General features: G+C 36.3%; 45 protein-coding genes (1 of these 45 only partly in view). 21 read left to right on the top strand and 24 right to left on the bottom strand.

What is annotated here, in order from left to right:
- Positions 1-560, top strand: the 3' portion of a protein-coding gene (locus tag H1R81_RS24355) for a serine hydrolase (protein ID WP_181843364.1). The gene continues 535 nt to the left of window position 1, outside the view; only the last 560 of its 1,095 coding nucleotides appear in the window; its start codon lies beyond the left edge, outside the window; its stop codon occupies positions 558-560.
- Between the two features lie 70 nt (positions 561-630).
- Here the strand turns inward: H1R81_RS24355 and trxA are convergent, their stop codons facing one another.
- Together trxA and dnaE are read right to left on the bottom strand one after the other, a co-directional pair.
- A complete protein-coding gene (trxA, locus tag H1R81_RS24350) occupies positions 631-957 on the bottom strand; it encodes a thioredoxin (protein ID WP_116984318.1) in 327 nt (108 codons plus the stop codon).
- A 102-nt stretch (positions 958-1,059) separates the two neighbouring features.
- The gene (dnaE, locus tag H1R81_RS24345; protein ID WP_181843363.1) at positions 1,060-4,644 is read right to left on the bottom strand and encodes a DNA polymerase III subunit alpha; all 3,585 of its coding nucleotides are present in this window, start codon (positions 4,642-4,644) and stop codon (positions 1,060-1,062) included.
- 261 nt (positions 4,645-4,905) lie between these two features.
- Between dnaE and H1R81_RS24340 the strand changes: the two genes are divergently transcribed.
- The 4 genes from H1R81_RS24340 to rplT all read left to right on the top strand — a co-directional run bounded on the left by H1R81_RS24340 (position 4,906) and on the right by rplT (position 7,927).
- Positions 4,906-5,928, top strand: coding sequence for a bifunctional heptose 7-phosphate kinase/heptose 1-phosphate adenyltransferase (locus H1R81_RS24340; protein WP_181843362.1), 1,023 nt, complete (start codon positions 4,906-4,908; stop codon positions 5,926-5,928).
- 7 nt (positions 5,929-5,935) lie between these two features.
- The gene (locus H1R81_RS24335) at positions 5,936-7,213 is read left to right on the top strand and encodes an AGE family epimerase/isomerase (RefSeq protein WP_181843361.1); all 1,278 of its coding nucleotides are present in this window, start codon (positions 5,936-5,938) and stop codon (positions 7,211-7,213) included.
- 69 nt (positions 7,214-7,282) lie between these two features.
- Positions 7,283-7,477, top strand: a complete 195-nt coding sequence (gene rpmI / locus H1R81_RS24330) for a 50S ribosomal protein L35 (protein ID WP_181843360.1) — start codon at positions 7,283-7,285, stop codon at positions 7,475-7,477.
- 105 nt (positions 7,478-7,582) lie between these two features.
- Entirely contained in the window at positions 7,583-7,927 is a 345-nt protein-coding gene (gene rplT / locus H1R81_RS24325) for a 50S ribosomal protein L20 (protein WP_181843359.1), read from the top strand.
- A gap of 68 nt (positions 7,928-7,995) precedes the next feature.
- On the opposite strand, the gene H1R81_RS24320 is transcribed toward rplT, so the two are convergent.
- A complete protein-coding gene (locus H1R81_RS24320) occupies positions 7,996-8,451 on the bottom strand; it encodes a nuclease A inhibitor family protein (protein ID WP_181843358.1) in 456 nt (151 codons plus the stop codon).
- A gap of 117 nt (positions 8,452-8,568) precedes the next feature.
- Here H1R81_RS24320 and H1R81_RS24315 point away from each other — a divergent pair, with 117 nt between their 5' ends.
- From H1R81_RS24315 to dnaK, 3 genes are all read left to right on the top strand, one after another.
- A complete protein-coding gene (locus tag H1R81_RS24315) occupies positions 8,569-9,159 on the top strand; it encodes a DUF937 domain-containing protein (protein WP_181843357.1) in 591 nt (196 codons plus the stop codon).
- Positions 9,160-9,393: 234 nt separating this feature from the next.
- A complete protein-coding gene (locus tag H1R81_RS24310) occupies positions 9,394-11,970 on the top strand; it encodes an NPCBM/NEW2 domain-containing protein (RefSeq protein ID WP_181843356.1) in 2,577 nt (858 codons plus the stop codon).
- Between the two features lie 199 nt (positions 11,971-12,169).
- A complete protein-coding gene (gene dnaK, locus H1R81_RS24305) occupies positions 12,170-14,062 on the top strand; it encodes a molecular chaperone DnaK (protein ID WP_181843355.1) in 1,893 nt (630 codons plus the stop codon).
- Positions 14,063-14,124: 62 nt separating this feature from the next.
- Here the strand turns inward: dnaK and H1R81_RS24300 are convergent, their stop codons facing one another.
- From H1R81_RS24300 to trpS, 3 genes are read right to left on the bottom strand one after another with little or no spacing between them, the layout of a single operon-like run.
- Positions 14,125-14,550 (bottom strand): DUF2147 domain-containing protein, encoded by a 426-nt coding sequence (locus H1R81_RS24300; protein WP_181843354.1) that lies wholly within the window; start codon positions 14,548-14,550, stop codon positions 14,125-14,127.
- Between the two features lie 26 nt (positions 14,551-14,576).
- Positions 14,577-15,140, bottom strand: coding sequence for a phosphatase PAP2 family protein (locus tag H1R81_RS24295; RefSeq protein ID WP_181843353.1), 564 nt, complete (start codon positions 15,138-15,140; stop codon positions 14,577-14,579).
- A gap of 1 nt (position 15,141) precedes the next feature.
- The gene (trpS, locus tag H1R81_RS24290; RefSeq protein ID WP_181843352.1) at positions 15,142-16,116 is read right to left on the bottom strand and encodes a tryptophan--tRNA ligase; all 975 of its coding nucleotides are present in this window, start codon (positions 16,114-16,116) and stop codon (positions 15,142-15,144) included.
- 62 nt (positions 16,117-16,178) lie between these two features.
- On the opposite strand from trpS, the gene H1R81_RS24285 reads away from it, so the two are divergent.
- Entirely contained in the window at positions 16,179-16,847 is a 669-nt protein-coding gene (locus tag H1R81_RS24285) for a DUF2461 domain-containing protein (protein WP_181843351.1), read from the top strand.
- 2 nt (positions 16,848-16,849) lie between these two features.
- Here the strand turns inward: H1R81_RS24285 and H1R81_RS24280 are convergent, their stop codons facing one another.
- The 5 genes from H1R81_RS24280 to H1R81_RS24260 all read right to left on the bottom strand — a co-directional run bounded on the left by H1R81_RS24280 (position 16,850) and on the right by H1R81_RS24260 (position 23,881).
- The gene (locus H1R81_RS24280) at positions 16,850-18,043 is read right to left on the bottom strand and encodes an aspartate aminotransferase family protein (RefSeq protein WP_181843350.1); all 1,194 of its coding nucleotides are present in this window, start codon (positions 18,041-18,043) and stop codon (positions 16,850-16,852) included.
- Between the two features lie 381 nt (positions 18,044-18,424).
- Entirely contained in the window at positions 18,425-19,150 is a 726-nt protein-coding gene (locus tag H1R81_RS24275; protein ID WP_181843349.1) for a LytTR family DNA-binding domain-containing protein, read from the bottom strand.
- A gap of 140 nt (positions 19,151-19,290) precedes the next feature.
- Entirely contained in the window at positions 19,291-20,316 is a 1,026-nt protein-coding gene (locus H1R81_RS24270; RefSeq protein WP_181843348.1) for a sensor histidine kinase, read from the bottom strand.
- Between the two features lie 250 nt (positions 20,317-20,566).
- Complete coding sequence (locus H1R81_RS27525) at positions 20,567-22,111, bottom strand: MFS transporter (protein WP_229251212.1); 1,545 nt, start codon at positions 22,109-22,111, stop codon at positions 20,567-20,569.
- Positions 22,112-22,147: 36 nt separating this feature from the next.
- Positions 22,148-23,881: an alpha-amylase family protein gene (locus H1R81_RS24260; RefSeq protein WP_229251211.1), complete on the bottom strand. Its 1,734-nt coding sequence runs from the start codon at positions 23,879-23,881 to the stop codon at positions 22,148-22,150.
- A 170-nt stretch (positions 23,882-24,051) separates the two neighbouring features.
- Between H1R81_RS24260 and H1R81_RS24255 the strand changes: the two genes are divergently transcribed.
- The 3 genes from H1R81_RS24255 to H1R81_RS24245 all read left to right on the top strand — a co-directional run bounded on the left by H1R81_RS24255 (position 24,052) and on the right by H1R81_RS24245 (position 29,196).
- Positions 24,052-25,929, top strand: a complete 1,878-nt coding sequence (locus tag H1R81_RS24255) for a glycoside hydrolase family 13 protein (protein ID WP_181843346.1) — start codon at positions 24,052-24,054, stop codon at positions 25,927-25,929.
- 117 nt (positions 25,930-26,046) lie between these two features.
- Positions 26,047-26,697: a beta-phosphoglucomutase gene (gene pgmB / locus H1R81_RS24250; protein ID WP_181843345.1), complete on the top strand. Its 651-nt coding sequence runs from the start codon at positions 26,047-26,049 to the stop codon at positions 26,695-26,697.
- A gap of 177 nt (positions 26,698-26,874) precedes the next feature.
- Complete coding sequence (locus H1R81_RS24245; RefSeq protein WP_181843344.1) at positions 26,875-29,196, top strand: family 65 glycosyl hydrolase domain-containing protein; 2,322 nt, start codon at positions 26,875-26,877, stop codon at positions 29,194-29,196.
- A 431-nt stretch (positions 29,197-29,627) separates the two neighbouring features.
- On the opposite strand, the gene H1R81_RS24240 is transcribed toward H1R81_RS24245, so the two are convergent.
- From H1R81_RS24240 to H1R81_RS24215, 6 genes are all read right to left on the bottom strand, one after another.
- A complete protein-coding gene (locus tag H1R81_RS24240; RefSeq protein ID WP_181843343.1) occupies positions 29,628-30,359 on the bottom strand; it encodes a hypothetical protein in 732 nt (243 codons plus the stop codon).
- Between the two features lie 91 nt (positions 30,360-30,450).
- On the bottom strand, positions 30,451-31,005 hold the full coding sequence (locus H1R81_RS24235; protein ID WP_181843342.1) for a DinB family protein: 555 nt from the start codon (positions 31,003-31,005) through the stop codon (positions 30,451-30,453).
- A 44-nt stretch (positions 31,006-31,049) separates the two neighbouring features.
- Positions 31,050-31,514 carry a DinB family protein gene (locus H1R81_RS24230; RefSeq protein ID WP_181843341.1) on the bottom strand — a complete coding sequence of 155 codons (465 nt, stop codon included), beginning with the start codon at positions 31,512-31,514 and terminating at the stop codon, positions 31,050-31,052.
- A 131-nt stretch (positions 31,515-31,645) separates the two neighbouring features.
- Complete coding sequence (locus tag H1R81_RS24225) at positions 31,646-32,470, bottom strand: enoyl-CoA hydratase/isomerase family protein (protein WP_181843340.1); 825 nt, start codon at positions 32,468-32,470, stop codon at positions 31,646-31,648.
- On the bottom strand, positions 32,470-33,300 hold the full coding sequence (locus H1R81_RS24220; RefSeq protein ID WP_181843339.1) for a hydroxymethylglutaryl-CoA lyase: 831 nt from the start codon (positions 33,298-33,300) through the stop codon (positions 32,470-32,472). The genes H1R81_RS24225 and H1R81_RS24220 overlap by 1 nt, the downstream gene beginning before the upstream one ends.
- Before the next feature lie 26 nt (positions 33,301-33,326).
- A complete protein-coding gene (locus H1R81_RS24215) occupies positions 33,327-34,478 on the bottom strand; it encodes an acyl-CoA dehydrogenase family protein (RefSeq protein WP_181843338.1) in 1,152 nt (383 codons plus the stop codon).
- 139 nt (positions 34,479-34,617) lie between these two features.
- Between H1R81_RS24215 and H1R81_RS24210 the strand changes: the two genes are divergently transcribed.
- The 4 genes from H1R81_RS24210 to H1R81_RS24195 all read left to right on the top strand — a co-directional run bounded on the left by H1R81_RS24210 (position 34,618) and on the right by H1R81_RS24195 (position 41,232).
- The gene (locus H1R81_RS24210) at positions 34,618-36,222 is read left to right on the top strand and encodes an acyl-CoA carboxylase subunit beta (RefSeq protein ID WP_181843337.1); all 1,605 of its coding nucleotides are present in this window, start codon (positions 34,618-34,620) and stop codon (positions 36,220-36,222) included.
- A 150-nt stretch (positions 36,223-36,372) separates the two neighbouring features.
- Positions 36,373-39,360, top strand: coding sequence for a reprolysin-like metallopeptidase (locus H1R81_RS24205; RefSeq protein ID WP_181843336.1), 2,988 nt, complete (start codon positions 36,373-36,375; stop codon positions 39,358-39,360).
- 378 nt (positions 39,361-39,738) lie between these two features.
- Positions 39,739-40,422 carry a ferritin-like domain-containing protein gene (locus H1R81_RS24200; protein WP_181843450.1) on the top strand — a complete coding sequence of 228 codons (684 nt, stop codon included), beginning with the start codon at positions 39,739-39,741 and terminating at the stop codon, positions 40,420-40,422.
- Positions 40,423-40,434: 12 nt separating this feature from the next.
- Positions 40,435-41,232 carry a ferritin-like domain-containing protein gene (locus H1R81_RS24195; protein WP_181843335.1) on the top strand — a complete coding sequence of 266 codons (798 nt, stop codon included), beginning with the start codon at positions 40,435-40,437 and terminating at the stop codon, positions 41,230-41,232.
- A 91-nt stretch (positions 41,233-41,323) separates the two neighbouring features.
- Here H1R81_RS24195 and H1R81_RS24190 read toward each other — a convergent pair whose 3' ends face one another.
- Both H1R81_RS24190 and H1R81_RS24185 read right to left on the bottom strand, forming a co-directional pair.
- The gene (locus tag H1R81_RS24190) at positions 41,324-42,355 is read right to left on the bottom strand and encodes an MBL fold metallo-hydrolase (protein ID WP_181843334.1); all 1,032 of its coding nucleotides are present in this window, start codon (positions 42,353-42,355) and stop codon (positions 41,324-41,326) included.
- 87 nt (positions 42,356-42,442) lie between these two features.
- Positions 42,443-43,888 carry an aldehyde dehydrogenase family protein gene (locus tag H1R81_RS24185; protein WP_255463225.1) on the bottom strand — a complete coding sequence of 482 codons (1,446 nt, stop codon included), beginning with the start codon at positions 43,886-43,888 and terminating at the stop codon, positions 42,443-42,445.
- A gap of 164 nt (positions 43,889-44,052) precedes the next feature.
- Between H1R81_RS24185 and H1R81_RS24180 the strand changes: the two genes are divergently transcribed.
- Together H1R81_RS24180 and H1R81_RS24175 are read left to right on the top strand one after the other, a co-directional pair.
- Positions 44,053-45,111, top strand: coding sequence for a helix-turn-helix transcriptional regulator (locus H1R81_RS24180; protein WP_181843332.1), 1,059 nt, complete (start codon positions 44,053-44,055; stop codon positions 45,109-45,111).
- 59 nt (positions 45,112-45,170) lie between these two features.
- Entirely contained in the window at positions 45,171-46,316 is a 1,146-nt protein-coding gene (locus H1R81_RS24175; protein ID WP_181843331.1) for a methionine aminotransferase, read from the top strand.
- 162 nt (positions 46,317-46,478) lie between these two features.
- Here H1R81_RS24175 and H1R81_RS24170 read toward each other — a convergent pair whose 3' ends face one another.
- Positions 46,479-47,591 carry a hypothetical protein gene (locus H1R81_RS24170; protein ID WP_181843330.1) on the bottom strand — a complete coding sequence of 371 codons (1,113 nt, stop codon included), beginning with the start codon at positions 47,589-47,591 and terminating at the stop codon, positions 46,479-46,481.
- Between the two features lie 112 nt (positions 47,592-47,703).
- Positions 47,704-48,897, bottom strand: coding sequence for a histidinol-phosphate transaminase (locus H1R81_RS24165; RefSeq protein ID WP_181843329.1), 1,194 nt, complete (start codon positions 48,895-48,897; stop codon positions 47,704-47,706).
- A gap of 962 nt (positions 48,898-49,859) precedes the next feature.
- Between H1R81_RS24165 and H1R81_RS24160 the strand changes: the two genes are divergently transcribed.
- From H1R81_RS24160 to H1R81_RS24150, 3 genes are read left to right on the top strand one after another with little or no spacing between them, the layout of a single operon-like run.
- Positions 49,860-53,030 (top strand): SusC/RagA family TonB-linked outer membrane protein, encoded by a 3,171-nt coding sequence (locus H1R81_RS24160; protein WP_181843328.1) that lies wholly within the window; start codon positions 49,860-49,862, stop codon positions 53,028-53,030.
- 40 nt (positions 53,031-53,070) lie between these two features.
- The gene (locus H1R81_RS24155; protein WP_181843327.1) at positions 53,071-54,540 is read left to right on the top strand and encodes a SusD/RagB family nutrient-binding outer membrane lipoprotein; all 1,470 of its coding nucleotides are present in this window, start codon (positions 53,071-53,073) and stop codon (positions 54,538-54,540) included.
- A gap of 42 nt (positions 54,541-54,582) precedes the next feature.
- Positions 54,583-55,056 (top strand): hypothetical protein, encoded by a 474-nt coding sequence (locus H1R81_RS24150; protein ID WP_181843326.1) that lies wholly within the window; start codon positions 54,583-54,585, stop codon positions 55,054-55,056.
- Between the two features lie 73 nt (positions 55,057-55,129).
- Here the strand turns inward: H1R81_RS24150 and H1R81_RS24145 are convergent, their stop codons facing one another.
- The 3 genes from H1R81_RS24145 to H1R81_RS24135 form a co-directional block, all read right to left on the bottom strand.
- A complete protein-coding gene (locus H1R81_RS24145; RefSeq protein WP_181843325.1) occupies positions 55,130-55,855 on the bottom strand; it encodes a hypothetical protein in 726 nt (241 codons plus the stop codon).
- Positions 55,821-56,921 carry an AMP-binding protein gene (locus H1R81_RS24140; RefSeq protein WP_181843324.1) on the bottom strand — a complete coding sequence of 367 codons (1,101 nt, stop codon included), beginning with the start codon at positions 56,919-56,921 and terminating at the stop codon, positions 55,821-55,823. Before H1R81_RS24140 ends, H1R81_RS24145 begins: the two co-directional genes overlap by 35 nt.
- Positions 56,922-56,985: 64 nt before the next feature.
- Entirely contained in the window at positions 56,986-57,453 is a 468-nt protein-coding gene (locus H1R81_RS24135) for a ubiquinol-cytochrome c reductase iron-sulfur subunit (protein WP_181843323.1), read from the bottom strand.
- Between the last annotated feature and the right edge of the window lie 218 nt (positions 57,454-57,671).

Genomic DNA, 57,671 nt, shown 5'->3' with positions numbered 1-57,671 from the left:
TCGAAAAAGCTTCTGGACAAAATTTTGTAACATTTGTAAAGGCAAATATTTTCGAGCCTTTGGAGATGAATAATAGCACCATTTTTGAAGCAAACAGACCCCTACTCAACAGAGCTATGGGATATGCCCGTAATCGGGAAGGGAAACTTATATTCTCAGACCAGAGTATTACCAGTGCTACTAAAGGTGATGGTTGTGTTTACACATCCATTGAGGATTATGCCAAATGGTATCAGGCGCTATTGGAAAATAAGCTGATTAATATAGTTGAAGAACTGAAGAGAATAAACCATCGGATAGAAGGGATAAAAAATATTAACTATGGCTTAGGTTGGTTTAATGGAGATGGAGATAAGGGCATTGAATTATATCATACGGGAAGTACTTGCGGCTTTAGTAATATAGTGAATATGGTACCTGTTAAGCAGTTCCTATTTGTTTGTTTTTCTAATATTGCAGATAATCATGGAATTGAAAACCCTATCAGAGAATTGTTGAAAGTAGAAAAAATTGATGATACCACAATTGATTTTGGTAAGGCATTGAGCCTGACGAATTGATTCTGAACACGTTAGAACAAAAGAGCCGGATTCTCAAAGAAAATCCGGCTCTTTTTTATTGCATATATGATTAGTTCAACTGTGCTTCTAATTTTGAAGTAAGTATATGTTTCGGAACAGCTCCAACAATTTTATCAACCAGTTGACCATTTTTGAAAATCATCAAAGTTGGGATAGAACGAATACCAAAGTTCATTGGAACATTTGAATTAGCATCAACGTCCATTTTTCCAATGATTGCTTTACCTTCATAATCGCCGGCCATTTCTTCAACTACTGGTCCAATCATTTTACAAGGCCCACACCATTCTGCCCAAAAATCAACTAATACTGGTTTGTCTGAGTTAATCAGTTCTGCGAAATTTGCGTCCGTGATTTCAATTGCTTTATGTGCCATTTTATAATCATTTAGTTCCTTTTACGCGTCATGCGGAAAGGTTTTTTATTTATTATTTTGTTTGTTATAGGTCTAACAAATAGGCATTTAAGAAAAGTTCCATTATCCGAATACAACATTTTCATCGCCTACAATTTGTTTTAATTCTTTCACAAAATCGTTTGTTGAGGCCACTTTTGCCTTTCTTGAAAGCAGTAAAACGTCGAGACGTTCTTCCGCATCATGTACAGATAATTTAAAGTCAAAGGTTCCGGGGTAGCGTGAAGCCATCGCATCAATCTCCTCAATCAGTTGGGCATTAATTTGTTGCAGACCTAAAATTATTTTAATCTCTTTAAACATTTTGTTTCTTAACTCGCTTAATAATTCCATACTGACGGGCTTGAAATCCCACTCACCTTCCCTACCCCATTTATTCTGTAATTTACCTCTGATGAAAAGAAACAACCCCATATTAAGGAATTTAGAGAAATTAACATAGTCTTGCCCAAAAAGCATCATTTCCATACTTGAACCATAATCCTCGATCTTCAGAATACCAAATGGGTTACCATTTTTAGATTGCTTATGTTGCACGTTTGTTACTACTCCCCCAATAGTAATTTCTTTATTCTGGTTGTTTGGGTCAAAAACATGGTCGAGTGCAGTACAACGCCTCATTTCCATTGAAAACTCATCTAACGGGTGGCCTGAAATATAAAATCCAACAACATCTTTTTCTAATCGAAGTTTTTCGATATCGCCCCATTTTTCACAAATATTTACTTTAGGTTTGGCAATATCAAATCCACTACCCCCGATAGATCCAAACAAGGAATTTTGTCCGGCAGAAGCATTTTCATGATGCTTATTAGCATATCTAATTAATTTCTCAATCAAAGTGGTTCCATCCGTATTATCAAAATATTGAGCCCTGTGTAAATCTGTAAAGCAGTCGAATGCCCCTGCATAAGCAAAAGATTCAAGCGTTTTTTTATTGACTGTTCTTAAATTAACTCTGGTGATAAAATCAAAAATATCAATGAACTGTCCCCCCTTAGTTCTTTCTTCAATTATTGCATCAACAGCTGCATCGCCACTTCCCTTGATTCCACCCATACCAAAGCGTATCTCCCCTTTCTTATTCACACTGAATTGCTTTTGAGACTCGTTTACATCTGGCCCTAAAATTGGCAAACCTTTTGCTTTGCATTCTTCCATAAAAAAGGTAATTTTTTCAATATTACCTAATTGAGAAGTCAATACAGCAGCCATGTATTCGGAAGGATAATGGGATTTCAGGTATGCGGTCTGGTAGGCTACAAAAGCATAACAGGTTGAGTGAGATTTATTAAAAGCATAAGAAGCAAATGCTTCCCAGTCGGTCCAGATTTTCTCTAATTTCTTTTCAGGATGCCCTTTGGCTTTTGCACCTTCTAAAAACTGGGGTTTAAGCTTATCGAGTGTTTTCCGGTCTTTTTTACCCATTGCCTTACGCAAAACGTCGGCATCGCCTTTAGAGAACCCGGCCAATTTCTGAGATAAAAGCATAACCTGCTCCTGATACACCGTAATCCCATAGGTTTCACCGAGATATTCCTCCATATCAGGTAAGTCATATGTTACCTCTTCACGACCATGTTTACGGTTAATGAAGTTGGGGATGTAGGCAATCGGCCCGGGGCGATATAGGGCGTTCATCGCGATCAAATCATCTAATCTGTCAGGCTTCAGGTCTTTCATATATTTTTTCATACCATCAGACTCGAATTGGAACACCGCATTGGTTTCTCCTCTCTGGAATAACTCGTATGTTAATTTATCGTCTAACGGAATACTATCAATGTCTATAACTACATCATGATTCTCTTTAATCATACGCAGGCAATCCTTGATGATGGTCAAGTTTCTAAGACCTAAAAAGTCCATTTTAATTACGCCGGCATCTTCAATGATTTTCCCTTCATATTGCGTAACTAATAAATCAGAATCTTTAGAGGTAGAAACGGGAAGGATATTATATAATTCTTCGGGAGCAATAATAATACCTGCCGCATGAATACCTGTATTTCGTATGGTTCCTTCTAACTTCTCGGCTTGTTGCAGAACCTTGGCGGTCAGGTCATTTCCGTTATAATATGCTCTTACTTTCTTTACATTCTCAATTTCATCAGGCTGTAAGCCAATTTCTGATAAACTTTTGGGGCCATCCAATGGATAATGAATCAATTTCTGGAAATCAATACCATATGTAGGTTTATCAGGTATCAGCTTAGCAATATAGTTGGCATCGGCCAAGGGTAATTCCATTACACGTGCCACGTCTTTAATAGAAGATTTAGTAGCCATTGTACCGTAGGTAATGATTTGCGCCACCTGATTCTTAGTATATTTCTGAACCACATAATCAATTACTTTCTGACGCCCCTCATCATCAAAATCTGTATCAATATCGGGCATTGACTTACGGTCTGGATTCAGGAATCTCTCAAAGAGCAGATTATATTTAATCGGGTCGATATTTGTGATACCAATACAATAAGCAACAGCACTGCCAGCGGCACTGCCACGACCAGGCCCAATCATTACGCCTAAATCACGACCCGCCTTGATGAAGTCTGAAACGATTAGAAAATACCCTGCAAAACCCATTGATTTAATTGTAAATAACTCAAAATCAAGGCGTTCCTGTACTTCAGAACCAATCTCACCATAACGTTGCTTTGCTCCTTCATAAGTCAAATGCTTGAGATACTCCCATTGATTCATCACATCATCTTCATGTACCTTAAACTCCTTTGGAATCGGAAAGTTTGGTAGCATAATGTCTCGCTTCAACTTCAGTGTCTCAACCTTATCTACAATTTCATTTGTATTATCAATTGATTCAGGGATATCGCTGAATAGGGTGGACATCTCCTGTGTAGTCTTAAAATAAAACTGGTCGTTAAAAAAAGCAAAGCGGGTATCTCTTGAAGTTGCCTCATCATCGTTAAATTCTTTGGCAGACGGCGTTGATAATTTTTCATTGGTATTTACGCACAGTAAAATATCATGAGCCACCCAGTCTTGCTGATCAACATAATGGCTATCATTTGAAGCAATTACCTTTACTCCATATTTTTTGGCAAACTTTAATAATACCTCGTTTACTTTAATCTGCTCCGGAATTTCGTGTCGTTGAATTTCAACATAATAATCTTCCCCGAATCTGTCAAGCCACCAACGGAACTCTTTCTCTCCTTCTTCTTCTCCTTTTCTAAGTATTGTTTTTGGCACTGTAGCCCCAATACAACAAGTAGTGGCAATTAAACCTTCTTTATATTGCTCTATTAAGGATTTTGTAATTCGAGGAAATTTCCCATACAGGCCTTCAATAAAACCTAATGAGCAAAGTTTTGTAAGATTTTTATAACCAGTTGCGTTTTTTGCCAATAAAAGCTGATGAAAACGCTGGTCTTTCTGTTCTTTAGTAAACTGTTTGCGGGTATGGTCTTCAACCACATAAAATTCACAACCAACGATAGGTTTTACATTAAACTTTCCTGCTGTAGCTACAAAATCAAAAACCCCGAACATATTTCCGTGGTCGGTAATTGCCATTGCAGGCATGCCATCTGCTTCAGCTTTTGCAAATAATTTTTTTATATCGGAAGCACCATCGAGGAGCGAAAATTGGGTGTGATTATGTAAATGGGAGAACTTCATATATTAAGTTTGCTTATATTACTATAACACTAATTTACGGAAAAAATCTGTTTCAGACACGGATTATTTTTCAACAAAAAACTAAAACTCTGAATATCAGTAGTCGTTTTTGATTTTTTTCAAGTTTTATAAAAAGACTAATTTTCAGATTAATAAGTTTTTGAGGTTTTTAATCTCTATTTACCATTTTTTTAGCAACTTTACCCCCTTTCTGTTTTGCACTATAAAAATAAATCTTAGTAAGAAATTAATATTAGACGAATGCCTATTATCAAAAGTGAAATTGAAGCAATTTTTAAAAGAATTAGTAGCCTAAGAGTAGGAGTAATTGGTGATTTTGCAGTTGATTTTTATTATGATATAAATTATAACACCAATGAATATTCAGTTGAAACAAATAAAGAAGTATTCTGGGCAAGTAAACCTCACTCGTCTTTAGGTGCAGCCGGAAATGTAGTGAATAATTTAAGTACTTTAGGGATCAAAAATATTCAGGTTTTCGGCTGTATCGGTAATGACATTTACGGCCGTGAAATGCAAAACCTTTTTCATGATATTAAGGTAGATACTAAATTTCTGAAAGTATTGTCTTCTGATTGGGACACCTGCACTTATACTAAACCAATGGCCAAAGATGGTGAATCGAACAGACTTGATTTTGGTACAAATAATCGATTAGCTGATGAATTATTTAACGAATTGTTAGGTACTCTGGCCACTTCTCTTCACAATTTAGATGTTCTGGTTATCAATCAACAGTTTCCTAATCCTTTACTAAACCCAAAAAGAATTGAACAACTCAATTTATTGATTGCGCAATTTTCAGCATGCCTTTTCGTCTCTGATTTACGTACTTATGGCTCCTACATTAAAAATACCATTTTAAAAGTCAATACTGAAGAAATGGCAAGGTTACTGAATGTAAAAGAAATTGATGAAGCTGACCATGAGGCTTGTGTAGTTCATGGCAAAACACTTCAAACTCAAATCGGAGATTGTCTGATTGTAACACGAGGAGAACATGGCATTTTATACTTAGATAAAGAGGAGACACAGAATGTGAGGGCAGTCTCTATCAAGAATGAGATAGATACCGTTGGTGCGGGTGATACAGTTGTTGCAGCTTTTTCAGCCAGTAGAGGAGCTGGGGCATCCATTCAGGAATCTTTAGAAATCGCCAATCTGGCTGCTGCTGTAACGGTACAGAAATTACAGCAGACAGGCACTGCCACATTAGAAGAAATCATAACAGTTTATCAGGCAAATTCAATTCAAAATATATAACATACCTATGTACTCAAAAGAAACCGCAATTAAACTTCGAGATGAAATCGTAAATTACCTGAATACGAGCCTTCTTCCTTTCTGGATAACTCGTACTGTTGATAAACAATATGGGGGGTTTATTACTCATTTTGACCAATTCGGGAACGATTCAGGAGAAGATGAAAAGTCGCTCATTGCTCAATCACGTTCAGTATTTACTTATTCTTCTGCTCATCGAGCAGGATATGGAAACGGGCAATTAGCCGAAATGGCAAGGCAAGGTGTTGATTTCTTAATAGAAAAAATGTGGGATAAAGAATATGGCGGTTTCTACTGGATGGTAAACCGAAAAGGTGAGGTTACTATTGATGAAAAAATTGTATATGGCCATAGTTTTGCGATTTATAGCCTAAGTGAATATACCCTTGCAACTGGTGACCCAAGAGGGCAAGAATATGCAGAAAAAGTTTTTGACTTATTACAAAAACATGCAGTGGACACTTATTATGGAGGCTATTGGGAAATGTTTCTACGAAACTGGGATTTGAAAGGCCCCGGTGCGGCCGGAGGGGACAGAAAAACACTTGATGCCCATATGCACCTGATGGAAGCCTTTACGACACTTTATGAATGTACCGGCAAGCAAGTGCATCGGCGTAAATTATTAGAAATAATTGAACTACTTACACACAAAATTATGCACCCAGAGTACGGCACAGGAATACCTCAATTCTGGTCCGACTGGACTGTTGCCCCTCAGATTAAGTTTGATATTGTCTGGGGTTGGGATAGATTTACTGAGGACGGCCAAAAAGCAGCGGCAGAAGACAATACCAGTTATGGCCATAATTCAGAATTTGCCTGGTTACTCATGCATGCTCTGGATATACTTGGATTACCATATGATGATCATCGTGAACAAATTATTAAATCATTCAGCCATTCGGTTAATTACGGCGTAGATTGGGAATTTGGAGGTGTATATGTAGAAGGCTCTCACGCGGGTGAAGTATATGACCGTGAGAAAGAATTCTGGCAGCAGGCAGAGATGCTGATTGGTATGTTAGATGCGTTCAGATACCTGAAGGATGAAAATTACTGGAATGCCTATATAAATGTCCACCGTTTTGTATTTGATAAAATGATTAACCGTGCTGTGGGTGAGTGGTGGCCTTTAATGACACGTCAGGGCAAGCCGATCTGGAAGCATATGAGCCACTCATGGAAGATAAATTACCATGATGTTCGTTCAATGGTGCAATCTGTAGTACGTTTAAACAAACTTTTAGACTCAAATTTGTAATTAAATCAAATATTTTGTATTTTTGCACCCCAATTTACTTTTTTGTTCAATACTTAAAGTTTCAGTACAATGCCAAAACAAAAAACCAATTCTGGAGCAAAAAAACGCTTCAAAATTACGGGTACTGGTAAAATTAAGCGCAAACACGCTTTCCATAGCCATATCCTTACAAAAAAATCAAACAAGCGTAAAAGAAATCTTGTTTCTGCAACGCTTGTAAGTCCGGCTGATGCTAATCGCATTGAGTCATTACTAAGTATGTAATTGTAGTCTTAAGGCTCTTACATTGGTTCAATTGTTTCACCCGATGAATGGCACCGAAGAGTTCAGATTAACTGAAACGCCAAAGTCAAAAAAACTAAAATTAAAATGCCGAGAAGTGTCAATCACGTTGCCTCAAGAGCAAGACGTAAAAAAGTTTTAAAATTAGCCAAGGGCTATTACGGACGTCGTAAGAACGTCTGGACGGTTGCTAAAAACGCCGTAGAAAAAGGTTTAGCTTATGCTTATGAAGGACGTAAGCAAAAGAAAAGAAGTTACCGCCGTTTGTGGATTGTTCGTATAAACGCAGGGGTTCGTCCATTAGGATTATCTTACTCTGTTTTAATTGACAAATTAAACAAGGCTGGCATTGAATTGAATAGAAAAGTATTGGCCGACTTAGCAATGAACCACCCTGAAGCGTTCAGAGCCGTAGTTGAGAAAGTAAAATAAGGAGCAGATAGTTTATTTTCTGTGATAAGAGGTATCAATTTATATTGGTACCTCTTCTTTATTTACAATTAGCTTTCAATAATTATTGTTTTAAGTCCTTTCCATTTCCCTTCATAATCTTTGCCTATCAAATAGGCTTCAATCTCTACTCTTCCGGCTCTCAGATATTCCAATTCGGTCAGGTTTTCTTGCATAATACTTTTAATTCTTGAAAATTTCTCAGCCCTTTCTTTTTCAAAATCAGTCCACCAGTCTTGCTCATCAAGTACAACTGTAAAGAATTTTTCCCAGGGCATTGTTTCTACCCTGTCTGCAGGCGTAAGCCCGATATATTTTCTGAATAAAATTGTATTGAATGGTGCAGGATGGTCAGCTTGCCAATCAATTACTTTTAATTTTTCGTCTGACTCACTTGGATAGAACACATCAACAACACTTTCTTTTAGCAATTCAACAACTGATTTTTGTACCACGCTTGTTTCCTTAGAAGATTCTGATTCAATACTATTTTTTTCTGATTCCATTTTGTTACTTTACAAAAAATTAATAGTCTAAACATCGCATATTTAAACCGGATTCTGGTTTAAATGTAAGAAAAAAATAATAAATTTACCCTTTAACAACCATAAAAATTCAAGAAAATGTTAGAAGTTTTGCAAGGTCTTATTCAGCAATATGGCCAAGGTGCCGTAGTTAACAATCCAGCCGTACCAAATCAACATAATGAGGGTGTTATGAATGAAGTAATGGAAGGCCTCATGGGTGGTTTATCAAACCAGGCACACAGCCAGGGCGGTCTTGGAAGTTTATTGGGCCTACTTGGCGGTGGGGCTGGCTCAGGACAAAGTATGATGTCAAATCCAATAGTAGGTAGTATTGCACAAAGTGTAATCCGTAATCTGATGGAAAAATTCGGCTTGTCTAACTCTGCAGCAGCAAACGTAGTAGCAAGCATGTTACCGTCAGTATTAGGAAGCCTCATTAACAAAGTCAATGATCCTGATGATGACTCTATCAATACGGGGGGTATTATGGATGTATTGTCAGGAGGTAAAACTTCAGGAATTGATTTTGGAAGTATTCTTAGTCAAGGAGCGGGTGCATTGGCTGATGGCAAATTAGACATGAATGATTTAATTAACATTGCAGGAGGAGCAATGGGAGGCGGAAGGCAGCAAAATAATGGAGGCGGTCTTGGCGGCCTTTTAGGTGGGTTATTTGGCGGTAAATAATTTTTAACTGAATATTATGTTGACCAAACCATAAAAACAGAACCATAAAATCAATTATGGGTGTTTTTTTATGGTTTGGTTTTTGTTTTTTAATATTTTTGTATTGGTATTGTGCCCCCGGAAAGTATAAAGCATAACTGCTCGAGCATTTATTAAAAATAGTTCTTTTATCTAAGATCAGGATAATGGTAAAGCATTTTAAATCTGTGCTTTGGTAGTATATAAAAAAAAATTATGACTATTAAATCTCCATACTACTTATCTATTCTTTTGCTGACAATAGTAGTACAAGTAAATGCTCAGATAAGCATTACATTTCCGATGGAAAAAGCTGTATTCCAGCGAAATCAGAATAATCTGGCGAGCCTCTCAATCGCTGGTAGTTTCCCACCTAATATAACAATAAACAGAGTAGAGGCAAGACTTGTTAATCCATTAAATGAGAATCAGGTTATTGGTTGGGCAACCATACATAGTAACCCGACAGGAGGTGTATTTAACGGAACTCTTACCAGTGTGCCTGGAGGTTGGTACAGATTAGAGCTAAGAAGTTTTGCAAATAACAATGAAATAAATGGAACTGCCACTCTCAATCATGTTGGTGTAGGGGAAGTTTTTTTAATTGCCGGACAATCAAATGCTCAAGGCATTGGAGGAATTGCCACCGGAGCAAGTGATGAGCGTGTTGTGACTCATAACGAAGTATCATGGTACAATGAAGTTGATGAAAAATGTGATAATAAATTCCCCAGCTACCCTGCGCTTACGCAACTTTCAGATGGCTATATCTCAAAGACTGGTCTTAGCACCTGGGCCTATGGCAAGTTAGGCGATCTGCTTACGAGCAGGCTTGGGGTTCCAATTGCGTTTTTTAATGCTGCTGCTACTTCTACTTCAAGCATTAACTGGAAAGAAAGCTCTGACGGACAGGCAACTGTAAACCACTATAATGGCAGCCAGACTACTTTTTGTAATCAATTAGGCGTTCCGTATTCTGGTCTGAAAAGAGTAATGAATTATTATGCATCGATTTTCGGAGTAAGAGCAATTTTATGGCATCAAGGAGAAACAGATAATTTTGTTAATACTATTACAGGTGCTGAATATCAGAATAATATTTCTTATGTGATTAATAAGAGCCGAAACGATTTTGGCAGTACTATTTCCTGGGTTATCTCTAAAGCCACTTTATTTAACTATAATGATACACAAGCAGATATCAGAGTAGCTCAACAAAATTTAGGGAGTAATAATGGAAATAAACTCTTCTCAGGCCCGGACACAGATGTTTTAGGAGCTTCATTCAGACAAGATGATGTACATTTCAATCAGGCTGGTATTATAGAATTGGCAAATTTATGGGACGCCGCTCTCAACTCGACCTTCTTTAATGAAGCAACTCCGATTCCGGCAAAAATACTTCCTGCAGTGGGAGTCAGTCAGGTTAATTCAGAGTTTCAGTTAACTGCCCCAGGTGGATACGTCTCCTATAAATGGGTCAGATTAGATATCGGAAACTCAGACTATGAAGATACGGCAGAGTCCACTTCTCAGATGATTAGCAGAACAAACGGAACTTATCGTTGTTACCTGACTGATAATCTGGGAAATATTACCTTTACTCAGTCTGTTATCTGTGGGTGTTCAGGTGCTTTAAATTGTAGTGATGTTACCTACCTTTCCAATATGGTTGCATGTACCGCAATCAGTGGGCTTGATGCCGTAAAGTATGACCAAAGCCATGACGGGCATCCTATAAAATTAAAAGGTATTACTTATCCTAAGGGGATTGGTTGCCATGCCAACTCTGAAATTACTTACAAACTAAATGGTAATTTTGGCCGCTTCATTACTCATATCGGAATTGACGACGAAATCGCACCTCCACCAACGCGTGGTTCGGTTTATTTCAGAGTGTATGCCGACAATGCCTTACGTTATGAAAGCCCACTTTTAAGCAATACCAGTGCCACGATTAAGCTCAATATTGATGTCCAGGGTGTTCAGGAATTAAAATTAATTACGAATCAAGGACCAGATAATTTCAATTTTGATCATACAGATTGGGCAGGAGCAAGATTACATTGTGTTGATGGCCAGGCACCATCGATTCCTCAAAATTTAAGTGTAAGCCAGGTAGGTCAGAATTGCGCAACTGTTATCTGGAATGCCTCTACAGACAATATGGAGGTGGAGAAATATGAAATTTACCTTGATGGTATTTTAGTTGGGTCGGTTGATGCCCCTATTACCAGCTATAATATTCAAGGATTAGACCCATCACATTACTATACAGTAAAAGTAAAGGCGAAAGATTTTTCGGAAAATATATCAGATTTTAGTAATATCGCAGAAATCGTTACCTCAACAGTTTTTCTGGTTGCTGCAAGTCCTCAAACTATTAATGTTGGTCAATCTGCCATATTAGACACATACGGTTGCACAGGCGGGGCAGTTATCTGGAGCCCGGGAATTTCAGCTCAAACCCAATCGGTAAGTGTCAGTCCTACTGTTACAACCGAATACAGTGCCTCGTGTAAAATCGGCAATTGTATCAGTAATCCTGTTAAGATAACGGTTAAGGTAATTCCTGACTGTGCAAATTCTTATAATTTATCCAGCCCGGCTGACGATTTTTATGGTTCAAATGTAAATTTAATTTATAGGGCTTCTACTACTGTTAAAGCTCAGAATCTGATTCTCCCTGACTCTAAAATTGTATATCAGGCAGGCCAATCCATTACCTTGCAACCTGGTTTTCAGGCCGAACTCGGTACTGTTTTCCGCGCTCAGGTTGCCGGATGCAATTAATTAAAGTCTTATTGACAGAATTAATATTTATTTCTGAACACAATATTGTCTGCTAAGCCAAAAACGCATAATTGCTCATTTATTTGTTTATTACTCTCTGCCAATCTGTCAGTTTTTTCTGCCAAAAAAATGCTTGGCACGTCCATTGATGATAGAGAGATAAAATATTTCTGAATAAATTTACTGATAAATAAATAATATGGGAAAAATTATTGGAATCGACTTAGGGACAACAAACTCTTGCGTTGCTGTAATGGAAGGTAACGAACCAGTTGTTATTGCCAACAGCGAAGGTGCCCGCACAACTCCTTCAATCGTAGCTTTTTTAGAAAATGGTGAGAAAAAAGTAGGTGCTCCTGCTAAGCGTCAAGCAATCACTAATCCTAAAAATACTATACAATCTATTAAGCGCTTCATGGGAAAACGTTTCAATGAAGTAAGTGCAGAAATGAAAACAATCTCTTATGATGTTGAGCAAGGCCCAAATAATACGCCTCGTGTTCGCATAGGAGACCGCCAATATACTCCGCAGGAAATTTCAGCTTTCATTCTTCAAAAAATGAAACAAACGGCTGAAGATTATTTAGGTACAACTGTTACTGAAGCCGTTATTACAGTTCCTGCCTATTTTAATGATGCTGAACGTCAAGCTACTAAAGAAGCCGGTCTCATTGCAGGCTTAGATGTAAAACGTATCATTAACGAGCCTACTGCCGCTGCATTAGCCTATGGCCTTGACAAACAAGGAAAAGATATTACAGTTGCCGTATTTGACTTAGGTGGTGGCACATTTGATATTTCAGTTCTTGAATTAGGTGATGGTGTATTTGAAGTAAAAGCTACCGATGGTGATACACACTTAGGTGGTGATGATTTCGACCAGGTGATTATCGAATGGTTAGCAGATGAATTCAAGAAAGATGAAGGTATTGACTTACGTCAGGATGCTATGGCATTACAACGTTTGAAAGAGGCTGCAGAAAGAGCTAAAATTGAATTATCAAGCTCTGCTCAAACTGAAATTAACCTCCCTTATATCTTCCCTGTGAATGGTATTCCCAAACACCTGGTAAGAAGCCTAAGCCGAGCAAAATTCGAACAATTAGCTGATAAATTAATTCAGAGAGCAATGGAGCCGTGTCGCAGAGCTATGAAAAATTCTGGCATGAGCAATAGTGATATTGATGAGGTAATCCTGGTAGGTGGTTCGACTCGTATTCCTCGTGTACAAGAAGAAGTTGAGAAGTTTTTCGGTAAAAAACCTTCTAAAAACGTAAATCCTGATGAAGCAGTGGCTATTGGTGCAGCGATTCAGGGTGGTGTATTGACAGGGGAAGTAAAGGATATTCTTTTATTGGACGTTATTCCTCTCTCATTAGGTATTGAAACAATGGGTGGTGTATTTACCAAAATGATTGAATCTAATACGACCATTCCAACTAAAAAGAATGAAGTATTCTCAACAGCTGCCGATAATCAACCTTCTGTAGAGTTACATATTTTACAAGGAGAGAGACCTATGGCTACTCAGAACCGTACGCTTGGGAGATTCCATCTGGATGGTATTCCACCAGCACCACGCGGAGTACCTCAGATTGAAGTAACGTTTGATGTTGATGCTAACGGTATTCTGAACGTAACTGCTAAAGATAAAGGGACAGGGAAAGAACAAAAAATCCGTATTGAGGCTTCTTCTGGCTTATCTGATACTGAAATCCAAAAAATGCGTGATGAAGCAAAAGCCAACGAAGAAGCAGATAAAGCTGAGAGAGAAAAAGTTGAAAAAGTGAATGCTGCTGATACCATGATTTTCAGTACTGAAAAACAATTGAAAGAATATGGTGATAAATTGTCAGCAGGCAATAAATCAGCTATCGAAAATGCCTTGGCAGAATTAAGAGCTGCTCACGGGACAAGAGATGTAGCCGCTATTGATGCTTCAATGGAAAAAATAAATAACGCCTGGCAGGCAGCTTCTCAGGAAATTTACGCAGCAGGTGCAACACCAACTGGCGAACCAGCTAACAATGATTCAACAAGTGGCGGTAAAGATGAAGAAGTAACCGATGTAAATTACGAAGAAGTAAAATAAGTTCACCATGGCCTATGTATAAAAAAATCCCTTAGCATTAAGGGATTTTTTTATATCAAGTATTAGTCAGCTTTTGTAAAATGTTCTGTCCGCCCGATAATTGATAGTCCTATAAAACCTCTTACGTCTAAAGTTTTAGGGCTTGTAAGTGTCATTTTACATGAATATGTTTTACCATTTTTAGGGTCATATACCTCTCCATCAACCCATGAATCTTTACCAGCCTGTTTGAAATTTTTAAGATTTATTAAGCCAATCAGAGGTATGTTTCTTAGTTTTTCGTCAGGATTTTGTTTGTCGGTTCTTGGCTTGCCACCATCATTAGGTTCTTTTAACCAAACAATTTTACCAAAATATTTATCTCCTTGTTTAAAAAACTGAATTTTACCGCTTTTCTCCTGATTAAACCAGGTTCCTTGGGTAATGTCCTGAGCAAATGTAATTGTGGAAAGTAAAAATAAAATACCAAAAAAAGATAGTTTTTTCATGTGTTAAAGTGAGAAATCCCTCAGTTTTAAGTTAGTAATTTTTGATTGAATTTTATAATAATAAAATAGGTACTCATTGTAATTACCATACCAACAATAGCACCAACAATGAGATCAGTAGGATAGTGTACTCCTACATATATACGACTGTAAGAGACTAAAATTGCCCACAAAAAAAGAAAAAATTTCAACCGGATATTCTGTGTATTGAACAGTGAAAATGCCAATGCCAAAGCGAAACTATTAGCAGCATGGCTGGAGGCAAATCCGTACTGCCCGCCACAACCCCCAACTACGTGAACAAGATTTTCAATAGCTGGATCGTGGCAGGGTCTGAAACGTTGAAAATAGGGCTTCATAAGACCTGAGGTGATACGATCTGATAAACCAACAGAAATCAGAATAAAAAGTAGCTTATACCAGGCATTTTTCCTGATAATACCAAAAATATAATAAATTAAAAAAATGTATAAAGGTATCCAAGTAAACCGATGAGTTACCCAATACATGATTGTATCAAAGAACGATGAATGAAAGCTATTCAGCCACAGAAACCATTCATATTCCGCATATCTGATAGTTTCAATCATATTAATTAAATCCTAATACATTCCTGACCTCAGAAATTGTTTTTTTGGCTATTTCTCCGGCTTTTTCCTCGCCTTCTTTTAGTTTTTTCTCAAGAGCCTCATTATTTTCTATATAATAGTTATAAAGTTCTCTTTCCTTTTCAAACCTTTTCAAAATAGCTTCATAAAGAGCCTGTTTTGCATGACCATAACCAAACCCACCTTTCAGATAATTATGACGCATGGTTTCGATTTCTGTTTCGTTAGCAATTAAAGAAAACAGCTTAAATGTAACATCAGTATCAGGATTCTTTGGTGCTTCTAAAGGTGTGCTGTCTGAGATAATTGATTTTACGGTCTTTTGTAATTGTTTTTCCGGTAAAAAGATATCAATATAATTATTATATGATTTGCTCATTTTTGAGCCGTCGGTACCAGGTATAACCATTACATTTTCATCTATCAGCGGTTCTGGCAACTTAAATACTTCTCCGTATGTTCTGTTGAAAGCCGCTGCAATATCTTTCGACATCTCGAGATGTTGTTTCTGATCTTTCCCGACCGGGACAAAATCAGCATGATACAATATTATATCTGCTGTCTGCAAAACAGGATAGGTGAAAAGTCCGGCATTTACATCAGAAAGTCGATCCGATTTATCTTTAAAAGAATGCGCATTCGCAAGCATAGGATAAGGTGTCTGACATGAAAGATACCATAAAAGCTCCGTATGATATGCAGCCAGTCTTGACTGGCGATAGAAGAAATTTTTATCAGCATCAAAACCACAAGCCAGCCATGCAGAAGCTACAGCACGTGTATTTTCGGCCAATGTCTGAGCATTCTTAACCGCTGTAAGTGAGTGCAGGTCTGCAATAAATAAAAAAGATTCGGTTTCTGGTTTTTGAGAAAGTTTAATTGCAGGTAAAATAGCACCTAAAATATTACCTAAGTGCGGACGGCCCGTTGCTTGAATACCTGTCAGGATTCTTGTCATAAAATTTTAGTAAATGTTTCGATATTATGATGTAATTTGAAGCAAAAATAGACAAATTAATAATGCCGACTCAAGATACACTTCAATTTTTAAAAAATCTGGAAGAAAACAATAGCAGGGAATGGTTTCAAGCCCACCGAAAAGAATATGAAATAGAGAAAGCTGAATTTGAGAAATTCTGTCAGCAGATTTTGGGAGGTTTGGCTCAGATACAGGAAGATTTATTAAATACAAAAGTTAAAGATTGCATTTTTAGAATTAACCGTGATATCCGGTTTTCTAAAGATAAATCGCCTTATAAAAAATATTTTTCTGCAGCCTTTGGACCTGGAGGCAGGTCATCAGGAAGAATAGATTTTTATCTTCAGATACAACCAGATAATCAGTCAATTCTGGGCGGTGGAATGTGGGAACCCTCCCCTGCTCAGTTAGCTACTTTCAGACAGGAAATTGATTATAATCCTGAGCACCTGAAAAGTATTATCGATGATCAGAAATTCAGAAGTTATTTTGACAATATATCTGGAGAAAAAGTTAAAAATATGCCTAAGGGCTACTCTGCCGACCACCCAAATATTGAACTTTTGAAATATAAACAGCTATTCTTTTATCATAAATATTCAGATAAAGACGTTATTGAAAAGGATTTTGCGTTTGAGGTAATTAAAGGATGTGCTATATTAAAGCCCTATCTTGATTACCAGAACGACCTCTTTTATGATAATGCATAATATTATTCAATACTTGATAAAATTACTTGACAAGCGTATCTTATTTCTTGTTCAGTAATAATCAATGGCGGGGCTATCCGCATTGAATTATCACAATATAAAAACCAGTCTGTAATCACACCTTTGCCAATCGCCCTGTCAATAATAGGTTTAAGAGTTTCGAAATTATCAAATTCAACTGCCATCATCAACCCTTTATTGCGTATTTCTTTTATTTTTGGATGAACTAATAGTTCTTTGAAGAGATTTGCTTTCTTTTCTACGTCCATGGTCAGATTTTCATCCTGAATGGTATTAAGAGTTGCCAAAGAAGCTGCACAGCTCACAGGATGCCCACCAAAAGTTGTAATGTGCCCGAGAATTGGATTATCTTTAAGAACTGCCATAATTGAGTTTGGTGCAATAAAAGCACCTATGGGCATTCCACCTCCCATTCCTTTTGCACACAATAAGATATCTGGGACTACATCATATTTTTCAAAAGCCCAGAATGTTCCTGTTCTACCAAATCCTGATTGTACTTCATCAAAAACTAATAATGCGCCTACTTCATTACAGCGTTCCCTTAATTGTTTCAAATAATAAGGATCAGCCGGACGAACACCCGACTCTCCGCCTATCGGCTCAAAAAAAACAGCCGCAGTAAACCTGGTAATTTTTTCAAGGTCAGTTAACTGGTTTCTGAAAATTTTGCTAATAGATGGTAATAAAGGTCGGAAATTTCTTTTAAAGAGTTCGTCTCCTAACGATAGAGCCCCTTGTGTAGAACCGTGATAGGAACTAAAGCAAGAGATAATTTCACTTCTTCCAGTAAAACGTTTAGCAAGTTTCATTGCTCCCTCAACGGCTTCCGTCCCAGAATTTGTAAAATAAACGTTATCTAAAGTTAAATTCGATGAGGTATGAAAGTTTTCTAATGTCTTCACCAGGCCTTTTGCTAATAATACCTGTGGTTGCTGAACATATTCGCCATATACCATTAAATGCATATATTTATCAAGCTGGTTTTTAATTGCATTAACCACATTCGGGTGTCGGTGTCCAACATTGCTTACACCAATACCTGCAATTAAATCCATATATCGCTCATCATTCTTTCCATACAAATAAATTCCATCGGCTTTTTCGATTTCAAGTGCTAATGGAAATTCAGAAGTCTGGGCAATATTTTGTAAAAAAATTTGTCGATGATTCATCTCGAAAGGTTTCTGGTTATTGATTTTATAAAAATTTGGAATAAAAAAACTCGCAAGCAAAGCTCGCGAGTTTTACGTACTAACCTATTATTTATGAGTAGATATTTACTCCTTATTCTAATTTCTCTACACACTTCCTTAATCTGCCTCATTTGTTTAAACGATATTCGCGTTACAAATTACCTGAGATGCTGATTTACACATCGAGCATGAATTGAGCAATTTAAGTACACCCAAATTCGAACTTTTTTCACTTAGTGCAGGAAACTCTCTTTGAGTTTAGTATAAAGACGATGATTTATACTAAAGAGATGCACAATATTAAGCATATATGCACCTTCTTTAAAATACTTTCGACAAAACACCCGATTTTTGCGACATCTATTTACCACCAATCCTACGCATTAACTCGTCTGAGAACTGCTCACTGACGGGAATCTGATGAGTTCCAATACTTATTTTCAGATTTCTGATAGATTCAATCTTATTGAGGGAAACAATGAAAGATTTGTGGACACGCATAAATGGCATTGATGATAGTTTTTCTTCAATACCTTTCATCGTCATACGAGTAATGACTGGTCTGCTTTGTGTTGCAAGATAAATTTTGATATAATCTTTTAGTCCTTCTATATACAGGATGTCGTTATAGCGGATTTTAACTAAGGAATACTCCGCGTTTACGAAGAAATGTTCTTCTAATGCAACCGGGGGTGGCGCTTGCTGAGGAATATTTTTTAACTGAAATAAATCGTGCGCTCTGTTACATGCTTTGAGAAAACGCTCAAAAGAAACTGGTTTTAGAAGATAATCTATAACATTTAATTCAAAACCTTCTAAGGCAAACTGTTCATAAGCGGTTATGAAAATAACCATTGGATTTGATACCAGACTTTTCAGGAATTGGACACCTGTGATTCCGGGCATTTGTATGTCTAAAAAAAGTAAATCTATCTGGCGCGACTCTGCTTTTTCTTTCTGAATTAACTGTATGGCTTCGAAGGCATTTCTACAGCGTCCGACAAGTTCTAAATAGGGAACCTGTCTTATATTATCTTCTAATAGGTCTAATGCAAGGGGTTCATCATCAATGGCTATACAACGCATGTTATTGGGGGTTTTCTTATTTTTTGCTGAAAATTTCGCAAAAGAAACGAAAGTTTCTCAAACAATTACAATACAAACCTATGAAATTCAAAATGTTTATTCACCTCTTTTAACAATGAAACCTCAAATAGAAACAAAAGTTATGCTGCTTGTCTTAAATTCAATTTCAGTTCAGTTGTATAAAAATTATTTTTTTCCTCTACTTTTAGGGTATGCTGTTCAGGATATAAAAGTTCCAGCCTTCTCCTAACATTTGTTAAACCAATACCAGATGCCCCATCTTTTACTTCCTGAATATCGGAATTAAATTTATTAGTTACTTTAAAAAACAATTGATTATCGACAGTTTGTAATTCAATTCTTATAGTAGGTTTCTCTATCATTCCAACGCCGTGTTTAAAAGCATTTTCCACAAACGGAATTAAAAGCATAGGTTCAATATTCTTGCTAAAAGTGGGAGCTTTTACTGAAAAATCTATGTCTACATAATCACCAAATCTTAATTTCTGGAGATCTATATAATTCTGGAGGTATTTTACTTCATTATCAAGTGTAATCTGTTTATCGTCTTTTTCATAAAGCATGTATCTTAAAAGATCCGACATTTTTAATAATACAGGCTCAACAAGATTCGATTTTTTTCTATTCAAAGCTACCAGACTATTCAAAAGGTTAAACATAAAATGGGGCGAAATCTGTGAGCGCAAGAATGAAAGTTCAGACTTAAGCCTTTCATGTTCATTCTCTCTTTTAGTACTTTGCTGTTTCTGATAATCTGTAAAAAAACTATAGGAAGCACTGATTCCAAAAATATACATATACTGTATAAATCCATTTACATAAAACAAAGTTTCATTGATATCATTTCCGACAAAATAAATCCTTACGGAATACCGGCCTACCAACAAGATTGTAATTACTGAAAACAAGTATAAAAAATAGCGAATTGGTTTTTGTTTATAAACCTTTGGAAAGAGGTATTCAGAGTGTATATAGAAGAGAAAAACTGAAGAAAACGATACATACCCCCAATAAATTGGATTGGTATACGGATTTGTTTGTGGTCTTGATGTATCACGCTGAATAGCATTTAACACGGGTAAAGCGGTATAGCCTAACCACATAATAATATGGAGAAATACATACAGATACCTGTTCTTAAACATTTGCGTCGGTTTTCAATACAATTTAGAATTATTTTCTAAAATAGATATACTTTTAAGATAAAGTGGTAGTGTAAGAAGACCATTTTTATTTTTGTATAGACTTATAATGTGGTTAAATACAGCATTGTTTTTAAATGTAAAATAGACTAATGAAGCAATTTTATAACAAAGTAACCTAATTAATCATTAATTGATATAAGCAATTAAGATTCAAATATAAGACCATACAGAGCTTTAATATCTACTTAACTTAATCTTTATCCTCAACCCTAAGTGCCAGTAAGCCCGCCAAAATCATAGATACCCCACCCAAAACTATTGTGTACAAAGTATTAGCTCCGAAAACTTTCATCGTAAAAAAGCCCAGGATAGTAGCAGCTACAATTTGAGGTATAACTATAAAAAAATTGAATACCCCCATATAATACCCCATTTTATTGGCTGGAAGGGCGCCTGAAAGAATCGCATAAGGCATTGATAATATACTTGCCCAGGCTATACCGACCATACCCATTGATAAAATAATTAATTGAGGGTTAGTAACATAGTAAATAGAAATAAGCCCAATACCCCCGATTATCAAACAGATCATATGCGTAATTTTACGATTTGTCCGTAAAGCAATGAGTGGAATAATGAAAGCAAATAAAGCAGCTACCCCATTTCTTACACTTGAACATACATTAAGCCAGTCTGCACCATCGTTATATTCCTGTTTTACCCTTTTCAACTCGCTTATTTCTTCTGTATTGAGAATATTTTCTTTATTCTCTTCAAAGTAATTCGCTAAATTTATCGAAATCGTAACCGGATTCTGATTTGCCCTGTATTCATTTATCTCATTAATGTCTGCTTGAAGAGACTTGAAAATTTTGGCTTCTTTATCACCTAATTGAGGAGACTGTAATTTAGTATGGAGCGCAGTTTCCATTTTTGTAACCAAGCCTTTCTCTACTTTCATATCATATTTCGTACTTGTAACAGCATTGGTGCTGTAAATCCACATGGCAAACAGACCAAACCAAGTAAAGAACTGTACAACTGCTAATTGTGCCATAGTCTTAGGCATTTTAAAGATACCGATAAAGGTTTCCCTAAAGCCATCTATAAAGCTTGCATTTTTCACCTCTTTTTTAAATTCTTCTATATCTTCAGGAGGGAATTCATCTGTTGTGAATACTGTGTAGAATACCGACAATAAAAAGGCTACCCCACCTATATAAAAGCTATATTTAACAGAATCAGGAATTTCACCAGCAGCTGCAGTATTACTAAAATGAAACCAGTTAGTAAATATCCACGGAAGTAAAGCTGCAATTACAGACCCTACTCCTATAAAAAAACTCTGCATGGCAAAGCCTGTGGTTCTTTGCTTCGAATTCAGCTTATCACCCACAAACGCTCTGAATGGTTCCATCGAAATATTAATAGAAGCATCAAGAACCCATAACATTCCTCCAGCCACCCATAATACTGATGAATTTGGCATAACGAACAGTGCGATAGTTGCTAAAATAGCCCCTATAAAAAAGAAAGGTCTTCTACGTCCCCAATAGGGATGCCAGGTGCGATCGCTTAAATACCCGATAATAGGTTGTACTACTAAACCGGTTACAGGGGCTGCTATCCATAGCAAAGGTATTTCGTCTTTATTGGCTCCCAATGTTTCAAAAATACGGCTAACATTAGAGTTCTGTAACTCGAACCCGAACTGAATGCCAAAAAATCCGAAGCTCATATTCCATATCTGCCAGAATGTAAGTAGTGGTTTGCCTTTATGGACGCTCGTCGCCATTATTCAATAGTGTTTATAGTAGGTTAAAGGTTTTTATTATTTAATCTCAAAAATCAGGACGCTGTTTTTCGGAATTTCGACCTTGATTCTGTCAGTTTTTTGCTCTGCCAAAATTAATTTATTACCAAAAACTCCCTTAAAAGTATGCTTTTCTAAAGGATTTATTTTCATCATTTCCCATGCTCCTTTTGGAATACTAACATCTGTCGAATATGAATTTTCCAAGTCAAAGTTGCAAATAAACAACAATTTTTGTTTTTCAGTAAATCTTAGATAACTAAATATTTTCAGATCGTTATAATTAGGAGATTGACCATGATTATTGACATACTGCAAATCAAAGAATTGTCCATTTTGTACCGCATCGCTTGTATTCACAAATTTTAATAAATCTGCATAAAATTTCCTTATTTTCTTTTGTTCTGAGGTTAATTTACCGCCATCATATTTATAATTATTTACCCAATTCTGGAACTCGGGTACTCCCCAGTAATCAAAAATTGTTGTTCTTCCGTCGTCTCCACTAAAACCCTCTGCTGTATTTGGATTTACACCTAACTCCTGCCCGAAGAATAGCATTACAGGGCTGGAGTGCAATGTAGCACTTAAGATCATTGACGGGACAGCCTTAAAAGCATCTCCTACAAAGAACTTTGAGCAGATGCGGTGTTCATCATGATTTTCTAAAAAGCGAATCATGTGATTGGCAAAATTGCCAGATTCATTCTGCCATACCTTTGTGATATCATTTGCATCACCACCTCCCTGCATTAATCTTCTTAAACTATCATACAAGCCTACCTTATCGTACAGATAATCAAATTTTCCTTCGTTAATATAAGACCAATAAGCTGATGGGTTGTAGATTTCTGCAATAAAAATAATATGTGGATTAATCTTTTTCACTTCAGGTATAACCCAGCCCCAAAATTCTTTTGGTACCATTTCAGCCATGTCGCATCTGAAACCATCGACACCTTTAGTAGCCCAGAAAAGTAATATGTCTCTCATTTTGAGCCATGTATCGGGTACTGGGTTGAAATAGGTTGTCCGATTATCCAAATAATCTACCCCATAATTCAGTTTTACAGTTTCAAACCAGTCATTAATACTTGGATTTGCCATAAAAACATCATTTCCAGTAGCTTTGGCCGGATTCTCAACAAATACTTCCGTAGCTTTTATGGGTGGATTAACATTTGCTGGAACAACAAATTCCTGCCCTTCTATGTAATAGAAATTATTGTTGACCGCAAAGCTTTTAGATTTGTCATCATCTTCTCCTAAATCTCTAACACCTTTTGGCTTTACATCTGAATGATACTGACGAGCCACATGATTAGGAACAAAGTCTATAATAACTTTTAAATCATTTTTATGGCTTCTTAGCACCAGAGACTCAAATTCTTTCATTCTATTTTTTACATTGACCGCTAAATCAGGGTCAACATCATAATAATCTTTAACTGCGTAAGGTGAACCGGCAATTCCTTTTACAACTAAAGGGTTATCTTTTGCTATACCATATTTTGAGTAATCAGTCATCGTGGCATGCTCAATTACACCAGTGTACCAGACATGAGAGACTCCGAATTTCCTTAACGACGTAAGCGCAGCATCATTAATATCATTAAATTTTCCACAACCATTTTCTTTAATAGTTCCGTTGAATTTGTTTGTTGTTTTGGTATTACTAAACAACCTTGTGTAAATCTGATATACTACCAGTTTATCTGCATTCTTTTTAATTGTAGTTTTTTCTTTGGTCATTTTTATCGGGGTTTGTGCAATTGCTTTATTACAAAATAGAAATAAGGCAAAACATATTATCTTATACATTCGATTACAGGTTAAAGTGTTTTCAAATCTAATGAGTATTTTTTTATGAAAAAATACTTTGTTTGTGTTATTTTGCTACCTAAACGAAACACTTTACCTCAATGAAATTACACTTAAAGCCTATTATTCTTATTTTTGTACAATTATTACTATTTACAGAACTTTTTGGACAAAAACCTGATATTCAACGAATCAATCCCTCAAATTGGTGGGTTGGCATGAAAAATCCGAACCTTCAAATCTTGCTTTATGGCAAAGATATAGCCTCTTATAAACTTTCGTTGAATGCTTATCCTGGGGTAAAAATTAAAAAAATCAATAAAGTTGAAAACCCAAACTATCTTTTTGTTGATTTAGAAATTGCTAAAACTACTAAAGCAGGAAAATTAAGTTTTATTATTGGTTCGGAAGTAAATTCGTCGAAAATTGATTACGAACTAAAGACGCGTACGGCTAAACCACAAACCTTAACCCAGGCTGATGTTGTTTACCTGATTATGCCTGATCGTTTTTCGAATGGTGATGAATCAAATGACAAATTTGCGGATATGGTTGATAATAATTCAGACAGAAACAATCCGTGGTTACGTCATGGAGGAGATTTGCAGGGAATTATTAATCATTTAGATTATTTTAAGGAGTTAGGCGTAACTTCTTTGTGGCTTACTCCTGTTATAGAAAATAACCAGCCTGTTACAAATGAAGGGGGCAGCATGCGCAGTGCTTATCACGGCTATGGATTCACCGATCACTATAATGTTGACAGACGTTTGGGAGGTAACGAAACTTATCTGAAACTGATAAATGCTGCACATGAAAAAGGGCTTAAAGTGGTGCAGGATGCAGTATATAATCATACAGGAATTAATCATTGGTTTTTGAGAGATATGCCATCTAAAGATTGGTTAAATCAATGGGATAATTATACAAATACTTCATATAAAGACCAGCCTTTGTTCGACATTCATGCCTCTGAATATGATAAAAAGGTTACGTCAAATGGTTGGTTTGTGCCATTCTTACCTGATTTGAATCAGAAAAATCCATTTTTAGCAAACTTTCTGATTCAACATGCACTTTGGACTATTGAGTATTTTAATATTGATGCCTGGCGAATTGACACTTATATTTACAATGATATGGAGTTTATGAATAGGTGTAATAAGGCAATTTTAGATGAACATCCAAATATGCTACTTTTCGGAGAGTCTGCTGTAGGAACTGTAATCAGTCAGTCTTATTTTACGAAAAATAATTATAATATTTCATTCAAATGCAATCTACCTTCAAGCTGTGATTTTCAGGTACAAAATGCAATTAATACAGCCTTAAATGAGAAATTCGGCTGGAATGAAGGTGTTAACAGGGTGTATCAGGTAATTGCTCAGGATATGGTTTATCAGAATCCTGAGAGATTGGTCCCTTTTGTTGAAAACCATGATAGCGACAGATTTTTCTCTGTTATCGGAGAAGACTTCAATAAATACAAAATGGGGCTTACCTGGCTTTACACCTTGCGAGGGATTCCTCAAATGTATTATGGTACAGAAATACTAATGAAAAACTTCAAAAACCCAACTGATGCTGAAGTTCGTAAAGATTTTCCGGGGGGTTGGGCTGGCGATTCAGTAAATAAATTTGTAGCAAGCGGAAGAAATGCAAAAGAAAACGAAGCATTTGAATGGAATAAGAAACTGTTAAACTATCGAAAAACTTCAGAAGCACTTACAAAAGGCAAAATGACACAGTTCCTGCCTTTCGATGGTATTTATATTTATTTCAGACATACCAATAATCAACGTGTAATGATTATTAGCAACTCAAATACTGTTGAAAAAGAGGTCAATACTCAGAATTTTGCTGAGCTATTGAAAACATCACAATCTGCAAAAAATATTATGACAGGCGAAACCATTATTGATATAAAACGGATCAAAGTTCCTCCCATGACAGCCATGATATTAGAAATCAACAATTAGTTAATTTGTCAAAAATATAATTAAGCGCAATTTTCTATATTTTGAGAATTGCTCTTAGAAAAACTATTAGTTAATTTGTAATGTCATTGCAATGGCAACAAAACAACCAAAGAAAACATGATTAAGGCTTTTTTATTTGATTTAGACGGGGTTATTGTGGATACCGCCATTTATCATTATCAGGCATGGAAACAAATGGCCAATGATTTGGGATTTGATATTTCAGAAGAATTTAATGAGCAACTCAAAGGAGTTAGTAGAATGGAGTCGTTAGATATTATACTGAAATATGGTGGTATTAAACTCAGCGAAGCCGAGAAATTATCATTAGCTACGAAAAAAAACGAAAACTATCTTACTTTAGTGAGTAAAATGAGCCCTGCAGATATTCTTCCCGGGGTTAGTGACTTTTTTGTTCAAGTAAGGAAAGAAAAAATCAAAACAGCATTAGGTTCAGTAAGCAAGAATGCCAAATTGATTTTAGAAAGAATTGGTATGTTAGATGATTTTAATATCATTATTGACGGTAATAAGATTGCAAAAGGCAAACCTGATCCTGAGGTCTTTTTAAAAGGTGCAGAGGAATTAGGCGTTTCGCCAAAAGAATGCCTGGTATTTGAAGATGCCGTTGCTGGCGTGGAAGCGGCTAAGGTTGGAGGAATGAAAGCAATAGGTATTGGTAAAAAGGAAGTTTTAACGAAGGCTGATTTTGTGGTCGAAAATCTGGTAGGTCTCAATATAGATGAGCTTTTAAAACAAATAGCTTAATTCTTGTGCTCAACAAAAGTTAAGTCTGAATTCAAAGTAACCAAAGAGGTCGACAGAAAAGATATGAATTAGATATTTTAATACTAAAGTCTGATTCAGTTAATCAGGCAATAAATGTAATTAAAATAGTACACTTACTTTAACCATAAAAAAGCGAACAAACGCTATAGAACGCGTATGAAAAATTATATTGTCCATAATGAATGGTGCATTATTGAAGATGGATTCCACCCCGAATATAACGAAATTACTGAAAGCCTGATGAGCCTGGGTAATGGACGAATGGGTGGAAGAGGAAATTTTGAAGAAAAATATTCAGGTAAAACATTACAAGGTAGTTATGTGGCTGGGGTATGGTTTCCAGACAAAACACGTGTTGGGTGGTGGAAAAATGGCTATCCAAACTATTTTGCCAAAGTCCTTAATGCTTGTAACTGGATTGGAATAGATTTAGAGATTGAAGGGGAATTACTCGACTTATCCAAATGCGACGTATATGATTTCAGACGAGTGTTGAATATGTTTGAGGGCACACTTGAACGCTCTTTTGTGGCTACACTCCCATCTGGTAAGTCAATCAAAATTAATACTTTACGTTTTTGTAGTTTAAAGGATGATGAATCTGGAGCTATCCGATTTTCAATTACTCCTTTGAATTTCTCTTCTTATGCAAAATTAACAGTCTCATTAGACGGAGACGTATCAAATAAAGACTCAAATCACGGAGAAAAGTTCTGGAATGAAATAAATAAAGAAACAGGGTACAGTGAATGTTATCTGACATTAGAAACTAAAAAATCGATATGGGAATCGGTGCCTACTTTTCAGGTTTGTACAGGAATGAAATTTGAATGCTACCAGCATAACGAATTACTTAGCTGTCAGACATTTCCTATCAAGAAAGATAAATATGTGGCAAATGAAGTAAAAACTTTACTAAAGCAAAACGAAGAGACAATCATTTACAAATACGCTGTTAATCTTTCATCAGAGAACTATTCTAATGAAAATCTTTTGCCCGAAGCAAAAAAATATCTGGACAGAATTGTTGCCAAAGGTTTCAATCAGATGCTTGAAGAACAAAAACAGGCCTGGAAAACCAAATGGGAAGGTAATGATATACAAATAGATGGTGATATAGCCGCACAACAGGGCATAAGATTCAATATTTTTCATTTGCAACAAACCTATACTGGACAAGATGCAAGATTAAACATTGGCCCAAAGGGCTTTACAGGTGAAAAATACGGTGGCTCAACTTATTGGGATACGGAAGCCTATTGTTTGCCATTCTACCTTTCTACCTCTGAGCAAAAAGTAGCGAGAAACCTGCTGGTTTACAGGCATAATCATTTACAAAGAGCTATTGAAAATGCAGTAAAGCTGGGTTTTTCAGGGGGTGCTGCATTGTATCCGATGGTAACTATGAATGGAGAGGAATGTCATAATGAATGGGAGATTACTTTTGAAGAGATTCATAGAAATGGAGCCATCGCTTATGCTATTTTTGATTATATCAGATATACCGGCGATGAAAATTATCTGAATGAATACGGATTAGAAGTATTGATTGGTATTTCAAGATTTTGGGCGCAACGAATCAACTGGTCATCGGCTCAACAAAAATATGTAATGCTGGGCGTGACCGGGCCAAATGAGTACGAGAACAATGTTAACAATAACTGGTACACAAACTACCTGGCAGTTTGGTGCTTGAAATATACGTTAGAAGCAATTGAAAAAGTAAAGAAAGATAATTTCAGATTTGAGGATATTATCAGAATTACCAATTTTGATGAAACTGCCGAAACATCCAGATGGAAAAACATTATTAAAAATATGTATTTCCCTTACGACACACAGCGTGAGGTATTTTTGCAACAAGATGGCTTCCTGGATAAAGAATTATTGACTGTTAATGATATTGCTGAACATCGACCTATTAACCAGAAATGGTCGTGGGATAGAATTCTAAGGTCTTGCTTTATTAAACAGGCAGATGTACTACAAGGGATGTATTTCTTTGAGGATGATTTTTCAATTGAAGAACTTCGTAGAAATTTTAATTTTTATGAGCCGATGACTGTTCATGAATCCTCACTATCACCATGTGTTCACGTAATTCAAGCGGCAAAATTAGGAAAGAAAGACAAAGCCTATGAAATGTATGTAAGAACGGCTCGCTTAGATTTAGATGACTATAACAATGATACAGAAGATGGCCTTCATATTACTTCTATGGCCGGAACATGGATGTCGGTTGTTAAAGGTTTCGGAGGTTTAAGAGTAAAAGCCGATATGCTTTCATTCAGTCCTTTTTTGCCAGAGCAATGGCAAAGTTTCTCTTTCAGGGTCGGTTTCAGAAACAATGCTTTAAAAGTGGCTATCCAACGTGAACATATTGCCATTGAAAACCTATCAGATTCACCTATTTCTGTTTTAGTTGAAGGCAATAAAGTGAGCATTAGAGGTTTAGATACTGTAAATATTCCTCATTGATATGGAGTAATACTATAGTTATGCTCTAAAGGTATGAATGCAAAGTTTGAAGGAAGCTAATGAGTTTAAAGCTTTTATTTTTTATTGCCTCGCATTATATCTCTGATAAAATCAAGTATTAAAGAAGGATAAAAAGAATGAATGTCTTAGAAAATCAAAACCTGATACTAAAAGCCTTAATTGAAAAATGGTGAGAAAGAAGAGATTTAAAACCATTGCCTTTTATACTCGCCTCTTATATTAGCAATCCTAGTACTGAACTTGGTAAAGGAAAAATGCTGAATTCTTTAAGCTATTTAAGTGCCTCAAAATACCTGAATGAAGAAGAACAAAAACTTGTTGAAGAATTGATACTAAGTTATTAGAAATGAACTTATTGCATATGAAAAATGGGCTCTGAAAAGCCCATTTTTCATATTTATGCTTTTCTGTTAATTTACTACAGGTCTTTTCATCATTCTTATTGCTTTTCTGAATCCACCTACAAGTGCCCAGATTCCCAACCCCAAAAGTGCTAAGCCACCAATTACTCCAAGGGCAACCCCTCCTCCAGCACTTCCACATTGGATACCGCAAACAAGTACTACAATTCCGGCTCCAAGCAAAATTATCCCTAAAATAATTAACAGGATTTTTGTAGCCTGATCTGCTTTCGGATTAGGTCTGAACAAAGTTGATTTTTTTATTTTCGCGATTGCGTTTTTGAAGTAGTTCTTAAATACTGATTTGGTGGTCAGCATCGAGCTTTCCCTTTCTTCAAGGGTTGAATTGCTTAGGGTAACTGCTAAAACCGAAAAGGGATAGCTATAAGTTGGTTTTATGTTTAATTCAGCTAATCGGACATGCTCAAAATAAGCAGCGGTTTGATTGCCGATAAATCCCCATAATGCAGCAGCAGATATGCACGCCACCAATTGCATAACTTTAAGCCTGTAATAAAATCTATGGATTAATTCTTTAGCATTAAAAGGATAAGCAAGACATACACCAACATTAATTACGACCATTGTCAGGAAAAAGGCAATGGTAAAAATGGTGCCTTGAAAAAACATTTCTGCCCCTAAAACAAACGCCATCCGGCATTGGATATAAAATAATATAGGGAGAATAATGAAGCGAACAAGTGTGGGGTGCTTTGCTGCCCACCTGGTGATTTGAAACATGGCCGTATAAATTTGTGTGTGAATTTAATTTTATTCAAAATTATAAGAAACATTTATACATTTCCAAGTTTTCGCCATATTTTTTTAGTTATCAGTACTCATCATCAAACCCTTCATTGAAATAACGGCTACTTCTCGAATCGTCCTCGTCATCGAACTTACTTACTTTAGGAGCCATTTTTTTCAGAATACCAATCTGTCCGTTATGATATAAATCATGGTTTATAATACCATGTAGAAGTGTATAAAAATCATACTCACTGCCTGGAACTATTTCAGCCAGAAAATTATCAGTTTTATCTTCGAGGCTGCTAATCAGTTCGTCATGACTCAGAGTCAATTCCATTTGAAGCGTTTCCCATTCAAATTCATCGATTTCCTTTAGATTTCCCCAATTTTGCTTTTCAGTTTTAATGTCAAAATCAGCATCGCCCTGAATTTTCTTTAAGGCAAAAATTCTCCATGTTGTCATGTGATAAACTAACTCTGCAATAGTATGAATTCCTTTCTGACGGTTGCCAGCAGTTTTAGGCTTTATATCTTTCACATTCTCTAATACAGACGGCCCATGCCAAGAGCCCCCATGAAAAGCGGCGTTCAATAAAGTTTTAATTCTGTCTATTTCCTTAGTTTGTAATTCTTCCATTATATTTATATCTAATTCTATTTCTAACGTTTAAATATGCCTTATTATTCCCATAAAACCCAAATCATCCCTAAATGATAAGTATCATGCTGAATCAATCCTGTCAATAATTTATAATAATCATAATCCTGGCCTGGAACTAATTTAACCAGCAATTCATCATCAAACTCATCAAGTTTACTGAGTAATTCTCTCTGATTATTTTTTAATTGCTCTACTAAGTTCTGCCAGTTTTCTTTTGTAATCTCATCTTCACTTCCATAGTTTTCTTCATCACTTACCAAATCAAACCTGATATTGCCATTTAGTTTTTCCAGTACAAACTTTCTCCAGACCCCAAGATGATAGATAATCTGACAAATAGTGTGTTTTGAATAGGCTTTTTTCACATCTACAACATTTATTGGCATTGAGTTGATAAACTCCATTACTGATGGTCCATGCCAGGCATCTCCTCTAAAAACTGTATCCAGATTGTCGACAATTTTCTCAAGCTCGTTACGATTCATAAGCACTATTCTTAATTTTCGCCAAAAATAACATTAAAATTCCGGACTGCAAATTTGCGGAAAAAGGTAAGAATTGAAATACTTTCTTTCAAAAAATATTCCTGAAAATTAAAATTTTGAAAAGTTTTGGCCTATTGATTGCGCCAGGTAGGCTTTCTTTTTTCATTAAAAGCCTTAATACCCTCCTTTGCATCTTCAGAGTTCCGAATTTCCTGTAGTAATCCCAACAAGTATTGATATTGTTGGCTTTCAGGAATATCGGATAATCTTTGATATGCTTCAATACCTTTTTTAACTGCAAAAGGTGAGCCACTTATAATTGTCTGGATTAAATTTTCTGTATTATCATCAATGCCATCTACCGAAGAAACCTGGCTTACCAAACCCAATTCCAATGCTTCTCTTGCAGTATATTTTTTTCCTAAAATACACATTTCCAAGGCTTTTCTTGGGGGCATAATTTTTAGTAAGGTACCCATCACCTGCAACGGAAAAATTCCTCTCAGAACTTCAGGCAGACTAAAATTAACTTTTTCCGTAGCTATAACAAACGTACAACCACCAATCAGCAAAAAACCTCCAGCCAGTACATCACCCTTTACTTTTGCAATACAAGGTTTGTAGAAGTTTTTAAACGTATCTCCTAAATTTATTTCTTTTAATGGTCTGGGCAAACTTTCGTTAACTTTATCAAGTTCAGGATTCTGAAATACATTCAAGTCCATTCCGGCACAAAAAACCGGTCCCTCTGCCTCCAGTAGTACACACCAGATTTCGCTTTTACTATTCGCAAATGCTAATGCAAATGCAATTTCATTCACCATAGTCGGCGTAAATGCATTTCGTTTTTCAGGTCTGTTAAGTGTAATAACAAACAGATTCTGTCTGATTTCCGTTTTAATCAGTTTAAACACAACATTCGGAAAAGAAGCAATATCGTTTTCAGAGAAATACATTAACTTATCATGTTTTGAAAAGCTATTTTTAGTAATTCAATTTTTTCTGTCTCAGCATTTCCGGCAAAAGATAATAAATTTTCGGTAGGCATATTGCCTACCAGTTCATCAGCAGCCATGGGACATCCCCCAAAGCCTAATATGGCTCCATCAAATCTTCTGCATCCAGCATTATAGGCACTCTCAACTTTTTCTCTCCAGGTATCAGGTATAGTGTGCAGATGCGCACCAAATTCTAAATCAGGGTGTTGAGGTATCAGATTTTCAAACAAGTATTTTATACTCTCAGGTGTTGCCACACCTACTGTATCAGAGAGAGAGAATATTTTTATCCCTAATTGTTTCAATTTCTCTATCCAAACTAATACAATTTCAGCATTCCATATATCACCATAGGGGTTTCCAAATCCCATTGAAATGTAGATTACCAATTCCTTATTAGTTTTTGAACAAATATCCTGAATGACCTTTACTCTTTCTACAGATTCTGATATGGTTACATTAGTATTTCTTAACTGAAAAGTTTCAGAAACTGAAAATGGATAACCTAAATAAGTTATTTGCGGGTAGACTGATGCTTCCACAGCTCCTCGTTCATTGGCAATTATAGCTAATAGTTTTGTTTTTGTTTCAAAAAGGTTCCCACCATAAAGGACACCTTTTGTGTCTGCCATTTGCGGGATAGCTTTTGGTGAAACGAAACTTCCAAAATCAATAGTATCGAAAAGATTGCTTTCCAATAGTTGATTGATATAAGCAATCTTTTTATTGGTCGGAATAAAATGATGAAGCCCCTGAATGGCATCTCTCGGACACTCTATTATCTTCATTGCTCTATTAGATAGCCTTTAAATATTTATTTTCTGGTAATCTCTCGTGCAATTACCACTTTCTGAATTTCGGATGTCCCCTCTCCTATTGTACAAAGTTTAGCGTCTCTATAATATTTTTCCGCCGGAAAATCTTTGGTATAGCCATATCCACCATGTATCTGAATCCCTTCATTAGCTACTTCAACTGCCGTTTCAGAAGCAAATAATTTGGCCATAGCTGAAAGTTTCGTTACCTTTTTACCAGTGTCTTTCAAATAACCCGCTTTTCGGGTCAAGAGTTCTGATGCCTCAATTTTTGTGGCCATATCAGACAGTTTGAAGCTAACTCCCTGAAAATTAATGATGGTTTTGCCGAATTGTTCTCTTTCCTGAGCATATTTCAATGCTGCTTCCAACGCGCCCTTGGCAATACCTAAAGAAAGTGCTGCAATAGATATACGACCTCCGTCTAAAATCTTAAGAGACTGAATGAATCCATCGCCAACATTACCTAAAATATTATCTTTATGCACTTTGCAATTATCAAAAAACAAGCAGGCAGTTTCACTGGCACGCATACCTAATTTATTTTCTTTTTTACCCGCTGAAAAACCTGGAGTGCCTTTTTCAATGACAAAAGCTGTCATCCCATGAGAATCGCCTTTTTCTCCTGTTCGTGCAATCACCACTGCTACATTTGAGCTGATCGCATGGGTAATAAAATTCTTTGAGCCATTTAATATGAAGAAATCACCGTCTTTCACTGCGGTGGTTGCCATACCACCTGCGTCAGACCCTGTCCCTGTTTCGGTTAAACCCCAAGCACCAATCCATTCCCCACTTGCCAGTTTTGGGAGATTCTTTTGTTTTTGTTCTTCATTGGCAAAACTCAGAATATGGTTAGTGCATAATGAATTATGGGCAGCCACAGACAAACCAATAGATCCACAGACCTGTGAAATTTCATCAATAATAGTGATATATTCCTGATAACCAAGCCCCGAACCACCATAAGCTTCAGGAACAAGAACACCCATAAAACCATATTCACCCATTTTATGAAAAAGCTCGACTGGAAACTTCTGGGATTCATCCCACTCCATAACATGCGGTCGGATATAATTTTCGGCAAAGTCTTTGGCACTTTGACGAATCATTTCTAATTGTTCATCTGTATCTAATTCAAAAACTGTCATATCTTTATTTTTGGTTGTTGAGAATTAGTTGCAATACTAATTATTTTTTTAACAACTATTTATCATATTTACAAAATAATTGTTCAATATTAAGAATTTATATCATTATTTTGCCTTAAAAAGAAATTTATCAAATATTATGCTAAATCTGGAATCGTTATTAGAGGAATTGAATCTAAAGAAAAAACAAATAAAACTGGGCGGTGGTTTAAAAAAAATTCAGGCACATAAGGCCAAAGGGAAAATGACTGCCTGGGAAAGAATTGAATACCTGATTGATAAAGACAGAGAATTTACGGAATTCGGGATATTTGCTGGCGAAGGTATGTATGAGGAGGATGGTGGCTGCCCTAACGGTGGGGTTGTGTGTGGTATTGGCTCTGTTAGTGGGAAAATGTGTGTGATTGTGTCAAATGATGCCACCGTTAAAGCCGGAGCCTGGTTTCCGATTACTGCCAAGAAAAACCTCAGAGCTCAGGAGATTGCCATGGAAAATCATCTACCAATTATATACCTTGTTGATTCAGCGGGAGTTTATTTACCTATGCAGGCAGATGTTTTTCCTGATAAAGAGCATTTTGGACGCATATTTCGTAACAATGCCCAGATGTCATCAATGGGTATTCCACAGGTTGCCGCCATTATGGGTAGTTGTGTAGCAGGTGGGGCTTATTTACCTATTATGTCAGATTATGCACTGATTGTCGAAGGCACAGGTTCAGTTTTTTTGGCCGGCTCCTATCTGGTTAAATCTTCAATTGGTGAAGAGATAGACAATGAAACTTTAGGAGGAGCTACTACACATTGTGAAATTTCGGGGGTAACAGATAACAAGTTTCCAAATGATGCGGCTTGCCTTGATGAAATAAGAAAGATTTTTGATAAGATGGGACATAACGTTAAAGCAGGATTCGACAGAAAAACGTCGATCCTACCTTTGAAAGACCCGAAAGAGATCTATACTATTTTACCATTAGATAGAGCGAAGCCCTATGATATGATTGATATTATAGAGAGGCTCGTAGACAATTCTGAATTTGATCAATATAAAAAAGGATTCGGGCAAACTATTCTTTGTGGTCTGGCCAGAATTGATGGCTGGGCTGTTGGAATTGTAGCAAATCAGCGAAAAATTGTTAAATCAAAAAAAGGTGAAATGCAGATGGGTGGTGTAATCTATTCTGATTCTGCAGATAAAGCGGCTCGGTTTATTATGAATTGTAATCAGCAAAAAATTCCACTGATTTTCTTGCAAGATGTGACAGGCTTTATGGTTGGAAGTCGCTCAGAGCATGGAGGAATTATTAAAGATGGTGCTAAAATGGTGAACGCAATGGCTAATTCGGTTGTACCTAAATTTACTTTTATTGTTGGTAATTCTTATGGAGCTGGTAATTATGCAATGTGTGGTAAAGCTTATGATCCTCGGTTAATTTATTCCTGGGTCACCGGTCAGATGGCCGTTATGAGTGGATCTTCTGCCGCAAAGACCTTATTGCAGATTCAGGAAGCCGCATTAAAATCGAAAGGTGTGGAGCTTTCGGAAGAAAAAGAAAAGGAACTTCTAAACTCCATAACTGACAAGTACAATTCCCAGTTAAGTCCATATTATGCCGCAGCAAACCTTTGGGTTGATGGTGTTATTGATCCATTAGAAACCCGAAAAATTATTTCCACAGGAATAGAAGCGGCAAACCATGCCCCTCTGACTAAACGCTATAATGTGGGCGTGATTCAGACATAAATCCATTAGATAAAAAGTAGGACTAAATCCGGCTTTGCGATTTTTTTAATGCTAAATTGCAATATTAATGCTTCCTTCAATATCAAATTTTGCAGGAAGTATTTTTTATATTAAAGAGTACTTCAATTCATTACCCTTAACTGAGCATTTATGAAGAAACTTCTATCAATTATTGCCTTATACTTGCTTTCACTTAGCCATATTTTTGCGCAAAATCAAACCTCTTTTGGGCGTGAAGTGCAAATAAATATTGATCAACTAACACAGCAATTAAAAAACGCCAATGCTGCTAATGAAAATTTACTACCCATTGTTAATTTACCAGGTCCTGATGGAAATTCTATACTTTTTAGAATGAAGACCTCTCTCATTATGGAAAATCAGGCCGCCGAAGTAAAAACATTTAATGGAGAATCACTTGATAAAAGTGTGCCAATCAGAATGACTATTACCCCTTCTGGTTTTAGCGCTATTATGCATTATAATAATGGTTATTATTTTTTAGAACCTATTGAGGGCAAATCTGGCATTTATAGATTGTATAATATAAACGAAGCACCTGATGGAGCGTGTAACCTGAATGGAGATGAGTCATTTTTAAAAGAGCATAGGAATGGCCGTATTTTGAGTATAACCCCTTTTCCGATTGGTTCTCAATTACGAACGTTTAGAATGGCTGCGGCTGCAACTAATAAAATGACCTCTGCTTTAGGAGGGCAAACTCAGGCAAGAGATAAAATTGTGGCAATTATTAATGCAGTAAATCTCATTTATGAGGTAGAGGTAGCTATTAGATTTACTTTGATTGCAAAAACTACTACTTCAATGTCTCTTATATTGACTACACAAGGATCTGACCCATTTGTAATTAACCCAACCTTTGCCAGTGCTGCCAATGCACAAACAGGATTTACAGCCTTTCATAGTACAGGACCAAACCCATATAATGGTATTTTAAATTACAGCGAATATGATATTGGACACACTTTTAACTCTTATGTTAGTGGCTCCGGCCCTACTTACTATGTTCGTGGACAGGCCGGACCAACGCCTTGTGTGGATGATAGCAAAGCAAGAGGTTGGACAGAATTTGTAAGCAATGCTGCATTAGGGACGATCGTAGATGTATTTGCACATGAAACAGGACATCAATTTATGGCCTGGCATACTTATAACGCAATTGGAGGTGACAATGGTTTTTGCACCAATGGTTGGGATAATGAAACTGCTGTTGAACCAGGAAGTGGTTCAACTTTAATGGGGTATGGAGGCAATTGCAGTACTCCTGTTAACTATGTTTTAACTGCCCCAAACAGTGAATCTTATTTCCATACCAAGAGTATTGAACAAATACTTAATTCTGTAAATAATTTTAATACTTGCTATACAACATCAGCTACAGGTAATACCCCACCTACATCAAATGCAGGCAGTAATTATACAATCCCAAAAGGTACTCCTTTTACATTAACAGGTTCAGCAACTGACCCTAATGTTTCAGACGTTTTAAGTTATGCCTGGGAAGAATATGATATAGCCACTTCGAATGATAAGGGGGCTTTTGGAAGTAGCACAAACGGTAATGGTGGATATTCTGCTGTAAATAGTACTGCAAGTGCGCCCTTATTCAGAAGTAAAATTTCCAATGTTCCAACCAGAACTTTTCCGGCTTTAAATTTCATACTTAATAGTGCTAATAATCCGGCAGATAATGAAGGCGAGGATTTACCACAAGCGGCAAGATCAATGAAATTCAGGTTAACAGTAAGAGACAACAAGGCTAATGGAGGTGGTGTTGATTCTGATGAAACAATCATTACTGTGAATAATTCGGGGCCTTTCTTGATTACTACACAAAATAGTGCAACCTTATGGATTTATAATGGGACAAATACAGCAAACATATTGTGGTCGGTCAATAATACTAATATAGCACCTATCAATTGTGCGAACGTAAAAATATCTTTATCAACAGATGGCGGGCAAACCTTTCCGGTTGTATTAGCTGCGAGTACTCCAAATGATGGCTCTCATACCATAACAATCCCCAATAATTTAACATCAACAGCAAGAATAAAAGTTGAAGCCATTGGAAATATCTTTTTTGATATTAATAATGTAAATATTACTATTACCAATTCTTGCTCGCCAGAAACATCTAATGTCATTCCTTTCAATTCAGTTTCTCAGCAAGTTGGCTCGGCTAACCTTAATTTGTCACTTTCAGGAGTAGGGAGTGTTGTTAGCAGTTTTGCAGGTACTATTGCAAATACTGACCCAACTACAACCATTACAGTTAAGAATAATTCAGGAAATTGTCAATCTTTTGGCAATTCAACTTATTACGATATTTTCACCTTTATACCAAGTATAAGTGGTAGTTATACATTTTCTGGATTAGACTTTCCTAAAATTATGAATATTTATCAAGGTAACTACAATACCTCAAATACCTGTTCAAATTGGATAGCTTCAAGTGCTACTTTTAATGGTAGTTCTGTATCAATAGGCTCAAATATAACAGCTAATCTCGTAGCATTTACAGTATATAAAATTGTCATTACCGGATTTGATGATGTTCCAGACCCAGCTTCATATACAGTCAATCTCACCGCAAAACCGGCAAACTCCAATTTATATAGCCCAATCTCAGGTTCGCCGTATGCCTATACGTATGTAATATACGATACCAACTCGGGTACAATTATCAATTTTGAAGATGATCCTAATTTATCTATTGCTGGCACTTATCCGGCGGGTTCGTACCGTATTTATGGCTTATCTTATCAAGGTGGATTGTCTTTAGCACCTTATGATGGCAATTCTTTTGCTTCATTCCAATCGCTACTTAACAACAATACCATTTGCGGTAAGTTAAGTACTAATTTTGTTAATGTTACTATTACAAGTAATACACCATGTAGTAGTAATGTTGTTCTCGTCAATCCAACCGATAATATAAACTCCGGCAATATTACCAAGCAGGCCTCTGCTACCAATGGTAAAATAACTGCGACTAATTATGTAACAGGAACAGGCACAAAAGCAACTTATCAGGCTAAAGCAGTAGAATTAAATGCAGGCTTTAAAGCCGAAACAGGAACCATTTTCAGAGCTGAGACTGGTGGATGTAATTAAAATTTAAACATTTTATTTTGTAAAAGTCCTACTCCTTTGGGTAGGATTTTTTTTAAGCGTCATTTGTTCCCCATAAATTTGAAATTATTGACCTGTAAGTGGAAACATTGCCCCTACCATTTGATTAAAATTATAACAATTAGAGTTGGTATAGTTTTTTATGAGTAAACAAATAAAATTCGGGGATAAAAAAAGTAAAGAATAACGAAGGGTCTTTTTCAGATAATTTAAAAAATATTCTTCTTAACAAATCCGACCTTAATAAAATCCCGTAAGTCTTAGTATTACAATAAATAAATCCAACAATAGCAAAAGCTATTTAATCTTTTAAACAATTTCATGCCCATGGAAACACCAAATTTGGGTTCATCGCCTACTATGCGCTTAAATGATGAATCAGTAAAATCCGTAGACAGACGTAACTTTTTAAGAAGAGCCGGGTTGACAACAGTTGCTGGAGCAGTTTTTTTAGCCGGTTGTGACAAAGATGATGATATGGATCCATCACCATCATCAGTAGATTTAGGTAGTGGAGATACTGGCATTCTGAATTATGCTTATGCTCTCGAACAATTAGAAGCTGCTTTTTACACTCAGGTAGTTGCGACCCCTTATTCTGGAATTACAGATGCCGAAAAAACCTTGCTAACAGACATTCGTGATCATGAAATTGTTCACAGAGATTTCTTAAAAGCTGCGTTAGGAGGTAGTGCCATCGGAAGTTTAGAAGTAAACTTTTCAAGTATTGACTTTACCAGCAGAGCCAGTGTTTTAGGTGCGGCAAAACTCTTTGAAGACACAGGAGTTGCTGCGTATAATGGTGCAGGTAATTTACTTACAAATGGAACCAATTTATTAGTTGCGGGTAAAATTGTTTCTGTAGAAGCTCGCCATGCTGCAGCTATCAGAGATTTGTTATCTCCGAATTCTGCTTCATTTGCAGGAGATGACATTGTCAACAGCAATGGCCTTGACAATGCCACCAAGCCAGCTGATATATTAGCGGCGGTTAAACCTTATGTAAAAACAACAATTACAGCATCAAATCTTCCAACTGCATAATCCAAACAGACAATGAATTTTTTCAATATAATTTCAGAATTAGAGAAAGTGGACACGGATGTTCACGAAAGACTCGAACATATTTCAAGACGCAGTATGTTTAATACACTTGGGAAAAAAGTTTCGGCGTTAACCATTCCTGCAGTTCTGGCGGCTTCTCTTCAAAAGGCATATGCTGCAACTCCAGGAGCAATAGACATATTAAATTTCGCCTTAACCCTTGAGTATTTAGAAGACGATTTCTACAAGGCAGGACTTGCGGCAACAAATTTAATTCCTGGAACGGATAGACTTATCTTCCAACAAATCAGTAAACATGAGTCGGCACACGTTGCACTTTTAAAGTCAGCATTAGGTACTAAAGCTATTGCAAAACCGACATTCGATGTTACTGGTAATGGTGCATTTGCAGATGTATTGACCAATTACAAGACATTTGCCATTGTTTCGCATGCATTGGAGGATACGGGTGTAAGAGCGTACAAAGGACAGGCTGGTAATCTAATGACAGCTGAGGATAAACCATTATTGCAAACCGCATTACAGATTCATTCGGTTGAAGCACGCCATGCCTCTATGGTAAGACGTTTGCTCAATGCCAAAGGGTTTGTTCCGGGAGCAAAAGGATGGATTACCTTAAACCAAGGAACTCCGGCAGCCGTTTATGCAGGCGACGATAATCTGACACAGGCGGGAGTAAACCTTACGGGGCTTGCAGGTAAATCAAATGAAGCTATTTCAGAAGCATTTGATGAGCCTTTAACCAAAGATCAGGTATTAGCAATTGCTACACCTTTCATCAAATCTTAAGGTTTCTGGAAAGTAATTTAAAAAAAAGAGTCTGTCCTTACTTTTGAGTAAATGACAGACTCTTTTGCTATTAAAATACCTAATTCGGTATTTATAAATTCCACCAGACCTTGTCTGGTTTTTTTTCACCTATAATAACGGGTTCTCCAATCATGGGTGTAGTAACGGGAAGATTAATTTTTTCCGCAGCTACAATCAGTCTTTGAATTGGTTCGTTCCAGGAATGATTAGCTAAAACAAATTTGCCCCAGTGAACGGGTAATAAAAGTTTCGCCTGCAAATCTTGAGCAGCTTGTGCCGTTTGTTCAGGAAACATATGTATCAATGGCCATTCAGACCCATATTGTCCGTTTTCAAGCATTACTATATCAAATGGCCCGTACTTATCTCCTATTTCTTTAAAATGCGTATCATAACCTGAATCACCGCCTAAAAATAATTTATACCCATGAATACTAAGTACAAAAGCCGACCAGAGGGTTTTACCTCTTGTGAGACTACGACCAGAGAAATGACGAGCCGGGGCAGCAATCACTTCAATATCATCAGTTATCTCATGCTTATCCCACCAGTCAAATTCAATAATTTTTGTTGGGTCCACACCCCAGAACTCTAAATGAGAGCCAACTCCTAATGAAACATAAAACTTCTTAACCTTGGGAATAAGCTTTATAATAGTTTTATAATCAAGATGATCATAGTGGTCATGAGAGAGAAAGAGCATATCAATCATCGGTAATTCACTGACCTCATAAATATCTGTTCCATCAAAAGCATTTGCAAAAGACCCGAATGGTGAAACAGAACCACTCATTACGGGGTCGATCATAATTGTTATGTCTTTTGACTTAATAAAGTATGAAGAATGACCCTGCCAGACAATGGTTGGCTTATCCGCCTTTAGGTTTTTCAAGTCAGTTTTAACCGACGGTAAAGCAACTGATGGTCTTACATTCTTTGGTTTATTAAAAAACTCTCTCATCATTTTAAGATAAGAGGCATCTTTTAACGTAACTGTGGTAGGTGATAAATTCTGAAAGGAATCGTTTTGGTAATTATTCGATTTCAGAATCCTCCTTAGCCTTTCTCCAAATGGATTTTTTCCAAAAAATTTTTGTCTCATAAATATTATTGAACTTACAACAGCAAGAGTAATAAAAGTAATTATAAAAATAAATGTTCTGCGTGTAAATCTCATAGTATTAATCTCTTAAAGCCATTTAATGACCATATCAAGCATTTTCATAACTCTTTTTGATGCAGGTGGATGAAACATATTAAATGTTGAAAATTTATTTTCCACCACAGCCTTTTTATTTGAAAATTCCTCAAAACCATATTTTCCAAATGATTTCCCGATTCCAGAATTATTCACTCCTCCGAAAGGTAGATTGTTTTGCAGATAATGGATAGTGGTTTCGTTAATTACCACCGCACCTGAAGATGTATTCTGTATTATATAGTCGATATGGCTTCTTTTTTTGCTGAACATATACAATGCGAGTGGTTTCTCCCCTGCATTTATATAATCGCTTACCTCTTCAAGGTGGTTAAACTCGACAATTGGCAAAACGGGCCCGAAAATCTCATCCTGCATGATGCGCATTTCATTCGTTACATGGCTAACCACTGTTGGTTCTATAAAGTTCTCTGTGAGATTAGTGTCTCCGCCAATAGCTATTTTAGCTCCTTTTACTAATGCATCATCTATTAAACCTTTAATCCTGCTAAAATGCTTCTCATTAACAATTCTACAATAATCAGGTGATTGCGAAACATCATTTCCATACATCTTTTGTATATAATTACCCATTTCTTCAATAAACTGTCGGGTCTTGGAACGATGAATTAGTATATAGTCTGGAGCAATACAGGTCTGTCCGTTATTCAGGAACTTTTCTGCTGCTATGGTTTGAGCAGCAAATTTAGTATCTGCGGTTTCATCAACAATGGTCGGAGATTTACCTCCCAATTCTAATGTAACTGAAGCAAGATGTTTAGATGCGGCTTGCATCACTATTTTACCTATAGCTGGGCTACCTGTAAAGAAAATATGATTAAAAGGTAAATCTAACAGTGTGGTTGCAATACGGGCATCTCCTTCCACAACAGCTACTTCATTCCGTGGAAATAATTCATTAATCATTTCCACCAAAAGAATGGAGGCGTTAACAACAATTTCTGAGGGTTTTATAATTACTGCATTTCCAGCGGCAAGCGCCTGCAATAAAGGCTTTAAAGTAAGATTGAATGGATAATTCCATGGACTCATAATCAAACAGTTACCTTTAGGTTCGTGTACGATTTTGCTGGTAGTGCCAAGCATTTTAAGTGGAGTTTCAACACTTTCTGCCCTCATCCATTTGTCTAAATGCTTGATAATGAACTTTGCTTCACTTACTACAGGCATCACTTCGCTTACTTTTACCTCAAAAAGATTTTTCTGATAATCTGCACCCAATGCTTCTGCGATCCGTTCCTGATTGTCAAGTACCCATTGCATAACTTTTTTTATCTTAACAATGCGCTCTTTAGAACTTGTAGCAGCAATGTTTGAAAGATTTTTCTTTTGAAGCCTAAACAAAGCTTCTATATCTGTTTCTACGATAGCCGGAATATGTGTCATAAAAATGGTATTTGCCTGATTGAAATACAACCAACAAAATTCAAAAAAAATCTCAGAAATATGCAAAAAACTTTCAAAAACAACTGCAATTTGGTGATTTATTAAAAATTTTAGATATTCGAGTGGTATTTATGCTTTCTATCTCATTGAGATACTAATAATCCTAAGAATTTCGCACCTCTAACTAAGCAAAAATGTCTTTAATCAGTAATAATCTCAAATATCTTAGGCGTATAAACGGACTTACACAAGACCAGTTTGCCCGCCGCATCGGTACTAAAAGAGCGAACGTTGGTGCTTATGAGGAGGCAAGAGCTGTTCCGCCTGTAGATACGCTAAAAATAATTGCTAATACTTTTGGCATCAGTGTCGATGACTTTGTAAAAAAGGATATACGAAAACTAAGAGAAACCCCGGATCTTACTTTTGGGTTTGATTCAAAACCTACCTATAGCGAAGATGCTCCTGAATCTGAAGACGACCCGTTTGACTTCCCTCCTTCTATCGGAGATTTAATGAATAAATTTTTAGGCGATGAACCACCATTACAAGAAAAGAACACAGAGATGATTGCCCAAAAAGTAATGCTCAAGCCTACTGATAAAGTGCAATTTGAGTCTGATCCTTTTATTTCTAATACTCAGCCTAAGATAAATCAGATAAAAGAATATACTGAAACATCTCCAAAGCATATCTTTGATAACCCATCTAATAAAGTTCCTTCTCAAACGGCATATATTGAACCAGTCTCTAAAAATATACCTGATTCACATTCGTATAAAAACACAATCCAGATTGTTCGTCGGTTTCAGTATAATGATTATCTCATAAAAAATAAGGAATCAGGCTTTCTGAAAACCTTGATTGAGTTTCATTTGCCAACATTACCCATAGGAGAATACAGGGCATTTGAAGCAACGGAAGACTTTACCTTTGAAGGTGCTTTGCTGATAGGTTCTCGGGTTAATAACTGGTATGATATTATTGATAGCAAAAATTATGTCTTGGTTACTAAGCCACAGGGGATAATCTATCGAAGAGTTTATAACCAGGTAAAAATCAAAGGAACGCTATTATTAAGTTCAGATAATCATCGCTTTCCGAGTACTGAAATTTCAATAAATGATGTGATTGAGACATGGGAGATAAAGGCTTTTCTTAGCTATCAATTACCAGAACCAAGCCCAAGTTTCGACAAGTTGAGTCATCTGGTTGGTGAAATGAAATTCGAATTAGAACGATTGAAAAAATAAACTACCTTTTACCCTGAAAATTTACCCATTCACTTACCCTCAAAGTGAATTTCTACTCAATGACAATTACATCTAAACAACCGAATATTGGTACTACCATTTTTACGGTTATGTCTCAGTTAGCCGCTGAAACTGGAGCGTTGAATCTTTCGCAAGGGTTTCCAAATTATAACTGCTCGCCTAAGCTTATCGAATTGGTTAATCATTATATGCATAAAGGCATGAACCAATATGCCCCAATGGCTGGCATTATGCCTTTACGGGAAATACTGGCCCAAAAAACTGCCGATTTATATGGTTTATATTATCAACCAGCTGAAGAAATAACTATTGTATCAGGTTGTACAGAAGCTATCTATGCCACCATGGCTGCTATTTTGCATAAAGATGATGAGGTTATAGTTTTTGAACCTGCTTATGATAGCTATGTTCCATCGATAGAGTTGAATGGTGGGAAAGCTATTTATGTAACTTTAACCGCTGAAAATGATTTTACTATTGATTGGACAATTGTTAAAAGCAAAATTACGGAGAGGACTAAAGCCATTATGCTGACAACTCCACATAATCCAACCGGAAAATGCCTTACAAAAGAAGATTTGAATCATTTGGCTATTTTAGTTAAAGAGACCAATATCTTCATTGTTTCTGACGAAGTTTATGAACATATCATTTTTGATAACAGACTACATTTATCTCCTGCGTCTCATCCAGCACTAAAAGAAAGAACATTTTTGTGCGGTTCATTTGGTAAAACTTTTCATACTACAGGCTGGAAATTAGGCTATTGTATGGCACCAAAAGAATTGACGGCCGAATTCAGAAAAACACACCAATGGATTACTTTTGCCTCTCCTACTCCTATGCAACATGCCTTTGCAGATTTTATGAAAGAGCCTGATAACTACCTGTCAGTCAGAGGATTTTATGAAGAGAAACGCAATAAATTTATCAATTGGCTAAAAGATTCAAGATTTACCTTGAAGCCTGCGGAGGGTAGTTTTTTCCAGATGGTTTCCTATACTCAGATTACTAATGAACCAGATTATGATTTAGCAGTACGTTGGACAAAAGAGATTGGTGTAGCCTCAATTCCAATTTCTGTATTTTACAATCAAAGAAATGATAATAAAATTCTGAGATTCTGCTTTGCGAAAGATGATGAAATGCTTGAGAAAGCTGCCGAGAGATTATGTAGGCTGTAAAATAAGTGGTAGTGATCAGATTTTAAAATAAAATATTTTTCCAGATCGCATCTGTTAGAGACAAGGTAGCACCTTGCCTCTAACGTGGCACTAAATTTTCTACTATGAATTATTTCATGAATGCTCTTAACATTTTAGGGGTAGTATTTTGAAATTGAGACTTCATGCCTCTATTTTCTCAACTCTTGCTTTTACCATCCTTGATGTTTTTGCCAAATATTTAGGCACAAAACTGACAGCAATTAATCCAAGTGCTGTCACAATCAGTGTCTCTGTATGGGCAAAGAATGTGCCCGCTGTGAGAATACCCATTACCAGAATAGTTGAAAAAGGTAGTGAGAAAGCCAATACCAATACGGCAAATTCTATATTGAATGTCCGTTTCTCTTTTGGTATATGATTGGTTTCTTCTTTCAGGGCAACTGCAGACATATGCGCAAATGGCCAGAAACTACACGAGCTTAATGGAACTACCACAGCTAAAAGAACCATTGTGGGAGATGAAATCTGGAAAACAGTAATAATTAATACACTAAAAAGTATCGTTATTCCTGCGCGGAATAATAAAATTGAACTCACTAATCTGATTTTACCTTCTTTTAATTGTACGGCCAATCCGATATAAATGAGAACCATAGGTGTCATCAATGCACTCGTACGATTAAAGATTTCTGAAACAACTGAAGGCAAATCATCAAAACTGATTCCAAAACTTAAAAAAGTAATTGCCAGAAGCATCACGATATTAATAGGTTCTTTTACGAGACTTAATAATAAACTTTTTAATTTTCCTTCTTCTTTAACATCGTTGGTTTTGTTGTTTTTGAGATACATATTCATCGCAACAAAATAAAGAAAGTTTAAAGCAAAGAATTTATTCCCGACATCAGCCATAGCTGCTTTAGCTAAAGGTTCTTTGCCAAGAAATTCATGGATAAAAGGAAAACTTGACAATCCGGGTGCCAAAGAAGGCATGAGCATAGTTAAAGTACGACCTATTGAGCTATCTGTTTCAAGCTTGAAGAGCGTTAAAATGTATGGCATTGACAAATAAATGAAAAAATTAAATGCCAATGTAATGAGTGGAAATATTAATAATGTTGAGTCTATTTTGACACCCATTAAGGCCACAAAAACAGTTGAGGGAAGTGCCACTGAAAGAATCATTTCTTTAATTCCATTCAATTCTGTCTTACTCTTGAATTTCGACCTTAACGACAATCCAATCACAATAAGTAATATGAGTATAAATGTTTTTTGAAGTGCGACTGCCATAAGAAATTGTAGATTTAGGAAAAAACCTTCCTTGAATGTTCGGACAAGCACTTTTTAATAGCGTGCTTATCCAAACATCAATAAATAAATAAAAAATAAATCAGAGACAAGCTTAGCTGATTTCTTCTAAAGCTTTAACGAAGAGTTTCATTTCATCCATTGTTCCCATACTTACTCTACACCAGGTTTTCTTCTGAATGTCAAAAGTTCTGACACCGATACCTTTTGAATACATTTTTGCAAGAAAATCTTTCCCATCCATAGCAATCGGAAAAATAACGAAGTTGGTATAAGACGGAATATACTTAAAGTTCATCTTGTCCAGATTTGCATACAAGTATGCTTTCACTTCAGAATTCAGCTTTTTTGTCATGGTTTGAAATTCCATGTCTTCGATACTTGCTGATGCTGCCAATACAGAGGTATATGAGATGCCCATGCCTCCTCTGGTAATATTCTGAATCTTATCTAAGAAAGAAGGCAAAGCCGCAATATAGCCTACTCGTAAACCAGCCATACCCATGATTTTCGAAAATGTACGGGCAATAATTACGTTTTTATTTTGCCCTAAAAGCGAAACCATGCTTTGAGTTCCGGTTCCTTCAGCGAGTTCTAAATAGGCTTCATCAATAAATACAGGAACTTTTTCAGATACACGTGAACAAAAATCCAATAATGCTTTGCCATCAGTTATACTTCCTGTTGGATTGTTCGGATTACAGATATATACTAATTTGGTGTCTGCATCAATCGCAGCTTCCATGGCAGATAAATCATGAGACCAATCACTCTTACAAGGAACAGCTTTCCATTTTGCACCAACAGATTTAGCAACGCTTACTAAAGACATATAGCATGGATCTGCTGAAACAATATTGCCCCCATTCATAAATTGCACTAAGGCAACTTTTTCTAACAAATCAGATGAACCAGGACCCATCATGATATGATTAGGTGTTACTCCTGGGCCTTCTTTCTTTACAATTTTACCTATTAAATCACTTAATTCTTTCCATGCGTAACGGTTACCTAATACTACTGAATCGACTACTGCCTGCTTTGCACTCGCTGGTGGGCCATAAGGATTTTCGTTGGCATTCAAACGCGCCTTTAATTTAGTCACATCAGGTGGGTTGCTGACGAAGTGTTCACGCATTAAAGGAGTATAATATAATCTGTTTTTACTGTCTAACTGAACAGGTGTATTCGGGAAGGCACCCATACTCAATTGAGGAGCGATTACCATTCCACCCAATGTCATCAAGCCCGACTTTAAAAGATTGCGTCTGTCAATATTCTGATTCATTTTCTTGAAGTGTTTAAAGAGTATAAAATTGTTTAGCTTTTACGAAACGCTGATATATTTAATGTGTTTATTAAAACAGATAGCAGTTGACTAAACTGAACTGTACAATTCAGAAGATTTGGCTTGCTTTGGCATCGAAATATTGCTGAGTATTTCAATGTTTTGAGAAATTGTAGAAAAGTAATACTTAAGACAAAAGTAGTATAATACAACAAACTACCAAAATTTTATTTGATTAAATTTCAATTTAATTTTAAATTATTTTTAATTTTTAATATTCAACTACTGTAAATTTAAATGTAAAAAATAGTTTTTTATAAAAATTTGATAAATTTTTATAAAGTTTCACACTTGATATATATTTTACATAATCTTCATATTATAATAGTAAATTTTAATTTATTGCACATATTCAAGTTATTATTTAACGATTTGAACTATTTTTAATATTAAGTTAAATTTTCGTTAAAATAATTTGCAAGTAATTATTACAACATATACTATTGCAGTAGAAATTATTAGAAAAGTACAATAACACTTCATCAGAAACTCTCTTCCGACCGCAAAAGCCGAGTGTCTGAACCTTATAAAACAGGAACTTCTCTTAATCGAAGTTGCGGGGCTGATAGTCTAACCTTGTTATCGACTGTCAGCAATTGCTGAATACCATTGAAATATATTCAGAAAAACTCCTGAACGAGAAAAAACTTTTCTATATGTCATTTTCTGACATATATGGGGTATGTTTTACTCATTTGACATCAATAAACTAAACTAATTATCTAAACCTCTAAAGATTAAGAAGAGACAGGCTTGCACCTCTCTTGCTGACGTGGCTCCCGACTTCAATCATACCTCGAAGCTGAGCGGTCGGAATTTCGAGCGATTGATTGAGTCGGACAGTCTCGTAAGTTTCACTCACCTATTGTTTTCATTAAACCTTTACAAACTCCTTACACTATATGAAAAGACAATTATACTATCTGACAGTTATGTTGCTTCTCCCCTTTAGTATTCTGGCACAAGACAAAGTTCTAACAGGAGTAGTAAACTCTATTGAAGAGGGAGCATTACCAGGGGTTTCGATAGCATTGAAAGGAACTGCCATAGGTACATTAACCGATGCTAATGGGAAATTCTCTATTAAAGTTCCACCATCTGGTGGAATACTGGTATTCAGTGCCATTGGATTTGCAACATTAGAAGAAAAAATAGATAACAGAACCAGCTATGAAATTTCATTAAAAGCTGATGCGAGAGCATTAAACGAAGTGGTTGTTACTGCTCTTGGGATTTCTCGCGAGAAAAAGTCTTTGGGTTTTTCACAACAGGAAGTAAAAGGCGAAAATCTCGTTGAAGCGCGTTCTACAAATGTAGTAAACTCACTTGCTGGCCGTATTGCTGGTGTTCGTATCAGTAGTAATGGTGGTCCAGGTAGTGGCTCAACTATTCAAATCAGAGGTTCGTCATCGGTTTCAGGCAATAACCAACCCTTGATTGTATTAGATGGTGTTCCGCTACAACAACAATATGATAAACAATTCGGAGGGGGAATTTCGGAAATAAACCCTGACAACATAAAAGATATTTCAGTACTTAAAGGGCCTAACGCTGCTGCACTATACGGATCAAGAGCAGCCAATGGGGTTATTCTGATTACTTCAAAAGATGGTTCAGGCTCAAAAGGAATTGGCATAGAATATAATGCCAACTTTACGGCAGAACGCCCACTTGTTAAGCCCGACTTTCAGAATACCTATGGCGGTGGAAATGGCTATACAACCTGGTATTCAGATGGCTGGAGTGGAACTATCCAACCAGATGCTTACGACCAATATAAAGCAGCTTATGGCTTTGTAAATCCTGGGAAGACTACCGGGACAGATGGAACGGACGAAAGTTGGGGTGCACCCATGGACGGACGCCTCGTTCGACAATGGTTTACAGGAAAAGAAGTTGCTCCATTGACTCCACAACCTAATAACTGGAATGAATTCTGGGAAACAGGCACTTCATTCACAAATCATCTTGCCTTATCAGGTGCTAACGAAAAAGGAAGTTTCCGAGTAGCTTATGACAGATTAGCGCAAAAAGGGATTGCCTTTTCGAATGATTTTGAAAGAAGTAACTTCAAGCTTAATTCAAATTATAATCTTAACAAGTATCTTTCAGTTACTGCGTCGGGCGAATACATTAAATCTGGAGGTAATCGTACGTATCAGAATGGAGACACTTTTATATGGTCTCACAGACATGTTTCATGGGATCAATTAGCAAATTATGAAGATTACAGAAGTGTCCATATTCAAAGGGCTGTAGCCGGGAAATTACCAGATACTGACCCTCCTAACTGGCAACATACCTATTTTACGAATCCATACTTTACCAATAAATATTTACCAAACAAAAATGATAAAGACCGTCTATTAGGAAACATCGCTATTAATGCGAAAATCCTTCCGTATCTGAAATTAATGCTAAGAACTGGTACAGATTTGTGGACAGACACACGAATTAATATTGCCAATTTTGAAAGGGTCCGTAATGGTAACAGAACACCAGGCACCTACTCGGAGGAGGTACTCCGCCGCCAGGAAAGTAACCATGATTTCTTGTTAAGTTTTGACAAAAATTTTGGGAAAAACTTTTCGTTAGTGGCACAAGCAGGAGGAGCATTAAGAACTAATTACTACAAAAGAAACTTTACAAACGTTGGCGAATTAGTAGTTGACGGGGTTTATAATCTATCTAATTCAAACCCAAGTCAGAATTCAGTAGCAAGCCGAATTGAAAAAACTAACGTACAAAGTTTATATGGGTCTGTTCAATTAGGGTATCTGAACGCCCTATTTTTAGATATTACAGCAAGAAACGATTGGTCGAGTACCTTGCCAGCCAATGCCCGTTCATATTTCTATCCATCAGTTTCAGCAAGTGCTGTTGTTACTGATTTGATAAATATTCCAAAAAATATTTTATCGTTTGGAAAAGTAAGAGCAAGTTGGGCACAAGTAGGAAATGATGCTGACCCTTATCAGTTGGCACAAACTTTCCGTGCAAGTGGCTCATGGAATGGCTCAATTCCGGAATATTATGAAAACATAACCATCTCTAACTCAACCCTAAAACCTGAAATTACTACCGGAATTGAATTAGGACTCGACCTTCGTTTCTTTAAAAACAAAGTAGGCTTAGATTTTACATATTATGATCAGGCCACCAAAAATCAGATTTTAGGTGTAGAGATATCTAAAGCAAGTGGTTACGACAAACGAATCCTGAACGCGGGTAGAATCAACAATAAAGGAATTGAGATAACTCTATCGGGAACTCCATTCGAAACTATTAGCGGCTTTAAGTGGGACGTAGCCCTGAACTTTGCCCGAAATAGAAACCTTGTGGTTGAACTGGCCGAGGGTCTTACAACGTACACATTGCAAGAACGGAGAGGATTGATTTCAATAGCACAGGTAGGTCAGCCGTATGGTTCCTTATATGGTATCGGTTTTAAACATGCCCCAGATGGACAACTGGTATATGTGGATGGTTTACCGGTTGTTGAAACATCTCCAAGAGTATTAGGTAATATCCAACCAGATTGGACAGGTGGTATGTCGAACACAATATCTTATAAGCGATTGAGTCTGACATTTCTGATTGATGTGAAAAAAGGTGGTGATTTCTTTGATGAGGGAACTGGAACGGCACGTTGGACTGGCCAGTATGCTGAAACCGCTATTGGTCGTGAAGAGGGTGTGATTGGTAAAGGTGTTAAAAACGTAGGAACTGCGGACAACCCTCAATATGTACCTAATGATGTGATGGTAGCTGCCAACCAATTCTATGGATATAATAATCCGAGACGATACCATGAAGCCGCGATTTTTGATGGAAGTTATGTAAAACTTCGTGAGGTTTCATTTGGGATTAAATTACCGGAATCAATCTTGAGAAAAGTCGGGATCCAGAATGCTAAACTTTCTTTAGTAGGCAGAAATCTGGCTATTTTATTTAAAAATTCACCTCATATTGACCCCGAAGTTGACCGATTCGGAGGCAATTCGCAAGGATTTGCCTATGGTGAATTACCATCATCAAGAAGTCTTGGAGTCAATCTGAATTTAGGTTTCTAATACTGGGAAAATTGTTTTTCATTAATTAAATTGAAATCTTATGAAATCATATAAAATATTAGCCTCAATACTGATTTTATTGAGCATTTCTTTAAACTCCTGCACTGAAGAGTTCGATGAAATGAATACAGACCCCAATAACCCGACAAGCATAAGCCCTCAATACCTCTTGCCTTATGCTATTGAAAAATCAGTAGACAGATATTGGGGAAGTAATATCAGATTTGAACGTTTGAATCTTGATGGTGCCATGCTATGGGTGCAATACTTGTCAAGAAACATTTATTCAAATGAAGGTGATAACTATGGTATTACACCCACTTTTTATAATAATACCTGGAAATCTTTCTTCAATGATGGTCTGGTGAACTTTCAGAGTATTATTAAACAAGCCGGCCCCGAAAGCAAAACACCTAATACCAATTATGAGGGTGCTGCTATGGTAATGCGCAGTTGGATTTTTTCAGTACTAACTGATCTTTATGGAGCCATCCCATATTCGCAAGCACTAAAAGGAACAGACGGAACTCCAATTTATATACCTGAATATGACTCTATGGATAAGGTCTACGCTGGATTGTTAGCTGATTTAAAAGTGGCAAACGAAAAACTAAATATAAGTGGCCCTGCGATTTCTGGTGATATTTTATATGAAGGAAATATTCTGAAATGGAAAAAATTTGCCAATTCATTAAGACTTCGTCTGGCTAACCGTCAGGCAGCTAAAAAACCTGCCGAGTCAAAAGCAATAATGGCTGAAATATTAAGCGACGCAAGCAAATTTCCGATCTTCACCAGTAACGATGACAATGCTCTTCTGAAAAATACTGCCACCCGCCCAAGTAATAACGAATGGCACGAAGTAATGGTAATGGGAAGTCGTACTGACTGGAGTATGAGTAAATCTTTTGTAGATAAACTTACCAGCTTAGGCGATACACGGCTATCAGTATTTGCAAATACCAATGGTGCAGGTAAATACGAAGGTATTCCTAACGGGCTACCTGATGCCATAGCGACTACTTATCTTAGCTCGGCTTCAACATTAGGTAGTTATTTTATGCAAGCCAATACGCCAAGTGTAATCATGACTTATAGCGAATTGCAATTGATATTGGCTGAAGCGGCTATTGACGGTGATATTTCAGGCGATGCTGACAGTTATATGAAAAAAGGTATTCAGGCATCTTATGATCAATATAAAGTGAGTATCCCAGCTAATTATTTTGAAAACTTTGGAATAGCAACCAGAGAAAAAATCTTAGATCAGAAATGGATTACCTTATTTGGCAATGCTGTGGAGGCATGGACAGAATATCGGCGAACTGGGTTTCCTGTTTTACCAGCTAAGGATCCAAGAGCTGTTTTTGAAAATGAGGGCGTTTTACCTACACGTTTGCCTTATCCAACTACAGAATATTCGTTGAATAAAGCCAGTCTGGATAAAGGAATTACCTTGAATGGTGGGGCAGACAACATGAGAACTAAACTCTGGTGGGCTGAAAAATAATTTCAGTGAGCCTAATTTTTATCACTTCAAAATTTTAATAACATGAGAAAGACCGCGTATATATTGTTTCTGGGGCTTATTGTATTGTCATCGGCCTGCGAAAAAAAAGACCCATTTGTCGACAGAGTAGTCTCGCCATTGCTTTTTCTCGTATTAGATGAAAACGGGGTAGCATCTTCCGGGCTGACAACTGAACCAACTGTCAGCAGCAAGATTACAAAAGATATTACTTTCTCAATCAAATTGGTTGAGTTAGATAAGACCAATATTTTAGACAATACTAAAGGTATCGATTCTATTGCAGTAAAGTCTCTTCCAATTGCCTTATCAATAAGAGGTGGAGCTAAAATTGGTGATTTAACAACAAATGAAAAAGGGGTGGCTACTTTAACAAAACCATGGGCCGATTTGGGGATAACAGCACCCAAAGCTGGAACTACTCTGCTATTAAGTTGGACGGGCACTTATAAAGAAGTAAAATTTACGAAATACACCCGTATTCAAGGATCGAATTAATAATCATAGGTTGAATAGATAATGCATAAACTCATCTCAGATTTTAGAGATGAGTTTTTATTTAAACATACCCTTACAACTTAAACAACTTCTGAATTTTATAAGGTTCGATTAATAATGATTTACCAACTTCATACCAATGACCATCACCAATATTAACAAAAGTTCCTTTATGCACCGGTCTTTGTATAAATGCTGAATCAATGATGAAATCGCCTGAGTAGGTATTTTTTAAAATAAAATTGAGTTCCTCCCAAGGTAAGATTGAAGTTTTTCCAACGTGGTCGTTTTCTTTTCTGGTAATCTCGACTTTTCTATCTATAAAAGAGGCTCTAATATCAACTTCTCTGGTTTCTGCTGACTGACTTTTATAGAAAATCAGATGAAGCGGCAGTTCTTTTTCAGCCTTTTCAAAAACTGCCTGTTGTAACTCTTCCAAAAGATAAGAGAGTTTTTCGGCATTAGAAGGATAAAAAGACTGCCCATCAATATCAAGCTGCCAAAAGGATTGATGCGGTTCCAGACCTTTAATCTTTAAGGGTTTCGCAGATTTAATATTACCATACAAAATATCTTTCCATACATCCGGCAGTGTTCCCTGCCAGCTGAAATCATCATTCTTTGAGAATCCTTCATCCAGAATCTCTTCTTCGGTAAGAAGGTCTCTATCCAGATATGTCAGTTCAAACGAAAGCGTTAATTCTTTGTTCTGTGCAATTTCCCCTGAGAGTTCAATTGCTTGCGCAAAAGGTGGGGGAATGTTTTCAGAGGTTTGGTATTTGAGAGAGAACGTAGGCATTGACAGTTTTAATTTTATCGATTTTACCAGTTGGGGTTTCAATCATTTTTTCTACAAAAAATACTTCTTTAGGAATCTCAAATTTAGATAATTTTTCTGAGAAACTTAATCCTAACTCGTTGCCATTTGAGAGAGGTTTTTTGCTTTCTACTACTAAAATCAATTTCTGACCCAATTTATTGTCTGGTACACCATAGGCGAAGAACCTTCCGCTAAAATCGAGATTACTTAGCACTGCCTCTCCGATTTTTTCTATTTTCTCTAACTGAATTTTTACACCTCCGCTGTTAATAACATTATCAAACCGGCCAATCAATTTAAATTTATTTTCATCAGTTATTTCAATAATATCATTAGTCACGATCCATGTATTATCTGTTGAATTGGCTTTAATTTTAAGACATCCCCTTTCATCTTGTGCAATTTCAATACCTTCTAAAACTGAAAAGGCATCTTCTCTATGAGTCCCATTTAGTCTTTTAATGGCAATATGTGTGAGTGTTTCAGTCATACCATAAGTTGCATAAACAGGTTTTTGAATTTTTTGTATTTCTGTTTGAACCGCCTCGCTTACTCCTGCACCGCCAATAATAATATTTTTTGCGGAATTTAAGGTTTCTAAAAATCTATCGGATTCAGCTAAAATCGTCTGAATTTGTAAAGGCACAAATGCGAAGAAATTTTTACCTCTATTCGAATTAAGTAAATATAAATGTTTTTCTATACCTGAGAAGGGGCTTGAACCAGGCTCTACAATCATTAAATCCATACCTATTTCAAAGGCTCGTACCAACATCATCAATCCGGCAATATAATCCACGCTTAAGCAACAAAATGCTGTATCTCCTTCTTTTAAGTTAAAGGTTTTAGCCGTTAAATATGCCGATTCGATTAACTGAAGACGTGTAAAAGTAACTGGTTTAGGAATACCTGTTGATCCAGAGGTATGAATAGTGAAATTTTGCTGACCTGAATCCCACGCATCCTTGAATTTCAATACTTTATCATAATAAATGTTATCTGGTGCAGTATTGATGAGCGTTCCATCTTTTTCTAAAAATATCATGGTAACTATAAAAAAACCTTCTTAACCGAATTAAGAAGGGTCGAGTTAAGATTATAACGCAAATTTATTCAAAAATACGGATAGTATTATTGGTTAAATCAGAAGAAACCGAATATTTCTTCAAGTCAGTAGTTGCAGGTCCTTTTTGCACACTACCATCTGCTTTAAATTCAGACTGATGATTAGGGCATAAAAAATCGTTGGTGGCAGCTCTATAGTTAATAATTGTTGACTCATGTGTACAAATTGCACTTACTGCGATAAAAGCATCAGCATTTGTGTGTGCAATAATTATGTTCTGAGGTTTTACTACAACATATCCTCCTTTATTTTTTAATATTGTATAAGAAGTATTATTCATGTCCAAGGTAAAATCTACTTTACCCGAACTTCCATCTGGATCCGGGTCAGGTATTTCTCCCCCTCCACAGGATTGAAGACAGTTCATAAGCATAATTGCCCCAAAACTAATACCTACTTGTTTCATAAATTCCTTTCTGTCAATTGTATTTCTCTCTGTAGCCGGATTCATAGTATTATTTTCTAAGGTTAAAATTAACGAATGTATAGTTCTTTCTTGGTGTTGTTTTACACTTAAGACGACATAATAAGATGGAAAGTCGCAAATAATCACTCTAAAAGTTATTAAATCTAAAAAAATAACAAAAAAAAGATAATTAATCTAAAATTATAAATATTCACTTTGTTTATTATCTAAATATTCCTACATTTACAGGATTCTATAAATTT

It is taken from the genome of Emticicia sp. BO119 (assembly GCF_013912375.1).
In the GTDB taxonomy this organism is placed as follows: domain Bacteria; phylum Bacteroidota; class Bacteroidia; order Cytophagales; family Spirosomataceae; genus Emticicia.
The sequence above is the reverse complement of the archived record's forward strand: the minus strand, read 5'-3'. Positions and strand labels throughout refer to the sequence as shown.

Excerpts from the sequence above, each read along its gene's own strand:
- H1R81_RS24300 (WP_181843354.1), bottom strand. The coding sequence starts at position 14,550 with ATGAAAAAACTATCTTTTTTTGGTATTTTATTTTTACTTTCCACAATT.
- trpS (WP_181843352.1), bottom strand. The coding sequence starts at position 16,116 with ATGACAAGAATCCTGACAGGTATTCAAGCAACGGGCCGTCCGCACTTA.
- H1R81_RS24260 (WP_229251211.1), bottom strand. The coding sequence starts at position 23,881 with ATGACCAAAGAAAAAACTACAATTAAAAAGAATGCAGATAAACTGGTA.
- H1R81_RS24160 (WP_181843328.1), top strand. The coding sequence starts at position 49,860 with ATGAAAAGACAATTATACTATCTGACAGTTATGTTGCTTCTCCCCTTT.
- H1R81_RS24335 (WP_181843361.1), top strand. The coding sequence starts at position 5,936 with ATGTACTCAAAAGAAACCGCAATTAAACTTCGAGATGAAATCGTAAAT.
- rplT (WP_181843359.1), top strand. The coding sequence starts at position 7,583 with ATGCCGAGAAGTGTCAATCACGTTGCCTCAAGAGCAAGACGTAAAAAA.
- dnaE (WP_181843363.1), bottom strand. The coding sequence starts at position 4,644 with ATGAAGTTCTCCCATTTACATAATCACACCCAATTTTCGCTCCTCGAT.
- H1R81_RS24205 (WP_181843336.1), top strand. The coding sequence starts at position 36,373 with ATGAAGAAACTTCTATCAATTATTGCCTTATACTTGCTTTCACTTAGC.
- H1R81_RS24175 (WP_181843331.1), top strand. The coding sequence starts at position 45,171 with ATGACAATTACATCTAAACAACCGAATATTGGTACTACCATTTTTACG.
- pgmB (WP_181843345.1), top strand. The coding sequence starts at position 26,047 with ATGATTAAGGCTTTTTTATTTGATTTAGACGGGGTTATTGTGGATACC.
- H1R81_RS24190 (WP_181843334.1), bottom strand. The coding sequence starts at position 42,355 with ATGAGACAAAAATTTTTTGGAAAAAATCCATTTGGAGAAAGGCTAAGG.
- H1R81_RS24235 (WP_181843342.1), bottom strand. The coding sequence starts at position 31,005 with ATGGAAGAATTACAAACTAAGGAAATAGACAGAATTAAAACTTTATTG.
- H1R81_RS24150 (WP_181843326.1), top strand. The coding sequence starts at position 54,583 with ATGAGAAAGACCGCGTATATATTGTTTCTGGGGCTTATTGTATTGTCA.
- H1R81_RS24245 (WP_181843344.1), top strand. The coding sequence starts at position 26,875 with ATGAAAAATTATATTGTCCATAATGAATGGTGCATTATTGAAGATGGA.
- H1R81_RS27525 (WP_229251212.1), bottom strand. The coding sequence starts at position 22,111 with ATGGCGACGAGCGTCCATAAAGGCAAACCACTACTTACATTCTGGCAG.
- H1R81_RS24225 (WP_181843340.1), bottom strand. The coding sequence starts at position 32,470 with ATGTATTTCTCTGAAAACGATATTGCTTCTTTTCCGAATGTTGTGTTT.
- H1R81_RS24295 (WP_181843353.1), bottom strand. The coding sequence starts at position 15,140 with ATGATTGAAACTATCAGATATGCGGAATATGAATGGTTTCTGTGGCTG.
- H1R81_RS24210 (WP_181843337.1), top strand. The coding sequence starts at position 34,618 with ATGCTAAATCTGGAATCGTTATTAGAGGAATTGAATCTAAAGAAAAAA.
- H1R81_RS24280 (WP_181843350.1), bottom strand. The coding sequence starts at position 18,043 with ATGAATCATCGACAAATTTTTTTACAAAATATTGCCCAGACTTCTGAA.
- H1R81_RS24310 (WP_181843356.1), top strand. The coding sequence starts at position 9,394 with ATGACTATTAAATCTCCATACTACTTATCTATTCTTTTGCTGACAATA.
- H1R81_RS24200 (WP_181843450.1), top strand. The coding sequence starts at position 39,739 with ATGCGCTTAAATGATGAATCAGTAAAATCCGTAGACAGACGTAACTTT.
- H1R81_RS24165 (WP_181843329.1), bottom strand. The coding sequence starts at position 48,897 with ATGAATCAGAATATTGACAGACGCAATCTTTTAAAGTCGGGCTTGATG.
- dnaK (WP_181843355.1), top strand. The coding sequence starts at position 12,170 with ATGGGAAAAATTATTGGAATCGACTTAGGGACAACAAACTCTTGCGTT.
- H1R81_RS24255 (WP_181843346.1), top strand. The coding sequence starts at position 24,052 with ATGAAATTACACTTAAAGCCTATTATTCTTATTTTTGTACAATTATTA.
- H1R81_RS24320 (WP_181843358.1), bottom strand. The coding sequence starts at position 8,451 with ATGGAATCAGAAAAAAATAGTATTGAATCAGAATCTTCTAAGGAAACA.
- H1R81_RS24340 (WP_181843362.1), top strand. The coding sequence starts at position 4,906 with ATGCCTATTATCAAAAGTGAAATTGAAGCAATTTTTAAAAGAATTAGT.
- H1R81_RS24145 (WP_181843325.1), bottom strand. The coding sequence starts at position 55,855 with ATGCCTACGTTCTCTCTCAAATACCAAACCTCTGAAAACATTCCCCCA.
- rpmI (WP_181843360.1), top strand. The coding sequence starts at position 7,283 with ATGCCAAAACAAAAAACCAATTCTGGAGCAAAAAAACGCTTCAAAATT.
- H1R81_RS24270 (WP_181843348.1), bottom strand. The coding sequence starts at position 20,316 with ATGTTTAAGAACAGGTATCTGTATGTATTTCTCCATATTATTATGTGG.
- H1R81_RS24180 (WP_181843332.1), top strand. The coding sequence starts at position 44,053 with ATGTCTTTAATCAGTAATAATCTCAAATATCTTAGGCGTATAAACGGA.
- H1R81_RS24220 (WP_181843339.1), bottom strand. The coding sequence starts at position 33,300 with ATGAAGATAATAGAGTGTCCGAGAGATGCCATTCAGGGGCTTCATCAT.
- trxA (WP_116984318.1), bottom strand. The coding sequence starts at position 957 with ATGGCACATAAAGCAATTGAAATCACGGACGCAAATTTCGCAGAACTG.
- H1R81_RS24240 (WP_181843343.1), bottom strand. The coding sequence starts at position 30,359 with ATGTTTCAAATCACCAGGTGGGCAGCAAAGCACCCCACACTTGTTCGC.
- H1R81_RS24315 (WP_181843357.1), top strand. The coding sequence starts at position 8,569 with ATGTTAGAAGTTTTGCAAGGTCTTATTCAGCAATATGGCCAAGGTGCC.
- H1R81_RS24135 (WP_181843323.1), bottom strand. The coding sequence starts at position 57,453 with ATGAATCCGGCTACAGAGAGAAATACAATTGACAGAAAGGAATTTATG.
- H1R81_RS24140 (WP_181843324.1), bottom strand. The coding sequence starts at position 56,921 with ATGATATTTTTAGAAAAAGATGGAACGCTCATCAATACTGCACCAGAT.
- H1R81_RS24230 (WP_181843341.1), bottom strand. The coding sequence starts at position 31,514 with ATGAATCGTAACGAGCTTGAGAAAATTGTCGACAATCTGGATACAGTT.
- H1R81_RS24285 (WP_181843351.1), top strand. The coding sequence starts at position 16,179 with ATGCCGACTCAAGATACACTTCAATTTTTAAAAAATCTGGAAGAAAAC.
- H1R81_RS24275 (WP_181843349.1), bottom strand. The coding sequence starts at position 19,150 with ATGCGTTGTATAGCCATTGATGATGAACCCCTTGCATTAGACCTATTA.
- H1R81_RS24155 (WP_181843327.1), top strand. The coding sequence starts at position 53,071 with ATGAAATCATATAAAATATTAGCCTCAATACTGATTTTATTGAGCATT.
- H1R81_RS24170 (WP_181843330.1), bottom strand. The coding sequence starts at position 47,591 with ATGGCAGTCGCACTTCAAAAAACATTTATACTCATATTACTTATTGTG.
- H1R81_RS24195 (WP_181843335.1), top strand. The coding sequence starts at position 40,435 with ATGAATTTTTTCAATATAATTTCAGAATTAGAGAAAGTGGACACGGAT.
- H1R81_RS24215 (WP_181843338.1), bottom strand. The coding sequence starts at position 34,478 with ATGACAGTTTTTGAATTAGATACAGATGAACAATTAGAAATGATTCGT.